This is a genomic window from Arthrobacter sp. MDT2-34-1 (genome assembly GCF_059091365.1).
Window position 1 is genome coordinate 225787 of record NZ_JBNHGO010000003.1, and the last position, 57671, is coordinate 283457.

The 57671-nt window shown below is 64.3% G+C and carries 41 protein-coding genes and 2 pseudogenes (3 of these 43 cut by a window edge); 31 read left to right on the forward strand and 12 right to left on the reverse strand.

Going from position 1 to position 57671, the window contains the following annotated elements; genetic code table 11:
- A protein-coding gene (locus tag AC5RVV_RS14435; RefSeq protein ID WP_494002081.1) for a RidA family protein crosses the window boundary here: on the forward strand, positions 1-5 show its 3' portion. It extends 391 nt beyond the left edge of the window; the window shows 5 of its 396 coding nt (coding positions 392-396); the start codon falls outside the window, past its left edge; the stop codon is at positions 3-5.
- Positions 1-618, forward strand: partial view of an RraA family protein gene (locus tag AC5RVV_RS14440; RefSeq protein ID WP_494002082.1) — the 3' portion only. 3 nt of this gene lie to the left of the window's left edge; 618 of the gene's 621 nt are visible here — the last part of the coding sequence; its start codon lies beyond the left edge, outside the window; its stop codon occupies positions 616-618. Before AC5RVV_RS14435 ends, AC5RVV_RS14440 begins: the two co-directional genes overlap by 8 nt.
- 190 nt (positions 619-808) lie before the next feature.
- The gene (locus AC5RVV_RS14445; RefSeq protein WP_494002083.1) at positions 809-1462 is read left to right on the forward strand and encodes a GDSL-type esterase/lipase family protein; all 654 of its coding nucleotides are present in this window, start codon (positions 809-811) and stop codon (positions 1460-1462) included.
- A 10-nt stretch (positions 1463-1472) separates the two neighbouring features.
- Positions 1473-3038 (forward strand): annotated as a pseudogene (locus AC5RVV_RS14450) (DEAD/DEAH box helicase); the annotation flags it as partial.
- 117 nt (positions 3039-3155) lie between these two features.
- Positions 3156-3647, forward strand: a pseudogene (locus tag AC5RVV_RS14455) (DEAD/DEAH box helicase); the annotation flags it as partial.
- 31 nt (positions 3648-3678) lie between these two features.
- Here the strand turns inward: AC5RVV_RS14455 and AC5RVV_RS14460 are convergent.
- Positions 3679-5115: an amino acid permease gene (locus tag AC5RVV_RS14460; RefSeq protein WP_494002084.1), complete on the reverse strand. Its 1437-nt coding sequence runs from the start codon at positions 5113-5115 to the stop codon at positions 3679-3681.
- A 236-nt stretch (positions 5116-5351) separates the two neighbouring features.
- Here AC5RVV_RS14460 and AC5RVV_RS14465 point away from each other — a divergent pair, with 236 nt between their 5' ends.
- From AC5RVV_RS14465 to AC5RVV_RS14500, 8 genes are all read left to right on the forward strand, one after another.
- Positions 5352-5684 (forward strand): ArsR/SmtB family transcription factor, encoded by a 333-nt coding sequence (locus AC5RVV_RS14465; protein ID WP_494002085.1) that lies wholly within the window; start codon positions 5352-5354, stop codon positions 5682-5684.
- A 13-nt stretch (positions 5685-5697) separates the two neighbouring features.
- Positions 5698-6195, forward strand: a complete 498-nt coding sequence (locus tag AC5RVV_RS14470; RefSeq protein ID WP_494002086.1) for an SRPBCC family protein — start codon at positions 5698-5700, stop codon at positions 6193-6195.
- Positions 6196-6328: 133 nt separating this feature from the next.
- Positions 6329-6961 (forward strand): CG0192-related protein, encoded by a 633-nt coding sequence (locus tag AC5RVV_RS14475; protein ID WP_494002087.1) that lies wholly within the window; start codon positions 6329-6331, stop codon positions 6959-6961.
- A complete protein-coding gene (locus tag AC5RVV_RS14480) occupies positions 6958-8292 on the forward strand; it encodes a DUF2254 domain-containing protein (protein ID WP_494002088.1) in 1335 nt (444 codons plus the stop codon). Before AC5RVV_RS14475 ends, AC5RVV_RS14480 begins: the two co-directional genes overlap by 4 nt.
- A gap of 244 nt (positions 8293-8536) precedes the next feature.
- Positions 8537-9994 (forward strand): D-serine/D-alanine/glycine transporter, encoded by a 1458-nt coding sequence (cycA, locus tag AC5RVV_RS14485; protein ID WP_494002089.1) that lies wholly within the window; start codon positions 8537-8539, stop codon positions 9992-9994.
- 216 nt (positions 9995-10210) lie between these two features.
- Entirely contained in the window at positions 10211-11164 is a 954-nt protein-coding gene (locus tag AC5RVV_RS14490; protein ID WP_494002090.1) for an acyl-CoA thioesterase, read from the forward strand.
- A 168-nt stretch (positions 11165-11332) separates the two neighbouring features.
- Positions 11333-11773: a VOC family protein gene (locus tag AC5RVV_RS14495; RefSeq protein ID WP_494002091.1), complete on the forward strand. Its 441-nt coding sequence runs from the start codon at positions 11333-11335 to the stop codon at positions 11771-11773.
- Positions 11774-11797: 24 nt separating this feature from the next.
- A complete protein-coding gene (locus AC5RVV_RS14500; RefSeq protein WP_494002092.1) occupies positions 11798-12820 on the forward strand; it encodes a 1-aminocyclopropane-1-carboxylate deaminase in 1023 nt (340 codons plus the stop codon).
- A gap of 66 nt (positions 12821-12886) precedes the next feature.
- On the opposite strand, the gene AC5RVV_RS14505 is transcribed toward AC5RVV_RS14500, so the two are convergent.
- Both AC5RVV_RS14505 and AC5RVV_RS14510 read right to left on the reverse strand, forming a co-directional pair.
- Positions 12887-13216: a hypothetical protein gene (locus AC5RVV_RS14505; RefSeq protein WP_494002093.1), complete on the reverse strand. Its 330-nt coding sequence runs from the start codon at positions 13214-13216 to the stop codon at positions 12887-12889.
- Between the two features lie 47 nt (positions 13217-13263).
- Positions 13264-13776, reverse strand: coding sequence for a hypothetical protein (locus AC5RVV_RS14510; protein WP_494002094.1), 513 nt, complete (start codon positions 13774-13776; stop codon positions 13264-13266).
- A 144-nt stretch (positions 13777-13920) separates the two neighbouring features.
- Between AC5RVV_RS14510 and AC5RVV_RS14515 the strand changes: the two genes are divergently transcribed.
- The 3 genes from AC5RVV_RS14515 to AC5RVV_RS14525 are packed head-to-tail and all read left to right on the forward strand — an operon-like array spanning position 13921 to position 15117.
- Positions 13921-14238, forward strand: a complete 318-nt coding sequence (locus AC5RVV_RS14515; protein WP_494002095.1) for an XRE family transcriptional regulator — start codon at positions 13921-13923, stop codon at positions 14236-14238.
- Between the two features lie 37 nt (positions 14239-14275).
- Positions 14276-14569 (forward strand): winged helix-turn-helix domain-containing protein, encoded by a 294-nt coding sequence (locus AC5RVV_RS14520; protein WP_494002096.1) that lies wholly within the window; start codon positions 14276-14278, stop codon positions 14567-14569.
- Positions 14512-15117, forward strand: coding sequence for a GIY-YIG nuclease family protein (locus AC5RVV_RS14525; protein WP_494002097.1), 606 nt, complete (start codon positions 14512-14514; stop codon positions 15115-15117). Before AC5RVV_RS14520 ends, AC5RVV_RS14525 begins: the two co-directional genes overlap by 58 nt.
- A gap of 470 nt (positions 15118-15587) precedes the next feature.
- On the opposite strand, the gene aceB is transcribed toward AC5RVV_RS14525, so the two are convergent.
- Both aceB and aceA read right to left on the reverse strand, forming a co-directional pair.
- On the reverse strand, positions 15588-17228 hold the full coding sequence (gene aceB, locus AC5RVV_RS14530; RefSeq protein WP_494002098.1) for a malate synthase A: 1641 nt from the start codon (positions 17226-17228) through the stop codon (positions 15588-15590).
- Positions 17229-17446: 218 nt separating this feature from the next.
- Positions 17447-18763 carry an isocitrate lyase gene (gene aceA / locus AC5RVV_RS14535; protein WP_494002099.1) on the reverse strand — a complete coding sequence of 439 codons (1317 nt, stop codon included), beginning with the start codon at positions 18761-18763 and terminating at the stop codon, positions 17447-17449.
- Between the two features lie 128 nt (positions 18764-18891).
- Between aceA and AC5RVV_RS14540 the strand changes: the two genes are divergently transcribed.
- Positions 18892-20406 carry a helix-turn-helix domain-containing protein gene (locus AC5RVV_RS14540; RefSeq protein ID WP_494002344.1) on the forward strand — a complete coding sequence of 505 codons (1515 nt, stop codon included), beginning with the start codon at positions 18892-18894 and terminating at the stop codon, positions 20404-20406.
- 377 nt (positions 20407-20783) lie between these two features.
- Positions 20784-21878, forward strand: a complete 1095-nt coding sequence (locus AC5RVV_RS14545) for an HNH endonuclease (protein ID WP_494002100.1) — start codon at positions 20784-20786, stop codon at positions 21876-21878.
- Here the strand turns inward: AC5RVV_RS14545 and AC5RVV_RS14550 are convergent.
- Positions 21875-22849, reverse strand: a complete 975-nt coding sequence (locus AC5RVV_RS14550) for a DNA cytosine methyltransferase (RefSeq protein WP_494002101.1) — start codon at positions 22847-22849, stop codon at positions 21875-21877. The two genes, AC5RVV_RS14545 and AC5RVV_RS14550, sit on opposite strands and share 4 nt — an antisense overlap.
- A 1194-nt stretch (positions 22850-24043) precedes the next feature.
- Between AC5RVV_RS14550 and AC5RVV_RS14555 the strand changes: the two genes are divergently transcribed.
- From AC5RVV_RS14555 to AC5RVV_RS14580, 6 genes are all read left to right on the forward strand, one after another.
- A complete protein-coding gene (locus AC5RVV_RS14555; RefSeq protein WP_494002102.1) occupies positions 24044-25234 on the forward strand; it encodes a DNA cytosine methyltransferase in 1191 nt (396 codons plus the stop codon).
- Positions 25231-27111: a hypothetical protein gene (locus AC5RVV_RS14560; protein ID WP_494002103.1), complete on the forward strand. Its 1881-nt coding sequence runs from the start codon at positions 25231-25233 to the stop codon at positions 27109-27111. The genes AC5RVV_RS14555 and AC5RVV_RS14560 overlap by 4 nt, the downstream gene beginning before the upstream one ends.
- Complete coding sequence (locus AC5RVV_RS14565; RefSeq protein WP_494002104.1) at positions 27108-28667, forward strand: hypothetical protein; 1560 nt, start codon at positions 27108-27110, stop codon at positions 28665-28667. Before AC5RVV_RS14560 ends, AC5RVV_RS14565 begins: the two co-directional genes overlap by 4 nt.
- 605 nt (positions 28668-29272) lie before the next feature.
- A complete protein-coding gene (locus AC5RVV_RS14570) occupies positions 29273-33592 on the forward strand; it encodes an ATP-binding protein (protein WP_494002105.1) in 4320 nt (1439 codons plus the stop codon).
- A gap of 479 nt (positions 33593-34071) precedes the next feature.
- Positions 34072-36252, forward strand: coding sequence for an McrB family protein (locus AC5RVV_RS14575; protein WP_494002106.1), 2181 nt, complete (start codon positions 34072-34074; stop codon positions 36250-36252).
- Position 36253: 1 nt separating this feature from the next.
- Entirely contained in the window at positions 36254-37498 is a 1245-nt protein-coding gene (locus AC5RVV_RS14580; protein WP_494002107.1) for an McrC family protein, read from the forward strand.
- An 80-nt stretch (positions 37499-37578) separates the two neighbouring features.
- On the opposite strand, the gene AC5RVV_RS14585 is transcribed toward AC5RVV_RS14580, so the two are convergent.
- From AC5RVV_RS14585 to AC5RVV_RS14595, 3 genes are all read right to left on the reverse strand, one after another.
- Entirely contained in the window at positions 37579-40749 is a 3171-nt protein-coding gene (locus AC5RVV_RS14585) for a sacsin N-terminal ATP-binding-like domain-containing protein (protein WP_494002108.1), read from the reverse strand.
- Positions 40739-44251, reverse strand: coding sequence for an SNF2-related protein (locus AC5RVV_RS14590; protein ID WP_494002109.1), 3513 nt, complete (start codon positions 44249-44251; stop codon positions 40739-40741). The genes AC5RVV_RS14585 and AC5RVV_RS14590 overlap by 11 nt, the downstream gene beginning before the upstream one ends.
- Before the next feature lie 545 nt (positions 44252-44796).
- Positions 44797-45693 (reverse strand): Lrp/AsnC family transcriptional regulator, encoded by an 897-nt coding sequence (locus tag AC5RVV_RS14595; protein ID WP_494002110.1) that lies wholly within the window; start codon positions 45691-45693, stop codon positions 44797-44799.
- Positions 45694-45910: 217 nt separating this feature from the next.
- On the opposite strand from AC5RVV_RS14595, the gene AC5RVV_RS14600 reads away from it, so the two are divergent.
- From AC5RVV_RS14600 to AC5RVV_RS14615, 4 genes are read left to right on the forward strand one after another with little or no spacing between them, the layout of a single operon-like run.
- Positions 45911-47278, forward strand: coding sequence for an MFS transporter (locus AC5RVV_RS14600; protein WP_494002111.1), 1368 nt, complete (start codon positions 45911-45913; stop codon positions 47276-47278).
- The gene (locus tag AC5RVV_RS14605) at positions 47275-48987 is read left to right on the forward strand and encodes an amidohydrolase (protein WP_494002112.1); all 1713 of its coding nucleotides are present in this window, start codon (positions 47275-47277) and stop codon (positions 48985-48987) included. The genes AC5RVV_RS14600 and AC5RVV_RS14605 overlap by 4 nt, the downstream gene beginning before the upstream one ends.
- A complete protein-coding gene (locus AC5RVV_RS14610) occupies positions 48980-50641 on the forward strand; it encodes a thiamine pyrophosphate-binding protein (protein ID WP_494002113.1) in 1662 nt (553 codons plus the stop codon). Before AC5RVV_RS14605 ends, AC5RVV_RS14610 begins: the two co-directional genes overlap by 8 nt.
- Positions 50638-51621: a C-terminal binding protein gene (locus AC5RVV_RS14615; RefSeq protein ID WP_494002114.1), complete on the forward strand. Its 984-nt coding sequence runs from the start codon at positions 50638-50640 to the stop codon at positions 51619-51621. The genes AC5RVV_RS14610 and AC5RVV_RS14615 overlap by 4 nt, the downstream gene beginning before the upstream one ends.
- Positions 51622-51736: 115 nt before the next feature.
- On the opposite strand, the gene AC5RVV_RS14620 is transcribed toward AC5RVV_RS14615, so the two are convergent.
- Genes AC5RVV_RS14620 through AC5RVV_RS14630 form a run of 3 tightly spaced genes read right to left on the reverse strand, consistent with a single transcriptional unit; the run spans position 51737 to position 54871 of the window.
- Positions 51737-52921 (reverse strand): M20 family metallopeptidase, encoded by a 1185-nt coding sequence (locus AC5RVV_RS14620; protein WP_494002115.1) that lies wholly within the window; start codon positions 52919-52921, stop codon positions 51737-51739.
- 10 nt (positions 52922-52931) lie between these two features.
- Positions 52932-54155: an aminotransferase-like domain-containing protein gene (locus tag AC5RVV_RS14625; protein WP_494002116.1), complete on the reverse strand. Its 1224-nt coding sequence runs from the start codon at positions 54153-54155 to the stop codon at positions 52932-52934.
- Positions 54156-54211: 56 nt separating this feature from the next.
- Entirely contained in the window at positions 54212-54871 is a 660-nt protein-coding gene (locus AC5RVV_RS14630; protein WP_494002117.1) for a TetR/AcrR family transcriptional regulator, read from the reverse strand.
- Positions 54872-55026: 155 nt separating this feature from the next.
- Here AC5RVV_RS14630 and AC5RVV_RS14635 point away from each other — a divergent pair, with 155 nt between their 5' ends.
- The 3 genes in view from AC5RVV_RS14635 to AC5RVV_RS14645 are tightly spaced (at most 36 nt apart) and all read left to right on the forward strand, a layout consistent with a single transcriptional unit that may run on beyond the window.
- The gene (locus tag AC5RVV_RS14635; RefSeq protein ID WP_494002118.1) at positions 55027-55980 is read left to right on the forward strand and encodes an ABC transporter substrate-binding protein; all 954 of its coding nucleotides are present in this window, start codon (positions 55027-55029) and stop codon (positions 55978-55980) included.
- Between the two features lie 36 nt (positions 55981-56016).
- The gene (locus AC5RVV_RS14640) at positions 56017-56937 is read left to right on the forward strand and encodes an amino acid ABC transporter permease (protein ID WP_494002119.1); all 921 of its coding nucleotides are present in this window, start codon (positions 56017-56019) and stop codon (positions 56935-56937) included.
- Positions 56937-57671, forward strand: the 5' portion of a protein-coding gene (locus AC5RVV_RS14645; RefSeq protein WP_494002120.1) for an amino acid ABC transporter ATP-binding protein. It continues 24 nt past the right edge of the window; only the first 735 of its 759 coding nucleotides appear in the window; its start codon is at positions 56937-56939; its stop codon lies off the right edge, out of view. The genes AC5RVV_RS14640 and AC5RVV_RS14645 overlap by 1 nt, the downstream gene beginning before the upstream one ends.

The following is a 57671-nucleotide window of genomic DNA, read 5'->3' on the forward strand; positions in this document are numbered from 1 at the left end:
GATGAGTTGCTGCGGAAACTGGGCCGGGTCAGCCTCCCCACCCTCGGCCACTTCCTGGAGGACGGCTTCTGCAGTGGGGACATCCGGAGCATGGTTCCGGGCGTCCGCATGATCGGGATCGCCGCCACCGCCTTGATTCCCGACGCCGATGCCGTGGCCGTGAACCAGGCACTGGTCCGGCTACGCGCCGGCGAGGTCTTGGTTCTGGACCTGAACGGGGACCGGAGCCACGCCCCGGTGGGTGCGGTCACGTCTGCCGCGGCCCGCGCCCGCGGCGCCGCGGGCATCCTGGTGGACGGACCGGTCACCGATCTCACGGATCTGCAGGCGGTGGACGACGGCGGGGCGTTGCCGGTCTTCGCGCGCGGCACCACCTGCCTGACCACGAAGCGGCACGGCTCCGGCCGGTCGCAGTTCGGTGTCGCGGTCACCATCGGCGGCACCACGGTGAATCCCGGCGACATCGTCTTAGGTGATGAGAACGGAGTGGTGGTGCTGGCGCCCGAGGTGGCAGCCGCCGTCGTCGATTCCGCCCTTGCCTCGGACGATGCCGAGCCGGCGATCCTGAAGCGGATCGCCGCGGGAGAGCAGTTGGAGGACGTGCTCTACCTCGGCTAACGAACAGTAATTCGCTCAAGGACCCGGGTGCGCTCTACGGCACCCGGGTCCTTTCGTCCTCTGGCCTGCTCCAGGGGGATAGGGAACGCACCTACCGGGTGGTCGGGGCGGGGGGATAAGGTGTGCTCACCGGCCCGAGTGCCCGCCAGCGGTCCCGAAGGCCTCACCGACCCTGAAACAGGAGGGCGACATGGCAGCTGACGCACCCGGCAGCACCGGCCACGTCGTGCTGCTCGGCGACTCGGTGTTCGACAACGCGGCCTATGTTGCCGGCGGCCCCGACGTCGTGACGCACCTTCGCGGGCTGCTGCCGCGCGGGTGGCAGGCCACGCTCCTGGCCCTCGACGGCGCCGTCATCAGCGGGGTCGCCGGCCAGCTCCGCTCCCTCCCGCGGGACGCCACGCACCTGGTGATCAGCGTGGGCGGGAACGACGCCCTCGGCTACGCTTACCTGCTCAATGAACCGGCCGTGTGGGCGGCCGAAGCCCTGGCCATGTTCGCCGATGCCCAGGATAGATTCGGCGCCGGCTATGCCGCGATGCTGGATGCGGTCGCGGCCACGGGGCTGCCGACGGCGGCCTGCACCATCTACGACACCCCGCCGTCGGGCCCCGACCAGCGGATCATCCGGTCGGCCGCCGCCCTGTTCAACGACCACATCACTCGGGCCGTCTTCGCCCGGGGGCTGGCGCTGGTGGACCTGAGGCTTATCTGTCCCGAAGACGCCGACTACGCGAATCCGATCGAGCCCTCCGTCCAGGGCGGCCGCAAGATCGCGCACGCCATCAGCGCCTACCTGTTCCCCGAGCAGGCCGCCCCTCGCTCCCTGGTCATCGGCGCCTGAGCGCCGGAAGATGCCGGACAACGAACGCCTTGAAGCCGGCACCGTCGGCGCGGCCGGCACGGTCGGCGCGGCCGGCGCCCGCACGCTCCGGGAATTCCGGGATCGGCTGGGCTTCGAGCTGGACCCGTTCCAGGTAGAGGCCTGCTCGGCGCTCGAGGCCGGCCGCGGGGTGCTGGTAGCGGCCCCCACCGGGGCCGGCAAGACGGTGGTGGGGGACTTCGCCGCCTTCCTGGCCGTCGCCCGGGGCACCAGGACGTTCTACACCACGCCCCTCAAGGCGCTGAGCAACCAGAAGTTCGCCGAACTCTCCGCGGCCTACGGGAGCGCCCGGATCGGCCTGCTCACGGGAGACAGCAGCGTCAATCCGGACGCCGACGTCGTCGTCATGACCACCGAGGTGCTGCGCAACATGCTCTACACGGGATCCCCGGGCCTGGAGCGACTGGCGTATGTGGTGATGGACGAGGTGCATTACCTGGCAGACCGGATCAGGGGAGCGGCGTGGGAGGAGGTCATCATCCAGCTCCCGGAGACGGTGCGGCTGGTCAGCCTCAGCGCCACCATCTCCAACGCCGAAGAGTTCGGGGCCTGGCTGGAAGCGGTGCGCGGCGACACCGCCGTGGTGGTGTCCGAACACCGTCCGGTGCCCCTGTTCCAACACGTCATGGCCGGAAACCAGCTGTTCGACCTGTTCGCCGAGCCCGTCGCCTTCGACGAGCTCGACCCGCAATCGCCGGCGGTGCTGGACGGGCATCCGCTCAACCCCCACCTGCTGGCGCTGCCCGATGCTGCCTCGCTGGCTCGACCTTCCGCCGGCGACGAGCAGGAGCGCGGCCGGACCCGGCAGTTCCACCGGTCACGCAGCCCGGCAGAACGCGGCCGGGAGTCCAAGCCCTGGGCGCAGCTGCTCCAGCGGCTCGGCCGCGACGGCCTGCTGCCGGCGATCGTGTTCGTCTTCTCCCGGGCCGGGTGCGACGCGGCCGTCCGTTCCTGCACCGGATCGGGACTCTGGCTGACGGACCTCCGCGAACGCCGGGAGATCCTTCGCCGCGTCGACGCCGCGGACCTTGGGCTGACCGGGGAGGAGGGCGAGGCGCTCGGAATCCCCGGGTGGCGGGAGGGCCTGCGCCGGGGCATCGCCGCGCACCATGCCGGAATGCTTCCGGCGTGCAGGCAACTGGTGGAGCAGTTGTTCGCCGAGGGCCTGCTCAAGGCCGTCTTCGCCACGGAGACCCTGTCCCTGGGGATCAACATGCCCGCCCGCTCGGTGGTGCTCGAGCGGCTGGAGAAGTTCGACGGCGAGGACATGGTTCCCTTGACCGCGGGCCAATATACGCAGCTGACCGGACGCGCGGGCCGGCGCGGCATCGACACGGAGGGCCACGCCGTCGTGCTGTGGAGACCGGGAGTGGATTTCGCGGCCGTCGCGGCACTGGCCTCCCGGCGCACCTACCCGCTGCACTCCGGCTTCCGGCCCGGCTACAACATGGCCGTCAATCTCATCGCGCGGCACGGCCACGAGGGCGCACGCGCACTGCTGGCGCGGTCGTTCGCCAGTTTCCAAGCGGGGAGGTCCGGTCGGCCGGACCCCGGAATCCATGAGGAAACCTTCGAGGGCCTGGTTCGGGTGCTCGCCCGGTACGGCTACGTCGTGGACGGTGCTCAAGGGGTGCTGATTGACGACGGCGGCGCTCGGCTGCGCGGGATCTACGGCGAGCGGGACCTGCTGGTCTGCCTGGGCCTGGACAGGGGCGCCTTTCGGCGGCTTACCCCGGTGGAGCTTGCCGGTTTTGCCGCCGCCCTGGTGTACCGCAGCGGCAGGAGCCCGGCGGGGTTGGCGAAAATGCCGACCGGCGGGCTGCAGTCCTCCTTCGACACCCTCACCGACGCCTGGGCGGAGCTGAGCGTGCTGGAGCGGCGGTACCGGCTGCCGGGCACCGCGGAACCGGAGACCGGGCTGGTCCGCCCGCTGTTCCGCTGGGCGGCTGGCCGAAGCCTGGCCGACGTCCTGCCGGAGAGCGCCTTGTCTGCCGGTGGTTTTGTGCTCTGGGCCAGGCGGTGCGCCGACCTGCTCGAGCAAGTTGCCGCCGTCTACCCGGAGCCGTCGGCCGCCGCCGACACGTGCCGCGAGGCCGTGCGCCTCATCCGGCGCGGGGCAGTGGCCCGCGGGACCCAGATCGACTGAGCGTCGGTCAGCGCAGGGCTAGGGGCCTAAACTACTGCTCCGCCGGCGCCCGCGACGGTTCCGCGGCCACGTCCGCGCCGGTCTCGTCCACCAGCTCCGCGCGGCGCCGCCCGGCGCCCTTGATGCCGAAGCGGTAGGCCACGAACAGCAGGGCGATCCACGCGCAGCCCACCACCAAGGCCACCCGCGTGTCCGGCATGATGCCCAGCAGCACCACGATGAACACCATGAAGCCCAGCGCCAGGTAGGACGCCACCGGCCAGAACGGCACCGGGAATTCCGACGCCGGCAGCCCCTTCCGCGCAATCTCCCGCTTCATCGCGATGTGGGAGAGCAGGATCATCAGCCAGACCCACACCGTGGCGAACGTCGCGATCGACGCAACGATCAGGAAGAGGGACTCCGGCAGGAGCGCATTAAGCACGACGCCGGCCAGCAGCACGGCGGCCATCGTCGCGACCGTCATCCACGGCACGCCGTGCCGGGAGATCTTCGCGAAGGCCTTCGGCGCGTGGCCCTGCTCGGCTAGCCCGTACATCATTCGCCCGGCGCCGAACGTGTCGGAGTTGATGGCGGAAATGGCGGCGGTGATCACCACGGCGTTGAGAATGTGCGCGGCCGCCGGGATGCCCAGCATGTCGAAGATCTGCACGAACGGGCTGGTGGAGCCGTCGATCCGGTCCCACGGCGAGATCATCATCAGCACTGCCAGGGTGCAGACGTAGAAGAGCAGGATCCGCACCGGCACGGTGTTGATCGCGCCCGGGATCGCCTTCTTCGGGTTCTCCGCCTCGCCGGCCGTGATCCCGATGGTCTCGATCCCGCCGAACGCAAACATCACGATGGAGAAGGAGGCCAGCAGCCCCCAGAACCCGTTGGCCAAGAAGCCGCCGGATCCCAGCATGGTCTCCAGCCCGGGGTTGGCGCCGTCCGGCAGCCCGAAGCCGAAGATGATGATCGCGGCGCCGCCGAGGATCATGGCGATGATCGCGGCGACCTTGACCAGCGACAACCAGAACTCGGTCTCGCCGAACACCTTGACCTTGACGAGGTTCAGGGCGGCGATGAAGAACACGACGGCGAGGATCCAGATCCAGCGCGGCACCTCGGGGAACCAGAAGCCCATGTAGATGCCGAACGCCGTCACGTCCGCGATCGCCACGATGGCCATCTCGAACGCGAACGTCCACCCGGTGATGAACCCGGCGAACGGGCCCAGGTAGCGGCTGGCGTACTGGCCGAACGATCCGGAGACCGGGTGCCGCACAGCCATCTCGCCCAGCGCCCGCATGACCAGGAAGACCGCGGCGCCGCCGATGGCGTAGGCCAGCAGCACGGCCGGCCCGGCGGCCTGGATGGCGGCGGCCGATCCGTAGAACAGGCCGGTGCCGATCGCGGAGCCAAGGGCCATGAAACGGATGTGGCGGACAGTCAGGCCACGCGCGAGCGCGGACGCGAATTGCGGCATGGGAGAAACAACCTTGCTGGAGGGAGACGGCCGGTCAAAAAAGCGGCCAATCAATTCTACGCCCCGCCCGGAACCTCGGCGGGCCACAAGCCGTCCGTACGCCCGACGCCAACCGCACTGCGGCCGCAGCGGCGATCACCAGGCCGGCATCGGTGCCCCTGTGTGCGGTGCCACCGTCGCCGTCTTCCGTCCCAGACCCTTGACCCGGCGCTCGCCGAGGACTAACCTGCAACCAAATGGTTGTAGATCAAGTCAGTGACCTCGAGTTGGACCGCCTCTTCCAGGCGCTCGCCGACGCTACCCGCCGCGACATCGTGGCCCGGGTGCTCACCGGCGAGTTCTCGGTGTCGGGTCTGGCGGCGGGGTACCAGATGAGTTTCGCCGCGGTACAGAAACACGTCGCGGTCTTGGAACGGGCTTCCCTGGTGGTTAAGGAGAAGCGCGGAAGGGAGCAGATGGTGCGGCCTCATCCTGAAGGAGTGCGAAGAGCGCGTCGCCTGCTCGACGAATACGAGATGCTCTGGCGCCAACGCGTTGACCGGATCCAGGACATTCTCGCCATGGGATAGGAAGGACACCGTCATGCCGGTTACCGATACCAAGCAGAACCTCGAGGCCCTGACGTTCACCCTCGTGGCCGAGTTCGATGCACCCGTCGAGCGCGTCTGGCAGCTCTGGGAGGATCCGCGCCAGCTGGAACGCTGGTGGGGCCCGCCCGAGTGGCCCGCCACCTTCAGCAAGCACGAGTTCACTCCCGGCGGCACGGCCAGTTACTACATGACCGGGCCCGACGGCGAGACGGCCGCCGGCTGGTGGCGGATCACCGCGATCGAGGCCCCGCACCGGCTGACCTTCGAGGACGGGTTTGCCGACGACGACGGCGAGCCGGTGGCGGACCTGGGCACCACCTACGCCACGGTCACGCTGGAATCCATCGGCAGCCGCACCCGGATGACCACCGAGTCCAGGTTCGAGTCCGCCGAGCAGCTGGAGAAGATGCTCGAGATGGGGATGGTCGAGGGCATGCAGGGTGCCATGGGTCAGATCGACGCCATCCTCGCCGAGCCCGCATCCGTCTGAGTCCAGGCATCCCGCATTCGTCTGAGCCGGGCATCCCGCGAGCGAAAGGGGAGTGACCACCGAGGCGGCACGGCTAGCCGGTGACCGACTGACCGCCCGCCCGTGCCCGTCCAAGAGTGGATAGGCTACCAACATGGCCATCATTTACGACGCAGTGTTGAATCCCACCAAGCAGGAGCTGCTGGCGGCATGGCTGCCCGAACAGCCATGGTTCCAACAACTTGGAGCCAGCGCCGGCGAGCTGGAGCACCTTGGCGCCTTCCGCTTCGACGATCCGGCCGGAGAGGTCGGCATGGAAACGCACCTGGTCCGGGCCGGCGAGGGTCCGGTGCTGCACGTCCCGCTGACCTACCGGGGCGCACCGCTGCCCGGAGCCGAACAATTCCTGGCCGGGACCATGGACCACTCCGTGCTCGGCGACCGCTGGATCTACGACGCGTGCGCCGATCCGGTCTACGCCACCGCGCTGGCCACCGTGATCATCCAGGGCGGATCCGGCGCGGAGCAGTTCCGCGACGTGGACGGCAAGCTCGAGCCGCTGGCCGGCGCCCTCCCGGTCCGCGGCAGCGGCGGTCCCGGCGGCATCGTCCCCACCACGACGACGGCGGTGCCCACCACCGAGGGCAGCGTCACCACGATCGACGCCAACCCGTTGACGTTGACCGTCTATCGAACTCCCGAAGCCCAGGAGAGGCCGGCCACGGCCCTGACGCTGACCTGCTCGCTGCCGGGCCAGTCGCCGCTCATCCTCGCTTCCGCCTGGTGAAGCGGGCTCCGGGGCAGGCCTGGGGCCTGCGGCTTGCAGCCTTCCGCTACCGCTTCAAGGAGAGCCTCTTCCTCTTCCCGGCCGTTGTGATGCTGGCCGGCATTGCCCTGGCAATCGGTGCCACCGCCGTCGACAACGCCCTCGGCCACGATGCTGCCGTCCCGCTCACGCTGGCGATGAGCAGTAACGCCGCCACCTGGCTGCTGTCCACCGTCGCCGGTGCGATGATCACCACGGTCGGCGTCGTCTTCTCGCTCACCGTGGTCAGCCTGCAATTGGCCAGCGACCAGTTCTCCCCCCGCGTCATGCGCTCGTTCATCCGGGACCGGCTGAGCCAGGCAGTGATCGGCCTGCTGGTTGCCACGTTCTTTTACTGCGTCCTCATCCTGCCGAGCCTGAGCGGGGAACCCACCGAGCCTGCACCGCGCGTATCCCTGACGATCGCCGTCGTCCTCACGCTGGTGACGGTGGTGGGGATCATCGTCCACCTGGACCATCTCGCCCGGGGCCTCCAGGTGGGCAACGTCGCGCGGGTCATCGCGGTCGAGGGCCGAGCCGTCGTTGCCGCCCTGGACCGGGTGCCCCCCGGACTGCAGCGCGTGGACGCCGCAGACTTCCCTGTCCCCGGAGATGCCGCCGTCGTCCCCAGCCAAGCCAGCGGATGGGTCAGCCAGGTGGACAGCGGCCAGCTTCTGACAGCAGTACCTGCAGGTACAACGGTGCGGATGGAGACCCGCGTGGGGGCCTACATCCATGCCGGCGAGCCGCTGGTCACCGTGTGGCCGCCTCCGCCGGAGCGCAGCCGGGAAAGGCTGGCCGGCGCATTTGAAGTTGCCGCCGCGCGGACCATGCTGCAGGACGTCGACTTCGCCATCCGGCAGCTCGTCGACATCGGCCTGCGGGCGTTGAGCCCGGCCGTCAACGACCCTACGACCGCTGTGGAGGTCATCCTGCGACTGGGCAGCCTCCTGCGGGCGGTCCTGACCGCCCCGCTTGCTCCGGAAGCGCTGCGGGACAAAGCAGGCCGGGTCCTCGTGCAGCCGTGGAACCTGGACCACGGCGAATACGTCAACCACGCCTTCGACCAGCTCCGCCAGACAAGCCTGAACCAGCCGGAGGTGGTCGCCGCGCTGCTCCGGGTCCTGCGCATGCTCATCGCGCACGTCCGTGCCGAGGGCCACGCCGAACACGTGCCGGCCCTAAACCGGCAGATGCAATTACTCCTCGAGGCCCTGCGGGACCAGCCTGGGCTGCATCCCGAAGATCTCCGGCGTCTCGAGGCGCTTTCCTCCGACGAGACGGACCCCGCCGACCACAGCCACAGCCGGTAGACCGGCGTTACAAGTTCGCGGCGACGGTGGTCCCGGGCCGGCCATGTGTTCCCGATTGTTCTCGATTTGACCCACGTGAGCCGCGGCAGATAGGTTTTCGTGGCGTAGGTCACCCACTCGGCCCCTCCGGGCTGCGCGGCGGGCGGCTTGCTATCGGTCTGGCCGGACGGGCAATGGAGCCTGCGTCCGGACCGGTTTGAACGGAACCTCCAGCAGCTACACAGTCCCACCCGTAAGGAACATAGTGAGCGCCACCAGCACCGAACCGCACCTCCAGCGGTCTTTATCCAACCGCCACATCCAGTTGATCGCCATCGGCGGTGCGATCGGCACCGGGCTTTTCATGGGCTCGGGCAAGACGATTTCCGTCGCCGGCCCCTCGGTCATCTTCGTCTACATGATCATCGGTTTCATGCTCTTCTTCGTCATGCGGGCGATGGGCGAGCTGCTGCTGAGCAACACCGAGTACAAGAACTTCGGCGACTTCGCCGGCGACATCCTGGGACCGTGGGCGGCGTTCTTCACCGGCTGGACGTATTGGTTCTGCTGGGTGGTCACCGGCATCGCCGACGTCGTCGCGATCGCGCACTACGTGGCGTTCTGGTGGCCTGACCTGCCGCTGTGGATCCCGGCGCTCGCCTGCATCCTGCTGCTGCTCGCGCTGAACCTGCCCACCGTGCGGGCCTTCGGCGAGACCGAATTCTGGTTCGCGCTGATCAAGATTATCGCCATCGTGGCCCTGATCGTCGTCGGCCTGGTCATGATCATCACCAACTTCGAGCACGACGGCGTCCGCGCCTCCTTCGGGAACCTGTGGGAGCACGGCGGAATGTTCCCCACCGGCTTCATGGGCTTCGTGGCCGGGTTCCAGATCGCCGTGTTCGCGTTCGTCGGAATCGAACTGGTCGGCACCACCGCCGCCGAGACGAAGGACCCGGAGAAGAACCTGCCGCGGGCGGTGAACTCCATCCCGATCCGCATCCTGATTTTCTACGTAGGCGCCCTCATCATCCTGATGGCCGTCCAGCCGTGGACCGGGTTTAACGCCGACGAATCCCCGTTCGTGGGCATGTTCGCCCTCGCCGGCCTCGTCGGCGCGGCCGGCGTCGTGAACTTCGTGGTCCTGACCTCGGCGACGTCGTCGGCGAACTCGGGCATCTACTCGACGTCGCGCATGATCTACGGCCTCTCGCTGGAGGGCGATGCCCCGAAGCGATTCGGCAAGCTCTCCAGCCGCGGTGTGCCGCGCAGCGCGCTGCTGTTCTCCTGCATGTTCCTGCTCGCCGGCGTGGTCCTGCTCTATGCGGAGGGCAGCGTTTCCGAGGCGTTCACCATGGTCACCACGGTTTCGGCGCTCTGCTTCATGTTTGTCTGGACCATCATCCTGGTCAGCTACATCGTGTACCGCCGTCGCCGGCCGCATCTGCACGAGGCCAGCAAGTTCAAGATGCCGGGCGGTTCGTTCATGCCCTACGTGGTCATGGCCTTCTTCGCCTTCATCTTGTGGGCGCTGACCACCCAGCCGGACACGCTGGCGGCCCTGCTGTTCACCCCGGTCTGGTTCGTCGCGCTCGGCATCGGCTACCTGTGGCTGCGCCGCAACCCGGAGCACACCGCGATCCGCGCCGCCCACGACGCCAAGGTGGCCGAGGAAAAGGCGGCACTCGAAGGCCGCGAGGACGCCCTGGCAGGCCGGCGCTAGCCGAGCCCGCCGCAGGCTGCACCGAAACGTCCGCTTCCCGGGTCTCCGGGGAGCGGACGTTTTTGTGTCGGTCCCTCTGCAGCCGGGCCACGTCCCTCAGCAGTTCGGCCGTCACTCAGCGTCCGGCCACGTCTCTCTCCAGTTCCGGCCGTCCCTCAGCGCCCGGCCCGTCCGCCAACCGGCTACGGCGGCCTCACGCGCGGCTACGATGGCGCCATGGAAGATTCGATCACGCTGCGCTTCCTCGCCGCGCCCACCGACGTCGCGGCCGACGGGACCACGGTACAGGCCGGAAGGGTCCTCGAGTGGATCGACAAGGCCGGATACGCGTGCGCCGTCGGCTACTCGGGCGGCTACTGCGTCACCGCGTACGTCGGCAATGTGCACTTCACCCGGCCGATCCGCAACGGCGACCTGATCGAGGTCAGCGCCCGCATCGCGCACACCGGTCGTTCCAGCATGCAGGTGGTCGTGACCGTCGACGCCGCCGACGTCCGCTCGCGGCAGTTCCGGCCGGCGATGGACTGCATCCTGGTGTTCGTCGCCATGGACGAGCAGCGGCGGCCCCGGCCCGTTCCGGCATGGGCGCCGACCGACGACGCGTCGCAGCGGCTGGCACGCGGGATCGAGGGCCGGCTGGAGGCCCGGCGCGAGATCCGCGAGGTGATGAGCGCCCAGGCGTACACGGAGGCTGGCACCACACCGTCCGAACGCTTCCGTTTCCTCGCCGCGCCCACGGACGTGAACTGGGGCGGCAACGCCCACGGCGGGATCGTGCTGCGCTGGATTGACGAGGTGGCCAGGGCCTGCGCCATGGGATGGTGCGGTGCCGACGCCGTGGCGGTCTACTCCGGCGGCATCCACTTCCTAAACCCCGTCCACATCGGCGACCTGGTGGAACTCTCCGCCCGGATGATCCACACCGGTCCGCACTCCATGCACATCGCCGTCCACGTCCGGGCACGGGACCCGCGCGGCGGCGACTGGCGGGACACCACGCAGTGCATGACCGTCTTCGTTACCCGGGACGAGGCCGGGCACGCCGCCAAGGTTCCGCAACTCGTGCTGCGCTCCGACGAGGATCGGAGGCTGGCCGCCCACGCGCAGGATCTGGTCCGGCGGCGCGCCGCACTGCCGCCGCTGGAGTTCGGCGTCGAGCGGACTTACTGACCCCCGCTTCCCGGCACAGGGTGCGGAAGCACCGGAGCACGCACAGGTTGGACGTTCCACTTCACGGGCAGGTGCGGCCGGGGCCCGCCGCCCCTTCCCGCGCGCCGTGGAAGGCGCAAGAATGAACGCGGCACGGAACGCGCCGCATCCACTACGGAAGGCAGACCCATGGCACTGGACCTGAACCCCTACCTGCAGTTCACCGGCAACGCCGCGGAGGCGATCGAGTTCTATCACTCCGTGTTCGGCGGCGAGCTGAGCAAAATGACCTACGCCGAGGGAATGGGCGACGAGAGCCCTGAGACCGGCGGGAAAATCATGCACTCGTCCGTGACCGTGGACCGCGGCTTCCTGCTGATGGCGTCGGACGTGCCGCCCGAGATGCAGGCCTCCCCGAACGGCTACATCTGTGTCAGCTCCAGCGGCGAAGACCCGGGCGAGGACGACAAGCTGCGCAGCTACTGGGAGGGCCTGAGCGACGGAGCAACCGTCAACCAGCCGCTTGAAAAGGCCCCGTGGGGCGACTACTTCGGGCAGCTCACGGACAAGTTCGGTGTGAACTGGATGGTCAACATCACCGCTCCGGAGAATGCCGGATCAGGCCAGTAGCCGCCGAGGCAGAACGGGGACCACATGGCCATCACGGAGTTCGACCGCTACCCGCTCACCTTCGGCCCCAGCCCGGTCCACCACCTGCCGCGGCTGAGCAAGCACCTGGGCGGTGCGCAGATCTGGGCCAAGCGGGAGGACGTGAATTCCGGCCTGGCCTACGGCGGCAACAAGACCCGCAAGCTCGAGTACATCGTCCCGGACATCCTCGCCGAGGGCGCGGACACCATCGTGTCCATCGGCGGCTTCCAGTCCAATCACACGCGGCAGGTGGCAGCAGTGGCCGCGACGCTCGGCCTCAAGGCGCTGCTGGTGCAGGAGAACTGGGTGGACTGGCCGGACCCCCTCACCGACCGGGTGGGCAACATCCTGCTCTCCCGGCTGATGGGGGCGGACGTGCGGCTCGACCCGGCCGGCTTCGACATCGGCATCCGCGACTCCTGGCAGAACGCCATCGCCGAGGTCGAGGCGGCCGGCGGCAAGCCCTATCCCATCCCGGCCGGCGCCTCCGAGCACAAGCTCGGCGGGCTGGGCTTCGCCAACTGGGCGTACGAGGTGCAGCAACAGGAAAAGGACCTCGGCGTCTTCTTCGACACCATCGTGGTCTGCACCGTCACCGGCTCCACCCACGCCGGGATGATTGCCGGGTTCGCCGCCTTGCAGGACGCGGGCGGCCGGGCGCGCCGCGTGCTCGGCATCGACGCCTCCGCCACCCTGTCCAAGACCCGCGACCAGGTCGGCCGCATCGCCCGCAACACGGCGCAGCTCATCGGGCTCGAGCGGGAACTGCACGACGACGAGATCACGGTGCTCGAGGGCTGGGCCGGAGATCTCTACGGCATTCCGGTCGAATCCACCCTGGAAGCCATGCGGCTGAGCGCCTCGCTCGAGGCCATGATCACCGACCCGGTCTACGAAGGAAAATCGATGGCCGCCCTGATCGACCTGGTCAGCAGCAAGGAGATCCCGGCCGAGAGCACCGTGCTCTACGCCCACCTCGGCGGCCAGCCGGCCCTCAACGCCTACAGCGGTTTGTTCCGGAGCTAGGAAACAACGACGGCGGCGCTCGTCTAAGCGCCGCCGTTCCGTGGCCCCGGGGCTGGGAGGGAAGCGTCAGCGGGTCAGCTGGATCACGCTGATGTACAGAATGGTCACGGCAACCGCGGCCAGCAGTTGCCACCAGATGACGTGTTTCCGGACGGCTGGGCGCCGGTGCACTTCGTGCTGGTATTCAACGGCATCGAGGGCAAGGCCGATAAGGACGGCACCGCCGAGGTTCATCCAGAACCCGTTGCCCGCGATATTGAAAAGCGTGATGAACAGAAAAATGAAGGCAATCCCGAGCAGATCGCGGAAGACTTTGCCGCCGCTGGAGAATTTCCACTCCAGGTAGCTTTTCGGCTTTTGCTGGGTTTCTGAGGTCGTTTGATCGTGGGTTGTCATGCATTTCCTCCGGGCTTAGTCTGCCGTCATTGTGCCATGGCGGGGGACTAAGTCGAAGTTTGGGCCAGCTTTATGATCCACTCGGGTGTCCGGTGCCCCTGCTTCTTGTCCGTGACTACCCGCAGCTTGGCCGCTTGAACTCTAATGTGCTCCTGCCGGGAATTCTCAGTAGCCATAGGGGAGCGCGGCTCGATCTCTACATCCTCAAGAACCGTGACCTGTTGAGCCAAATTGTCAGTCGAGGCGACCTGAAGAATCCGCGCCTCTTCCTCGCCGGCCAGATGGCTTTCGGCGAGAAGCGCCAACACGCCGAGTCCGACGACTTTGCGGTCCATGCTGGGTGACATTGAGGCTTCCAACGCCCACTCCGCCCGCGCCCACCACTGGGCACGGCGATCTGCCTCGGCCTGCGCCCGCATGCTGCGCCAGCCGATGTAGGCGGCGATGAGGGCAGCCAAGAGGATAGCCAGCGGACCGAGGGACGCGAGGACATCCCAAACATCAGGGACGTCGTTGCGGACCACAACCTCGAGCGGATCTGGAGCTTGCGGCGGGATCATGGCTCCAACCTAGGGCATGCATTGGTTGATGTGGCTTAAGACAACGAGCTTTCTGCTTGCCCGGTAGTACCCAACTCTGGAGGTCGCGGGCGGAAAGCCGAAACGACGGCTGCACCTTTTCTCAAAGACTGGGATGATCAGGCCATGACTAAGTCTTCGATGATCATTCCCTCAGATCTTGCACGTGCGGCCCGCGCACTAACCCAGGTCTCGTCCAAGGTGATCGGCAAGGCATCTGGCTTGGACAGAAAACAGGTGCGCAATTTCGAGAAGGGCAACCAGGCGCTGACCCCGGAGCAAAACTGGCAATTGCGCCGTGCCTTAGAGCAATTCGGCGTCGTCTTCATCGAAGACGACGATCACGGCGGCTACGGAGTGCGCCGGAAGTTCAACGCTTCCAAGATCGCGCGCTTGGAAACCTGGGAAGGCGAAGGCGGAACCTCACACGAGGATGACATATAGCGAACTCCGCCGAACGAAGACGAGGTAGGTTGCTGGGATGACGCTCCACGAAGCCATAATGTCTGTTCTGAAAGAAGCACGGCGGCCGCTCACAACTCGTGAAATCGCTGACGCAGTGAACATGCGTGGACGATACCAGCGAGGCGATGGTCAACCAGTGCCGAGCTCGCAGATCTCGACTCGCATCCGTAAGTACCCTCACTTGTTCATCAAAGTGGGAGAGGCTTTGTGGGCCAGCAATGAAACTTCGAAGATCCACGCACGGTTCCAAATATGCAATCCCGCGCCATTCCGACGGGGGCTTCCGAGCCTTCAAAGAGTATGCCGGTAGATGTAGCACGAGTCGAACGAACTCTCCTTGCAGAAGGGAACTTCCGCCCGGCGGGGACGATCGATGATGATGTGCCTCCCAGTCCCGGCCTGTATGCGATCCGCGTCTTCTCTGTAGCGGAACTGCCAGAGCCCTTCCGTGGAATTGCAGAGCGTCGCAACGATAACTTGATTTATATTGGCGAGGCTAAAACCAGCCTCCGGACCCGCTTACTACACCAAGAGCTCAGAGGCCGAGGGCACGGTAACTTCTTCCGCAGCATGGGTTCAGTTCTGGGATTCAGACCTGAGCCAGCTTCGCTGGCCGCCAAGGTCAACAAGCGCAACTACACTTTCGCAGCGCATGACAGAGCAGCAATCATCAATTGGATCAACGCCCACCTTGAGATCGGATGGGTTGAGTTTCAAGGCTCAATCCATGAAACCGAAGTGCAACTCCTTCAAAGGCATGGACCTCTCTTCAATCTCAGTGGTAACCCTAGGCGGCTGCCAGAACTTGAGACATTGCGGAGGGAGTCCCAGCTGATCGCGCAAGGCAGCCAGGGATAGGCGGGTTCGGTGATGGGACCGCGAGCGAGGGTACCTACCCGCAAACGAAGCGGCTCGAAGGCGGCTACGCGGTGCTGGAGCTGCCCTCGTATGATGCGGCCCTGGAGTGGGCCGCGAAGCTCGCGGCCGCTTGCCGGTGCGCGCAGGAAGTGCGGGCTTTCCAATACGACCCCGCCAGCTAGGATGGCTGGTCCTCCTAGCTCGGCCCGTGAACACACCGCTCGACGGGCGCGAACTCCCCTCCCCAGAACATGCCAGCAAAAAAGCGCCGGGTGCGGCTCCGTCTGTAGAGCCGCACCCGGCGATTCATTTCACTGTGCTTCCGCAGGGCCGCCGGCCCGCCCGACCATCGGGCTGCTTGTGGCGAAAGATGCGTGGACCTGGCGGCCCTGCGGAAAGTTTATGGTGCCGGCGGGTGACCGGGGGCTGGCTAGTGGACCCCGGCCCGCCGCCGGACGAATGGTGGCAACTTAGGCCGCAGCAACCACCTTGGCCGGCGACTTCTCCAGCAGGTAGTTCTGGTACGCGGGGATCGTCAGGAAGGCGGGGAACTCTTCGCCGAGGGCGCACTCTTCGAAGATTTCGCGGGCGTCGTCGAACCGGTCGCCGTCGAACCGCGGCAGAGCGGCGAACTCTTCCTCCAGCAGTTCGCGGACCCATTCGCGGGTGATGATCTCGCCGTCGTCGGTTACGGCGTGGGCGTGGATCCACTGCCAAATTTGCGAGCGGGAGATCTCCGCCGTCGCGGCGTCCTCCATCAGGTTGTGGATGGCCACCGCGCCGTTGCCGCGCAGCCAGGACTCGATGTATTGGATGCCGACTTCCAGGTTGGTGCGGATGCCGGTCTCGGTGATGGAGCCCTCGGTCCCGGCGACGTTCAGCAGGGCGGCGTCGTCGGGCGTGACGTCCTCTCGCTGGCGGTCCAGCTGGTTGGGCCGGTCACCGAGCACAGAGTCGAACACCTCGCGGCAGACCGGGACCAGGTCCGGGTGCGCCACCCAGGAGCCGTCGAACCCGTCGGAGGCCTCGCGGGTCTTGTCCGCGTGCACCTTCTCCATGGCGATGGCGTTGGCCTCCGGATCGCGGCGGCTGGGGATGAACGCGGCCATCCCGCCGATGGCCATGGCGCCGCGGCGGTGGCAGGCGCGGACCAGCTGCTCGGTGTAGGAGCGCATGAACGGCGCCGTCATGGTCACCTGCGTCCGGTCCGGCAGCACGAACCGCGGCCCGCGGGCGCGGAAGTTCTTGATCACCGAGAAGATGTAGTCCCAGCGGCCGGCGTTCAACCCGGAGGCGTGGTCGCGCAGCTCGTACAGGATCTCCTCCATCTCGAACGCGGCCGTGATGGTCTCGATCAGCACGGTGGCGCGGATGGTGCCCTGCGGGATGCCCAGCAGGTCCTGCGCCAGGATGAACACGTCGTTCCACAGCCGGGCTTCCAGGTGCGACTCGATCTTCGGCAGGTAGAAGTACGGTCCGCGGCCCTGGGCGATCAGCCGCTGAGCGTTGTGGAAGAAGTACAGGCCGAAGTCCACGATGCCGCCAGCCACCGGCTCGCCGCCGATCAGCATGTGCTTCTCCGGCAGGTGCCAGCCGCGCGGCCGCACCACGATGGTGGGCAGGTCGGTCAGCGTCTGGCCGGTCAGCTTGTATTCCTTGCCCGTGTCGGAGACGAAGTCGATCCGCCGCTCCAGCACGTCGGTCAGGTTCAGCTGCCCGTTGATGACGTTGGACCAGCTGGGGGTGGAGGAGTCCTCCATGTCCGCCAGCCACACCTTGGCGCCGGAGTTCAGCGCGTTGATGGTCATCTTCTTCTCCACCGGCCCGGTGATCTCCACCCGGCGGTCCTCCAGCCCGGGCGCCGGGGGAGCCACCTTCCACGAGGAGTCCTCGCGGATGTGCCGGGTGCCGGGCAGGAACTTCGGGTCGTGCCCGCGGGCGATCGAGCGCCGCCGGTTCTCCCGCTGGACCAGCAGCTCCCGCCGCCGCGCCGCGGTGGCCTGGTGCAGCCTGGCCACAAACTCCAGCGCCTGCGGGGTCAGCACTTCCTCCTGCCGGCACACGGCCGGGCCCGTCAACGTAATCCCGTTCAAGGTAATCGGATCGTTCATCGCTCATTCACTCCTCAAGAAAACTTTTGTCAGTACGACGCCGGCGTCCGGCTTGGGTGCCAAAGTTGCGTTGCGCCTGTGGTGGGGTACCGATGGAGCCGATTGGGGGTCCGGAAAGCGGCTAATAGATTCCGTAAGGCCGCCCGCGGCCGTCGGAATGTCGTGCCGCGGCGGACCCCCAATCCGCGAAGCCGAGCGCCGCCGTCGTGATGTAGCTGTTAGTGGAACTGGCCCTCTTCGGTGGAGCCGACCAGTGCCAGGGTGCTGCCGTTGGGGTTGAGGGCAGTAGAGATGGTGTCGAAGTAGCCGGTGCCCACTTCGCGCTGGTGCTTGGTTGCGGTGTAGCCGCGGTCTTCGGCGCCGAATTCGCGCTCCTGCAGTTCGACATAGGCGCTCATCCCGTTGCGGGCGTAGCCGTGGGCCAGGTCGAACATCGAGTAGTTCAGGGCGTGGAAGCCGGCCAGGGTGATGAACTGGAAGGTGAAGCCCATCGCCCCGAGCTCGCGCTGGAACTTGGCGATCGTGTCGTCGTCCAGGTGCTTCTTCCAGTTGAAGGACGGCGAGCAGTTGTAGGAGAGCATCTGGTCCGGGAACTCGGCCTTGACCGCCTCGGCGAACTTGCGGGCCAGCTCCAGGTCCGGGGTGCCGGTCTCCATCCAGATCAGGTCCGAGTACGGCGCGTAGGCCTTGGCCCGGGCGATGCACGGCTCGATCCCGTTGCGGACCTTGTAGAAGCCCTCGGGGGTGCGCTCGCCGGTGATGAACTCGGCGTCGCGCTCGTCCACGTCGGAGGTGAGCAGCGTGGCGGCCTCGGCGTCGGTCCGGGCGATGATCACGCTCGGGGTGCCAGCCACGTCGGCGGCCAGTCGGGCCGCGTTCAGCGTGCGGATGTGCTGGCCGGTGGGGATCAGCACCTTGCCGCCCAGGTGGCCGCACTTCTTCTCCGAGGCGAGCTGGTCCTCCCAGTGCACGCCGGAGGCGCCGGCGGCGATCATGGACTTCATCAGCTCGTAGGCGTTCAGCGGCCCGCCGAAGCCGGCCTCGGCGTCGGCCACGATCGGCACCAGCCAGTCCTCGACGGTCTGGATGCCCTCGGAGAACTCGATCTGGTCGGCGCGCATCAGGGCGTTGTTGATCCGGCGGACCACCTGCGGCACCGAGTTCGCCGGGTACAGCGACTGGTCCGGGTAGGTGTGGCCGGAGAGGTTGGCGTCCGCGGCCACCTGCCAGCCGGAGAGGTAGATGGCGCGCAGCCCGGCCTTGACCTGCTGCACCGCCTGGTTGCCGGTCAGCGCGCCGAGCGCGTTGGTGTAGCGGCCCTCGGCGGCTTCCTCGGTCAGCTGCTTCCACAGCTTCTGGGCGCCGCGCTTGGCCAGCGTGTGCTCTTCCTGGACCCGGCCGCGGAGGCGGACGACATCCGCTGCGGTGTAGTCGCGAGTGATGCCCTCCCAGCGGGAATCGGCGGCCCACTCGAGCTCCAGTGCCTTGGCCGCTTCCTCAGCGTTCATCGGGGCCGGCTCAAATGATGCAGTCATTGCTGTCTCCTCTTCGGTGTCGGGTCCGGCAGGTTCCGATCCTCGGTGATCGGTCCGGGCCAAATCCTTCGTGAAATTGACTATTCCGCACTCTGCAACAGGTAATCCATGGAAAATGGTGGAAAGATCTGCAGTTCTTCTCGTATTCTCAAGAAATGACAACCACCAGCTGGAATCGTCCCGCCAAGAACGACGGCGGTGCCTCCGCAGAGCCCGAAGTCGACGTCATCAGCCTCGGCCGGCGGGTGCGGCACCTGCGCAAGGCCCAGAGCATGACCCTGGACGATCTCGGTGCTGCAGTCGGCGCCGCGCCGTCGCAGCTCTCGCTGATCGAGAACGGCAAGCGTGAGCCCAAACTCGGCATGCTGCAAGCCCTCGGCAAGGCGCTGGGTGTAGGCATAGACCAGCTGCTCGGCGCCGAACCGCCCAGCCGCCGGGCCGCCCTGGAAATCGAGCTGGAACGCTACCAGCGCGGGCCGCTGTACGAGTCGCTCGGGCTGCCCAAAGTCCGCGTCAGCTCGCGGCTTCCCCTGGACGTGCTGGAGTCACTGGTCGGGCTGCAGCACGAGCTGGAGCGCCGGCTGGATGAGCAGGCAGCCACCCCGGAGGAAGCCCGCCGCGCCAACACCGAGTTGCGGAAGGAGATGCGCGCCCGGAACAATCACTACGAGGACCTGGAGGCCGAGGCCCAGAAGCTGCTCAAAGCCGTCGGTTTCAAGGGCGGCCCGCTGTCCCACCACGTGGCCGCGGACATCGCCGAGCACCTCGGGTTCAGCCTGCAGTACGTCAGCGACCTGCCGCATTCCACCCGGTCCGTCACGGATTTGAAGAACAACAGAATTTACTTGACCCAGGGCCACCGGTCCGAACACGACCCGCGCTCCGTGCTTTTGCAGGCCGTGGGCCACTACGTCCTGGGACATCAGGCGCCAACCGACTACGCGGACTTCCTCCGCCAGCGCGTCTACACCAACTACTTCGCCGCCGCCCTTCTCATGCCCGAGCACGCCACCGTGGACTTCCTACAGAAAGCCAAGGCAGCCAAGGAACTCGCCATCGAAGACCTGCGCGACGCCTTCAGCGTCTCCTACGAGACCGCGGCCCACCGCTTCACCAATCTGGCCACCCACCACCTGGGCATCACCTGCCACTTCCAGAAGGTCCACGTCTCCGGCATCATCCACAAGGCCTATGAAAACGATGGCGTGAACTTCCCGGCCGACCACACCGGTGCCATCGAAGGCCAGCCGGTCTGCCGCAACTGGACCTCACGCGCCGTGTTTGACGTACCGGACAAGTTTCGCGCCTTCAACCAGTACACCGACACTAAGGCCGGGACCTTCTGGTGCACCGCCATCACCGAGCGCCACTCATTGGGGGAGTACTCGCTCAGCATCGGCATCCCCTACAAGGAGGTGAAGTGGTTCCGCGGCCGCGACACCACCGAGCGCTCCGACTCCAACTGCCCCGACGAATCCTGCTGCCGCCGCCCACCCGCCGACCTCGCCGCCCAGTGGGCCGGCCATGCCTGGCCCAGCGCCCGCGCCAACTCCCACCTCCTCGCCGCCCTCCCGCCAGGAGCATTTCCGGGGGTGGACGAGACGGAGGTTTATGCGTTTTTACAGGCGCACGCGGGGCGGTAAGAACCTGCGATTGCCCTTCAACTTGCGATAGCACTTTCCTCAAATGCTGACAGGCCTTCGTAAAATTCGAATTCGTAGCGCGCAACCAGCGCTGCAGTATTCCGTCCCACGACTGCATAACATTCCAGCATCGTAAAGCGACACGGCATCAGAAGGGTTTGGCGTAGGAAGGATCTGATATCCCCTCACAAAACCCTACGGTGGTCTTGTGTCGATTCAGCCTCTACATCGCATATGCTTCGATGGTGAGCTTAGATACTTTAGTGGGCCAAGGGGGCCTGAAGGGCCTGCCTCAACTATCTGCCGGGACCTTGGCGTTTCGTAAACAGCCCAGTGGTGGCCGAGGAGAATATGAGTTTGTCGGTCGCCAAGGGGGCGTGAGTGCACGCGATCTCGAAGACCGATACTTTATCTTAGACACTCCGTTCGGAGACAAAATAACAAATATGTACTTGGGAAACCAAGGAGGTAAGCACCGGTTGAGATTGCTGGATGCACGAGTTGACATCCACATACAACGGCAGTTGGCGGCTCTCGTGATGTTGCCCAAGAGTACACGATCGGAAGACAAGGTTTCCGCGGCGCTTCCAGTATTGCTAGAGGACCGTTACATCCTAGATGCAACAGTTGATCTCGTTTCCGATTCTCGCAACACCGCGCTGGTGAGGCCGACCGTGATTGTTGCGCGTTCGGGTGACATTGGAGACGAAGCTTCCAAACAGCGCATAGAGCTGAGTCAACGGTTTTCGGACTTGTCTAAGTTGTATGAAGCTGTCGAAAATCTGCCTGGGAACCTACAAAGTTTGATTCGGGTGCATCAGGAACTAGTGCTGTCGTCACCAACAATTGGCAAAGAAGCTGAAAAAGCGGTTGGTGCTATTATCGCAGAGCTGAGAACCATGCAAATTGATTATCTACCTGGCTCGGACCCGCTTCCCGTACTTATGAGCTTGGCTGGTCTTGCTCAAGATGATCCTGAAATCCCTGAACCGATGCTGACACCGGCAGATGATCTTGAAATTAGGCGCCGTTCTGAACACATCTATCGGCAACGAAGGATGCGTGGACCGGGTGCAGCAAAATTCAGGAGGGAAGTGCAGGAGGCCTACGATTTTCGATGCGCTTTTTGTGGGCTTCGGGCCCCATCTACACCTAAGCGCTCCGTGCCTGGCGTTGATGCGGCGCACATCCTTCCATGGGGCCAGTTTGACCTGGATGTTCCACAGAACGGGCTAATTCTCTGTAAGCAGCACCACTGGGCCTTCGACAGTCATATTCTGACTCTCGGTCATGCTTCCGGAAGCTATTTTGTCAATTTGTGTGAAGACATTGACGACGTCCTCATGGGCGACAGCTGGACATTGGAGATACTCAACGCCGCCGTCGGCCGCATAACCGAAGATCGGCTGCCGAGGGCCGCACTGCGCCCTGAGAGCAGATTTATCGATGAGCTCTATGCCGTAACCGCTTAGGCAACGGCCTCTTCGGATTCCTTGGAAACATAGTTTTCAAATGCAGCACAAATCCGTTCGCCGAGCCAAGAGATCACGTTGACCGTGACCGCGTTCCCACAAGCGTGATAGCGAGCGGAATCGAGTTTTTCCTGATCTTTAATGGATTCATGAACGTCTGTCCATCCGTCGGGGAAGCCTTGGAGTCTCTCTGCTTCCAAGGGGGTTAGCCGTCGGACTTCGCCTTCTGGGTAGGAGACGTAGTTGCGGGACCAGTCGGTACCTGTATGTCGAGCAGATTCGGCATAGAGGCAGTGGGCGAGTTTTTTGACGAATCCCCGCTTAGAATCTCCAACGCTGATCGCAAAGGGGGAAATAGATTTCTTCCCATGCGATCCGCTCTTCTCAGAATCCCGGTCGCCGCATTCGGGCTCAAAAAGTACCGACGCGGCGGCTTCCGGGTCTCCAAGAGATCCAACAATGAAGACTCGCGTGCGACTTTGGGGGATGCCGAAGTAGCGACTGTCAAGTACTCGCCACGCCACGCCATACCCGAGGTCGGCCAGCGTTCGAATGACGAGTCCGAAATCTCTTCCTTGGTTGGAAGAGAGGAGACCCGCAACGTTTTCGAGGATGACAAATTTGGGGCGACTCGCTTCAAGAAGGCGAGCAAACTCGAAAAAGAGGCCGGATTGAGATCCTTGTAATCCACTGCGTGGTCCCATTCTTGCTAGTGAAATGTCTTGGCATGGAAACCCCCCGGCCCACACATCGGCTTGTGGGATCTCTTCAGGAGTGACATTTCGAATATCGGTCGCCTTGGGTACTTGAGGCCAATGGCGGTTGAGGACGTCTTGGCAGAAAGGCTTTATTTCGCACTGCCAGACTGTACGCATTCCTGCAAGCTCAAACCCTAGATCGAATCCACCAATGCCTGCAAAAAACGACGCGACCCGAGGCACAGAGGAGTTGTCTTCAACTTGATACTTCATCGGTTTCCTGTCTGCATGCTACGTCAATCATAGGGGGATGGTCCTGGTGAGGCCGTCTTCGACAGTCGTGAGTGTGTCTTGCACACATACAGCGGATCCCTTGTAAGCGTTGAGGTTGCGGCCCCTTCGTGCGCTCCATTTGGGTACTTGCACGGTATGCGGTAGGTAATGGGCATCACTGCCTTGCTCCCCTCTGTCGTCACTCTGAGATGCTTCCATCCGGGTCTGACATTTTTTCCAAGACTGGCGTGTAGCTCGTATGACTAAGACTCACTGGCAGTTGATCGGCGGGGACCGACCCACCTCATCGTCTGCGCCAAAGACAAAGCACTCTGATACGAACGGCATACTGATGACTGCCGGTGTTGTGGGTGCATCATGCCCGGCGCGGTCCGAGCATGCCCTCGGCGCGTTCGCTGACGCTGTCGTCGCGGCTCGCGTTGCTGCTGATTCCAAAGACGTTGAGCATGAACCAGTCCGTGACTGGCAATGGTGTCGATTGCCTGCGGTTTAGCCCCTCGAATCCGATCCCGCCTTCGTTGATCCCGTCTACCAGTTCGATCAGGTTTCTAGGGGAGGTGGTTCAGCCGGTCCACCTTGGTCACTACCGGCACCTCCCTTCATGAAGGGACTCAAGACCGGCGTCCAGCCTGGGCGCTTCGCCCTGGCACCGCTTACGCCCTGATCTTGGAACAGGTGCCGAGGTGATCCTTGACCCCGGCCGTATTTAGTGCATCCTTGTGGCCGTCCAAGTTCTGGTTCGCCGTCGTGATCCGCGTGCATGTGATCCATGCCATGATCCACGCGTGTCTGCCCTCCGGGTGTGGTCTGCACCACGCAGGGCATCTGTGCCCGGACACGTTGGGAGATGTCGCCACCCCAGACAAGTAAAACAACGCGTCGTTCGGCCGGAATGTCGGTCGGGCCGTATAGCGTTGCGTCCATGGGAAGGACGTCCGCCCCCGGGGCGCATATCGACTGCGAAGCCAGCGCGGCGCTTATCCGCCTCCCCGCCGTTCGGGAGCGTGTCGGCATTACTCAAGCGGAGCTTGCCCATTGCCTGGGGGCGTCCCAGTCAGCGGTGACCGGACCCGCAACCGGGCGGCAGCGACTCAACTTGGCCACTGGCACCCGGTACGCCGAGGCCCTAAACTGCAATGCTACGCTGGCAATCCTCGAGCGGAGGTCCTCCTGATGGCCCTCCGCTCGAAGCGCTACGCGGCTGTCTCGCTGTTTTCAGGCTGTGGCGGCATGGACCTAGGGGCCGAGCGGTCAGACCGGGCCCGTGTTGTGTGGGCAATCGATAACGAACACTGGGCTGTCGAGACCTACCGTCGTAACATTGGCAATCACATCGTCGAGGGGGACATCACCGAGACCCCTCTCCCCGATGTTCCTTGCGACATCCTCCTCGCTGGGCCACCCTGCCAGGACTATTCCACGTTGTGGAACCACGATGGCCTGATGACAGCCCGGGGCAACCTATTCCGGCAGGTAGCTCGCTATCTTGACGCTCTCCGGCCCGCGGCTTTCGTGCTCGAGAACGTCCCGGGGTTGCTCTCGGCAAACCATGGCGTTGCCTGGACGCTGGTCCGACACGCTCTGAAGTCGCCGAGCAGCTATGTCGACGCCATGCCGATGCAGCGCCTGCGTGGCCGTGGGGTCCACTACGACATCAGCGCCCAAGTGGTCGATATGTCCGACTTGGGTGTGCCGCAGAACAGGGAGCGGCTCATCGTCCTCGGCATTCGTCGTGACCTAGGAGTCCGACCGCCTGTGATCCCCACTCCCTTCCAAGGGTCTCCCCTCACAGTTAGGGATGCTTTGGATAGGTTCCCGCTTCCCGATGAAGCCCCAAACCATGAGCGCGGTCAAGACACTACCGATGTCGTCGAACGCCTCAAGCTCATCCCTCCTGGCTCGAACTACGAGGCCATTCCCGCCGGTCATCCTCTGGCTGTGAAGGGGCTTATCAGTCATGTGTACCGACGGCTCGATCCGGACAAGCCTTCCTACACGGTCATCGCCGGTGGTGGTGGCGGAACTCACGGCTACCACCATGTTGAGCCACGCCGCCTGTCGAACCGTGAGAAGGCGCGCCTCCAAGGCTTCCCCGACGACTTCGTTTTCGAGTTTGGCAAGGATCCCCGGGACATGAGGTCGGCGTACCCAAGGGTCAGGCGGCAGATCGGCAACGCTGTCCCGCCGCCGGCGGCCGAGCTCATCGTAGGAGCACTAGCGCAAGTCTTGGAGGATGCAGGAGTGCCCGCCCGCACCGGGGCCGAACTTTGCGCTGTCCGTCGCGGCCAACGCTCGCTGGTCAACGTTCCGCGGCCAGTGTCAGCAGTCTCCGCTATTGAGGAAAGGGTCGCTGTAGCCCAGTGAACGACACCCGCAAACCCCTACCAGAAGAACTGCCCGCGGTCAGGGCGCTGAGACTGCTCTCGGTCTTCAGCGCGGATCAGGCCGGCGCCTACCGTGAGCACTTCGCCGAGCTCACAGACGCCCTAGGCAAGGATGTCGAGACCAAACTCAGCGGGTTCGTCACTGACTGGGCTGTCCAAGGCATGCCAGGAGTCGTGGTGCTCACAGGCAATGCGGGAACCGGAAAGACCGCCGTCGCGGAGGCCTACTGTCGCGCCGCAGGAGCGACCCTGCCCACCGAGGACGCCCTCGTCGAGGTCGCACCCAGGCAGCGGGTGGTCAAAGATCTTTCCGGATTGCCCGATGCGATGTCCAGGGCCTCGACCGTGCGCTCTGCGCTCGACGCGAGCGATTTCCAAACGCTGCTGTGCGCTAACGAGGGCGTCCTACGTGACGCCCTCGACGACATTGGTGCTCGCGAGGCCGCTCAGGTTCTGGACGGTGCACTAAGGCACGGCGCTGCGAAGATCGACGGGCTTACTATCGTCAATGTCAACCGGCAAAGGCCCACAGGGGACAAATTGTGGAGCCAGCTGGTGGACTATGTGACCCGTGAAGAGATTTGGGGTGGCTGCGCAGACTGCCCCTTCGACACTGGCGGTTGTCCGATGCGCAGTAATGCTGCTCATCTGCGAAGATCCGATGTGCGAGAGCAACTACGCACCCTGGTCCGTCTCGGAACGGGCGAGGCTGTCCCCACGTTGCGCGAAGTCTTGGCGATCCTGTCTTGGGCGGTCGTCGGGCCGCATACTTGCACGCAGGTCAAGAAAGACAATCGGGACCGCGGCAACAGCGCTTTTGCTGCCGTCGATGGCTACTTCGGGCGTGTCATGGGTGGAGGCCTCACCGCTAGTGCCGCTGAGCGGTCGCCGCTCCTTACCGGGATGAAGCGTTCGGGCTTGGGCGCAGTTAGTGATCTCGAGGTGGACGGCTGGCTCCGCGACGGGAGCGGGGCTCCCGAAGGTGTGAGGCGTATCGCCGGCGATCCGCACATCACGCGCCCGGAAGTGAGCGGCGCCGGTCGCCTTCCCGTGCTTGCGGGCTCGGAGTCGCCCCTGGACAGAGTTCGCACGGCTCAGGGCGAGATGACCTTCTACGCGCTGGGCGAGATGGTCAGCACCGATGAGGATCTGACGCGCGTCGAGGACGGCTTGGACGCCTTGGTCCGGGGCGACGGCGTGACCAATGCTCCGGCGGAGCGCCTCTGGAGGCAGCGCATCTTCTTCGAAGCCTCGAGCGACCTCGGAGGGGCGGCCGACTCCGCCCGGCGCCTGTTGGACTACCGCCATATCGTCGAGCTCGTCGAACTGGCCAGAAAGGTAGCCGCCGGCGGGGACACGGTCATTGAACTCAACGAGCTCGTCCGCGGCCTGAACTTCCTTGTCACAGGGTTTTCAAGCCCGAACGAGGGCCTAATCGTGCCCGATCCCGCGTGCCTGTTCGCCCGAGACCCCGGTTCGTTCCGGCCTGCACGGCCGTCCTTTGTGCACGGTCAACTTCAGCTGGAAAGCCTGGCACTTAGAGTGCCTGATGCCGGTCTGGTTGAGGAGTTGCTCGACGTTGACCATGTGGACGTCGAGCTCGTCGTTGCCCGGGGCCACGACCTCGCCCTTCGCATAACGCCCCGCATGTACGAGGCAATCAGGGAAGCCGCCGCTTTTCAAGGGCCGGTCGGCCAGGGCGTCGCCGAGATGAATGACCTACGCGGCTTCTACGGGCGTTTGGCCGCCGCCGAGCTCCACACCGATCGAACACTGCGCGTCGCTGACCCCGATTCCAACCCCCCGGCGTTGGTCACGATCTCCCTTCCGCACTTCGCAAAGCGAGGCGACCAATGACCGCACAACGCAGGAATTACCGGCTAAGCCCGGGGCCCATCGCGGAGGACTTGTTCTGCTTGGCTCCAGACCGCGACGAGCGTGCACCTCAACTGTGTGCGGAAACGTTGCTGACCTTGCGCCAAAACGACTATCGCGCCCCGGACGCCATCGACAATCTCCGATCACCTAAACGGCAACTCTTTGCGGTGCGCAGCCTGGCCCTGGGTGAGAACTTCCTGGGTGGCCGCACTCAAGGTCGAGTGGGCGATGCCGACACTTCCCCGGAGGAGTATGGCGCTCGCCTAGCGGGCGGGGACCAGGTTCGTGGCTCTGCCAATCTACAGCTCGCTCAACTCACCCTGCAGGGACTCGTTGATCCCGAGACGCAGCGAGGTCAGGCCGGGGCATGGCTCCTCCGCCCATTCCACGAGTCAATGCTGTGGTACGACGCACGCAAGCCGAGCCCCCGCAGCAGCGAGTACACCGTCCGCAAGGTCTATATGCGAGGTAGTGGGATCACCCTAGCCCGTCTCCTGGCAGATGCACCTGACTCCTCCGACGCCGCCCTCGGAAAGGCCGCTGTGGAGCAGATCCGGGTGGAACTGAATGCTGCCAGTCCACTCGCCGAAATCGGGTCAACGCTGGAGAGTGCGCTGCCGCGCAACGAAACCTGGACCAACCGACCCATCGACTTGGAGGACGACGAGAAGTCAGCCTGGATCCGTGGTGCCGACCCTCGCCTTGCCGGTCTCGCCCGAAGCTTGTGTCGCCACGTCGAAGGAGTTATGCTCCAAGGCCACGCCAGCGGACCGGCAAAGCTGTGGCAGCTGCGATGCATACTTGGCCTCGACTTGGCGCTGCACTTGCTGCGCACGGCCTGGGATGCGACGGACACCCCCTCCGAGGACCGCTTTCTGCTGTTGAGTTTCGGTGGTTCCCCCCGTGCGCAGGATCCCGTCCGGCAGCGGTCCGAGGAGTCGTACCGGCGGGCACGTATCCGACTCGCCGAGGCAACAGTCCGCACTCTGGCTAAGCGCATGCGCGACCTAAAGGAAGAGGAAAAGGTGACCGCATTCTCCGGCGAGTTCCGTGACCGGGCCTTGGCTGCAAGCGACCGCGACAGCGTCAGTAGCCAACTGACCCGGTTGCCCCTAAAGGCCAGTAAAGAGGACTATCTTCGACTCGCCCGGTTGGCAGTCGAGACCTCGAACTACAGCCGAGGCTCCGAGGACGGCTTCCGAGTGTTGTTGGAGTCCGTCGGCATGCTGGTGGGCACCGGCTCGTACCGCTACTTGACGGCGAGTCCTGACCTGCTCGGCGCGATGGTGGGGGCCTTGTCGAGTCGAATGCCGATGTCCAGCCGCGATTTCATTGCCGCGGCCCGAGAAGAGTGGGGTCTCGTAATTAACCAGGAGTCAGCCGCCGAAACCGCCCTCGCAGCTCAGCTCGACGGGACACGGCTCGCACAGAACGCCCGCGCCGCCGAGCGCCTGATGAGTGACGCGGGTCTCGCTGTGGGTCTCTCTGACCGCACCACGATGGTCGGGGAACGCGCGTCTAGGAGCCACCCATGAGCGCCCGCCTAGGGGCTGCTCTTGCAGAGCATCTCCGCCGCAGTCTGACAGCGGGAGAGCGGAATTTCGTCCTCGTCGAAGGTCTGCCGACGTCGGTTGCCGAGGGCATGAGCGCCGCCTGGGACGATAGCCTCCCCCAGCTGGCCGTCGTCTCGTCCTCACCGGCCCGGTTCGGATCCCACGCCATGCGAGACGTGTCCGGAACCCAGCTGCGAAACCAGAGCGTTGGGGGTGTGGTTCTCGTTCTCTGTGACGGTGAACAAGTGCCCGATCGGCAGTCCCTCAACTTGTTCGACTCTGTCTCCCCTAGCATCCTGCTAGAGACCGCCGAGGGCATGGGCATTCTGTCCCAGCAGTCTCCGGCCGTGGTCCTCGACGGCACGGCCCGAGCTGTCCGTGAGGCAATCAACCAAGCTCCGGTGGAGGCTAGGCCGAGCGCCCCGGCGGTCGCAGCCTATCTGGACCGACTTGCGAGAGGAGATGACCCCCTCGACGCACTCCCGACTCTGGGAGCTTTCGCGGACAGGATGCCGCCCGGCGCTCGCGTGGACTCGGGGCGTATCGAGGACAACCTTTCGCTCGCTGCCCGCAGGACCAGTGACGACGTGTTGAAATCAACAGCGTACGCCGACCTGCGCAAGCGCGCCGAGTCAGTTCTTCGTCGCCGCCCCGAGGTTGGTGCTGCAGGAGCAGCCGCAGCTGCGGACGCAGTGATGGCGCAATTGCAGGCTGGAAGCGCCGATCTGCTCAGTACCCTGCGGTTCGACGAGGCACGCGAGATCTTCGAGCAACGCCCGCAGAACCTGACCGATACCGTCAGGAAGGAGATGGATGTCTTCCAGAGTGGGCTCGACGCCGGAAGTCAGGCAGCTGGCCTGCCTTGGCACACTTACGATCAACGTGCCGAAGAACTGCGCAGAGGCAGCGGCCAGCGCAATGCTGCCCAGGACCTCTGCGACCTGGATGACGCCCAGCAGAGGCAAGTCTTCACCCGCCCCACCCGGCAAAAGCTCGAGCGGCTCCTGCGTGACAAAGCGGTCAGCGGCAGTAGCCCCTCTTGTCCAGAAGCGGCAATCGTCCGCGCCGCGCAGCAACTGGGCGGTATGGTTGAGCGCGTCCAGGTGCTTTCCCCTCAGCCGCCGGCCGGCGCGGCCTCGGCGTCCAATCGAACAGGGGCGGGCCGCATCCTCACACTCGCCTGCGCGCGACTGAGGCTCGGCGCACTCATGCGGAAGTGGGACGCCTCCGGTGGCGAAGTAGACGGACTGCTTCTGCGTAGTGCGGACGACGGTGATCTAGGCGACATCCTGGCTGGGTTCGGTGACGCCGGGCTCGCTTCAGGTGGGCAGCTCCCTGTGCTTCAGCTGCGACTTCACGCCGAAGACGGAAGCACAGTCCAGGTTGACTGGAGGCCTGACCTCGACGATGCCGCGACTCTGCGGGCCGCCGTCCTTTTCGCTGAGGCGCCCGTCCTAACACTTACACTCCTGGGTGAGCCGAGCCTCCACAGCTTCTGTGGGCAAGCCAATGCCAGTTCCCTGCAACCGGTGCCAGGACCCCTGTCGTCTCTCGCGAAAGCCCTGCAACAGCTGGCCCGCACTTCGCTCGACAGGGGCCTCGATCCATCCAATCTCAAGTCCTGGGTAGACACTTGGACCGCGGCCAGTAACGCGCAGGAGGCAGCGGGAGACTCCGACGATGCAGAAGCCCTGGCTCTTACCGGAGCGGTCCGTGGTGACCGCGCGGTCGCACTTACTGCCTTCGCTCCGATGAAAGCCGAGTGGCTAGCGCAGTACCTCGACGCACTCTGGAAGCTGGTGACTTGCGCCGAAGAACCTAAGACCGACGTTGACCTTGGCGACGCCGTCGCTACATCTGGCGGCATCGGGCGTATGACCGCCGCCCACCACCCGGCACACCTGCGGCTGTCGACCCAAGATCGTGTCCTCCTCCCCACCAGCGAGGGGCGCCTTTGGAGCCTGTACGGTGGAAGGTCCGCGCGAGACGAGAGCGGGTACGCAGGTGCTGCGCTTAGCTCAGTCGTAATGCAGCTGCTGAGCCTCCAGCCCGAAGCGGCGGGTCACCTGCGCTGCCTCGCCTGGGGGGCCGGCGCCGCTGACGTTTTGGTTGGCGAGGCAGTGCGGCTAATCGGCCGCAAGGCCGGGCTGGCCACAATCCGAAAGATAGAGATCTTCTGCGTCGGGATGAGCGACGACGACAAGCCGCGTCCTGAGACGCTCGCGATGGCCGACGACCAGTTGCGCCACGAGCGGGACGTCCTCGAGATCCGCTATCTCGAGGACCTGACGCGGGCACGACAACTCCTTCGCCCCGGCGGCGAAGCCCCGGCCGTACACCTCGCCTTGGTCACGGGACTAACCGACAGCCCCAACGCACTGCAGATTGAGAACCGGGAAGTTCCGCCTCCTGCTGATGACGACGAAGTCCTGTTCGCCCCGCGAGTGTGGCAGCGACCTCGGCAAGACCGTCGCACCCTGCTCATGCCCCCTGCGGCCTCACCCACGGGCCAGGTCTGGCTACGTCTACAGAATGCTGTTGATGAGGCTTGGCCGGAAGAGGGGCAACTTCTCCAGGTCCCCGAAGTGCGGACCACCACACTGGACATCGCCACCAAGTTGCGGGAAGTCCATGAGCTCGCTCTTTGGGTCGCCACGATGGACCGGTACGCGACCCGGGACAGCCTCGAGCATGCGCTTGGCGCCGACAACGTCGCCATCCTCCACCAAGAACGTCGCTTGGGTGGTGACAGCCCGCTGTCACTGGTCATAAGTCAGAGATCCGGAGGGCCAGCGGACCGGGCCATCGGCCGCAGCCTGCGCAGCGCGGGCATCATCAGGGAATCCGAGGTTGCGCTGTCTGTTGGCACTCAACTGCGACAGGTCGCGTCCCAGGGATATGGCATCCTCGCCCTGCAAGCCGCCAGTAGCGGTGCCGGCATCAATGAGCTCGTCGGGCACGTGGTCGCCTTCAGCCTGCTCGCCACCACGACCACGCCGTGGCCTCTGCCCCCGGGCTGCCGTGTCCTGCTCGTGAGCCTTGATGAGTACCATCACTGGTTCCCGAAGAAGAGGGCTGACCTACTCGCGATCGCCCTTGACCCCCAGTACCAGGGCGTGCATATCGCTACGATCGAGGTGAAGGCGCGACGCAGCGATGAGAATGATGCCGCCGCCGGAGCCTTGGACCAGCTGAACCAAAGCCTCGCAGCGACCAAGTGGGCTGCTTATCCAGAGGCAGGCAACATCCACAGCCGCCTATGGCTCAATCGCATCGCCGAAGCCGCTTACTCCGTAGCACGGGAGTCCAGATTCAAATTGGATTCGTCTGAGATGGCCGCGCTCGAGGCGTTCCGCCTTGGCAGAGGCACTCTTGAATGGGCCGGAATTGGACTGGTGTTCGGCCCGAAAGTCGAGCCCATGCAGCGCACCTACCGCACCGAGGTCGCCAACGACATCGTGCCGGTCGTGCTGCGCAGCATCCCCCTCACCGAAGATCTCCTGAAGGCAGCGACTTCTACCAGTCTGACCACATTGCGCACCGTAGAGAGCGACCGTCCGCCGCTTCAGAGCACCCGAACTCGTCGACGTCCCGAGGGCAACGGCGGGGCACCGCGCCAGCCTGAACTAGGCGCTAGCTCGTTTGACGGAAAACAGGACGCGAGCATGGAACAGGGCGCCACCGCTGATGAAACCCGTCAGGGACAGGTCGTGGAAGAAGTGGCGGATGCTGCCACTTCGTCGACCCCAGAAACCGGCCCGACCATAGAGAGGCAGCCCGCCGAGGCTAGGTCTGCGGCGACTGCAGCCGCTCCCTCAGAGTTCGTGGCACCACTCCTCGGATGGGACGCCGTCACCGACGAGGAAGTGCGGTGGCATCCCGCGGGTCCGGGCCAGTCGAGCCTACAGAATGGCCACACTGAGGTCTGGGGATCGTCCGGAATGGGGAAGACGCAGTTCGCCATGAGCCTGCTCGGTCAGCTCTCCGAGTTCAGCGGCAGTCGGTTCGGCGTTGCGGACTTCAAGAACGACTACAGCGACGACACCGGGTTCCCCTCATTCGCAGACGCCGACTTCATCGACCTATGGAACGTGGGTGCGCCTTACAACCCGCTCGCCCTCGACGACGAATCTGACCGTGCCGTCCAAAGCGCGATAATCGAGCTGCGCGACACCGTCGACGAGGCGATCAAATCAGTGAACGCACGGCTAGGCGTCCGACAGCGCGCAAAACTTGAGCAGGCGCTAAAGGACGCCTACGCCGTCCGCGACATCGAGGGCCGTTGGCCCACCCTTCGCACTCTCGACGACCAGCTGGATGCCGACCTGTCAGGCGTCATTGGTGACCTTACCCATAATGACCTGTTCAAGTCGGGAGAGCCGCTCGGGAACGTCATCAACTCTAATGTGGTGTTCGGTCTTTCGAAGATCCCTGGGAACGGGCAGACCACCGTACTTGCGGCCGGTTTCATCCTCTCCTCGCTCCTTCTGCGGGTGCAGAATCTGCCACCCGTGCCAAACACCGTCCGCTACGTCATGGTCGTCGACGAGGCGCATAGAGTCTCACCCTTCCGCGCCATCCAGACCATGATTCGCGAAGGCCGGTCCAAGGGCCTGGCAGTCATCCTCGCCACGCAGGGGCCCCTAGACCTGCCAGATGTCGTCGCCGCCAACGCGCAGACCAAGATCTGCTTCGGCCTGCCCGACGCGACCGTCGCCACGATGGCCGCCCGAAAGCTTCAGCCCGACAACCCGCGCCTCTCCCAGCAGATCCGAACTCTGGGCAAAGGCGAGGCGTTCGTGAGCTTCGCGGGAGAGGCACCACGTCTGGTACGCATGACCCAGGCCTATCGGGATGCCGCCAGTCTGGGCCTTCCCGATCTCCAAGCGACACAAAGGGCGCAATAAAGGATGCCCAAGGCCGAATGCGGACGGCCGTCCTCAATCTGAAGTTCAGAGTGCTGTCGGCACGGTACGGCGCGATGATGTCACCCTGCTTCATTTCGTAGGCAAACCGGAAGAGGATACCGGCCCAAACCGGGATGGCGCCCGTCTTTGCCTCGGGGTAAGCCTGTTCCAGTGACTTCTTGAGCAGGTCGCGGTCATTCCTAATGGAACAAATGTCCGGAATGACATCCCAGCCGGTGCTGATGAATCCTTGGTCGAGCAGTTCGTTCGACAACGCGTCGTTGTGGATCCCCCACATAGCGGCTATGCCGTTTCTCTGTCTTTTCGCCGGCGTCGTGTTGATGTCCGCAACCACCCTAGCCGGACACCAATGCGTGGCATGGCCTTGCACTGAAACGTCACCACTGCACCATAGTCTGGAATTTGTGAAAGCAAGGGGGCCTGTCGGGTCCTGCTGACGGTGACGGAAAGGCATGCCTGTGGCGGACGAGCAGTGGATCCGGTTTATGGAATACGCGGCGAAATTTGCGCAGGAGGTAGACCTCGATGGCGAGGAGCGCAACTACAAAATGAAGTTTTCCGAGCGATTGGCAGCTACCCGCGAAGCATACATAGGCGGGGCTGCGGACTGGTCTGAACGTCTGCCGAAAGACATTGCTTCCGTGAACCTGATGCACTGGTTCCCGTTGGCGAAGCTGACCGAAGCAAGCCAGGCCCACCCTGAAGAATTTGGTTCGATTGTAGGCTTGCTCTGGCGGGGCAGTATCGACGTACAACGAATGGCTCCATTCGAGGAACGCATTCGAGAAATCAACTCCAAAGAACTTCTCGTTGGCGACATTACGTGTTTCGCTTCGCTCCTTCTCCTAGGCAGGAACCCGGCGGAGTTTCCGCCGTACCGCACGGCAGCCGTGAAGAAGTTCCTCAAGCTAGTGGGATGGACCGACCGAGGAGCCAATGAGGGAGCCGCCCGTCGATATGAGCTTCTCCTTGCGGCAATGGATGAGATCATGCTGCTTGCGCCGGAGTTCGGCATCAAGCTCCGGGACAGGCTTGATGCCCAAGGTCTTATGTGGACGGCGATGAACGTCGATCCGGCGGAGAATTGGAGCGGTAAGGAAGCAGCTGCGTTCCGGGTTTGGCGCGGGGACAAAATTAAGGCACCGGGCCGACGGGCTTGGCTTGTTCGCCAGAGCCAAGGCGGGGTGCCCATGTTGGAATCTTGGCAGGACGGTTCGTTCATTTCCCTGCGAGCCCAGCATCTGGGGAGTCCCACGTCGGGCAGCAGCTTGAAAGAGATCGAACAGGCGGTCAATGACGGATACAGCCATAGCGACTACGCCGAGCACAAGCTCCGGGCAGCGGAATACCACCGCTTCTTGTCGGTCATGAAGCCGGACGACCTGGTCCTGACCCAGCAGGAGGACCGGCTTTACCTGGGCGTCGTATCTGGTGAAGCCGGATACGTCGAGGATGAGTCCTCACGGCTCAGGCGCGACGTCGAGTGGCAGCCTTCGTCCGTTGACGGCGGGCAACTGGTTGCCCCGCTGCCCCGGCTGCTCGAGGAACAGGGCTACGTCGTCGACCTTACCGAAGCGCTGGCTCAGGTGGAGCAGCTCTTCGAGGCAGCTGGCCGGACGGTCAGCGAGCAGCCGGAAGGCACCGAATCCCAGCCGCAGCGCGCCGTCGTGCCTGAATTGCGCGACGCGACCGAGGAACTGGCCGTCGCGCTGCACGTACAGCGCGAGAACGTGCAGGAAATTGTGGAGCTTCTGCAGACCCGCAACCAGATCGTCTTCTACGGGCCGCCCGGTACCGGCAAGACATATCTGGCTGGGAAGATCGCCCGCTTCCTGGCAGGCGACGAGCATGGTGACCACGTCAAAACCGTGCAGTTCCACCCGTCCTACGCGTACGAGGATTTCTTCGAGGGCTATCGGCCGGCGTTGGGCGAGGGCGGACAGGTCGGCTTCAGTTTGGAGCCAGGACCGCTGCGCCGGATTGCGGCGGAGGCCTCCGCTGAGGGCAACCGGGACAAGCCGTTCTTCCTGATCATTGATGAGATGAACCGCGGCAACCTGGCGAAGGTGTTCGGCGAGCTGTATTTCTTGCTCGAATACCGCGACCAGAGCATCAACCTGCAGTACAGCCCCACCGAGACTTTCGTGCTGCCGCCGAACCTGTTCATTATCGGCACGATGAACACTGCAGATCGCTCCATTGCCATGGTGGACGCGGCTATCCGCCGCCGCTTCGCGTTCGTGGAACTCCATCCGCAGGAGGGCATGATCGAGGGCATGCTGGCGCGCTATCTGGAAGCGAAGGGGAAGGACCCTCTGCGCGCACGGCTGCTGGATGCCCTGAACTCGGAGTTGGAGGTCGGCGACCGAAACCTGATGGTTGGTCCGTCTTACTTCATGAAGGAGCATGCCGAAAGCGACGCCGGTCTGGAGCGGATTTGGCGCTACGAACTGCTGCCGCTGCTGGAGGAGCATTACTTCGGCCGGCTGAGCCGCGAGCAAGTCCATGAGCGGTTTGGGCTGGCCGCGATCCGGAAGAAGGCCGCGCGGAGTGTGGGCGGAGTGGATCTCGTTATGGAGGAGTTCGCGGAGCGCGAAGCGGGGCCGCTCGAGGCTGCCTTCGGCGCCGGGATGGACTGAGATGACGCGGCACCTTGTGCTAGATGAGCTCCAGCAGGAGCCCGTTCTGGCTGAATTCGACGGCGGGGCCGCGGCGCTACTGAACGGCAGCGGGCTGGTCTCGGTGAAGGCGGACATCCGCGGTGGTTGGCGCGTGCTCCCGGCCGGGCGTGTCGGCGCTGTACAGGTTGGCGAGCTGCTGGTGGAGGTCCGGCCCAAGGCGGAGGTGGGGCTGGACCGGCTGCTGTTCCTGCTTGGCTATGCGCAGAATCCAGGGTTCCGGCCCGAGAACGTAGACGCAACCAAGGAAGCGGACCTGTTCTCCGCGCTCGCAGAATCCCTGGCACGGCAGGGTAAGCGGGCACTCGGCCGCGGGCCCCTGTCCGGATATGTCCACGTGGATGATGCACTAAGAACAGTCCGCGGGAGGATTCGTGTCAGCGACCAGATGACCCGTCGGCCCGGCATGCTTCTGCCGCTGGAGGTTTCGTACGACGAGTTCACGATCGACATCCCCGAGAACCGGATCCTGCGCGGTGCGCTGCACCGGGTGCTCCAATTACCGCGCCTGTCGCCCGCGGTACGAGGGCGGCTGGCGCATTTAGATTCAAAGCTCGACGGCGTGCCACCGCTGGGAGCTGGGGTTCCGCTGCCTGTCTGGAGCGAGTCGCGGGCGAATGCTCACTACCGGCCTGCCCTCCGCTTGGCCGAGCTCATCCTGCGGAACATGTCCGCTGAGGCCGGTCCGGGGAGGCAACGGGTTGCCTCTTTTGTGGTCAACATGGCGGTGGTGTTCGAAGACTTCGTCGCCACCGCGCTGAAGGAGGCCTTGACTGCTGTGCCTGGGCGGACAGAGCCGCAGTACAAATGCTTCCTCGACGAGGCAGACGGTACGCGACGCCCACGCGTAACGATGTTCGCCGACGTCGTGCACGTGATTGACGGGAGGCCGGTGGCCGTCTTCGACGCGAAGTACAAGGCGTCATCCTGGTCCGGTTACCCAAACGCGGACCAGTACCAAATGCTGGCCTACTGCACAGCGTTGGACGTGCCGAGGGCTTGGCTGGTCTACGCCGACGCCGGGCCGGTTCGCGTGCGGAAGGTACGGAACTCCGAGGTGGAAATCGCCGAGTTCCCGCTGGATCTGTCGCGGCCTCCGGAGGAACTGCTTGCCGCGATCCGCCTGCTTGCGCTCCAAGCTCTGCCCAACCCTGTGCAAGGGGAAAGACATCGAATCTCGTTGGCATCGCCTCCGCCGGAATGGTGAGCAGCCCTGACTTCGGCGCGCTTAGCGTCAACAAGTTCTTCGTCGTTCCGTGCAGGTGGTTATCTCTTTTGGTCTGCGACTTACATACGCTCGTCGCCGGCCACACCGAGCGCCGATTGAAGATCGATCGCGTGCTTGCCGGTGAAGCGGATCTTGACGGGCTTGCCGTTTAGAACCAGGGCAATCTCGACGCCGCCTTGGCCTTTTTCGACCTCCAGATTCGCCAGTGTATCTAGAAGTGTGTCATTCCTCGTTTCGCGTGCGTACTTGTAGAGCGCCGCGCACAGCGGGCAAAGCGCCAAGGCATTGGCCGTGTGCACTTGCTTGAGCGCGTTTACGAAGCGGACGGATTCGAAGTACCACTGGCCGCCGACTTTAAAAGGGAGGGGCTTATGGCATGCTTGGCAAAACATCTCACCCTCATCAGTCATGTAATGCCCCCGTAGATAGCTCTTGGACTCGGCAGCGGCCTGACCTTGCCCGTCGACGACGCTGCGCAGCCGTGATGCGGTCTGGTGATCCGGAGCGAAGAGCGCGTCTTGAGCGGCCACCGCTGACCGTCGTTTCGGGTCGTCGGAGGACGCTACGGGGAAGCGGCGGGACGTCGCTCGCTCACGGATGAGGTCTCGAAGTTCGGACGTCGTCAGCCCTGCCTCTTTGGCCTCACGCAGGACATCGATGCCGTCGTCGTCGAGGCCTTCGTCCCTAAGAAAGTTGCTGACGCCTTCAGCCTTCTGGCGGCGTATAGTCGCATCCGCACCGAAGTCGAGCTTGTGCACGAGCGAGTTTGCGCCTGGCCATTCCCAATCGTCAGCCAGGTCATCAGCCGTTAATTCTCTAGTAAACCGTAAGTCGCCGTTCCTATCAAGCACCCAAGCTTTGGACTTCAGTTTTTGCGCCAGCTGAGAGTCGAATGCGTAGCGGTGCGTACTGTTGTTCGCCCGGTACACGGCTCTAGCCTTCTCTGGTTTTGCGTCTCGGATGGATAGCCAGAGAGTATGTATCAGGTCGTGGTCTCCTGACTTGATGATCGCGTCGAGCCTCTTGATGTCCCAGTCGACCTTCTCGGTGTAAGCACTGTGGCGGTTGTTGATCCACCATTCTTGTTTCAGCTGTGGATTTCGGAACACATCGCTGCGGGTGATTTCAATACCCACGGTGGAACCCGCGAGATTGAGGAAATCCTCGAAACCGTCGATCTCCAGATAGTAACTGGCCACTGGATGTTTCTTGCTGTTGTAGGCAAATTGTGCGGTGGGCTTGTATAGAGACGAGAGTCCTGTTGTCCGATAAGGCAAGTCGAGGTAGCTCTCGCCTGGGGAAATCCACGCTACTGAGCCGTCGGGCTTAGGCGAGGCGAGGAACGGCACTTTTTCGAAGAGTCGTCGTGCAGATTCACGGTTCGAGAGGGCATATCGAACGAAGGCGCTGACATCGTCGAGGTGCTTTGCGATCTTGACTCCATCCGGGATGGGGAGGTTTGGTGCCCTGTATGCGTTCAGTCGCGCCTCGATCCGCGCTGACTCGTTCCAGCGACGGACGCCAGCTGCCTTGTAGAACGCTTGAAGGTTGGTCGCGCGTGCCTGGTCCTCATCGTCATCAAAGTACGCGAGTTCGGTTCGAACGCGAGCCTGGACATTGTCACTCCGGCCTGCTGGGAGATATGTGTTGGGACCTTTTACGTGCTCGTTCTTGCCCCGGCGAGTTAGTCGAACAAGTGGGATTGACGTCAAGGACAGGCTCAACTGGTGGGTGGAGCATCCGCGTCCCAGAAGCTGGTAGAGGTCTGCGATCGCGGCGTCGTTCTTCCCTGCCAGCCAGTCGTGCCACATCGGTAGGTATGGATCGTCGGGGTCACCGACGTCCATGGCGTTCTCCAGTGCTTCCTCCAACTCATCCCAGCTGAATTCGATGGTGTCCAGCCCTCCAAGGAATTTACCGGGGCGTCCGTCTCGGCCGCGTACCCAACGCGGAGTTCGATCGGTCTCGATCCCAGACATCCCCAGAAGGAATGGCAGGTCACCCTCGGCCAGCCAGTTTCTAAACTCGCCGGGGCTGGAGACGAGTGCGCTTGCGGGAGCGTATCCACTTCCGCGCGCCGGGGTGATCTCGAGTTCGTTGAACGCCTCAATGACTGCATCCCGGATGAGGTGGTAGGGGTAACCCACCGGATCGTCATGGTTCGGAAGAGTGGCAAGAAAAGTATCGTCAATCAGGCCCTGGTCACACAGCCAAGGCAACGCTTCAACGATAAGCGCTCCGATGTCCTCGACGAGCTGCACGTTGTCTGGTTCATCCCGAACGCTGTCGCGGGCGACAGTGGAGGCGAAGGGTGCATGAATGTGGAACTTTAGGCCAGACGACTCCTTTACAGCGGGGAAGTAGATCGACACATCACCCTGATCGAGGGGAATGATTGACCGAGTCGGCGCGCCTTGGGCGACCTCCCCATCCTTCTGCTTCCCACGCTTCGGCTTGGCCGGATCGCCGAGTTGGAGTCGGAACGCAGCTGCTACGGAGAGTGGGTTGGCGTCGTGGTGCTCAACACTTGCCCCGCCGACGAGGCGTAACCAGTGGGACTCGACGAAATCGTCACCCTCGGACTTCTGGATCTTGATGATCTGGCCGTCGAGATTTCGGCATTCGATGATACCAACGGTTCCATCGGGTAGGGTGTAGGTCACCGTGGCGATGTGGTTGAGGAACAGCAAGGTCTTCTCGTCAAGCTGTGTGAGCCCCCTCGCCACTTCTTCAACGGCAACGTCGGCTGACTTTTCTTGGCGGTCGAACGGAAAACGGAAGCTAGTCCAACCTGCCCGGGCCTCGCCGGCGATCCGCTCGTTAATGAAGAGGTCTTCGATGGCAAACGAATACGTACCCGACCTAATCTCAGGTCGGCTGGTGTACGAGTAGACGGCCTTAAAACCGACCCCGAACTTTCCAATCTGGGTCGGGTCATCCTTCTTCGTGGAGTCACCGATGTTCGTGATCGAGTCGATATCTTTTAGTGAGAACGCTCGTGATCCATTGTGGTGCACTTCAAGACATGATTCTTGTAGATCAAACTCTACGACGGTCGCATTCGCGTCCTCGGCATTCTGAAGCAACTCGTAGATGAAATGGGCATTGTCAGGGTACAGCTCGGAGAGCAGACGGCGGATTCCGTCCTCGAAACCCTTCTTTTTCTTGTGGGCCTCGACTATCCCGCGCCCCGCAGCCGCGATGCTCTCAAACGTGGGTTCAATTGTCATGGACGACCTCGACGGTCCCAGAGCAGACGAGTGTAGTTGTGACGTCGCTACGTTGGACGCTCATTTCGAGCTTCTTGCTGCGGTTTTCAAAGTCCTCCTCTAGGGAGCGCAATTCTGACTCGCGCATCCGGCGAATGTTCTCGTGAGACGCGTTCGCGATCTGGTCCTCCAGGAGTTGGACTCGTGCGTGGTGCGTCGTAGTGAGCGACGCCAACTGGTTCTCGACGTGCCCACGAGTGCGATCGATGTGGGTCGCTCTGGAATCAGTCCACGCCTTGTAGTGCTGTTCATCGACCACGGCGGCAGCATGCGATCCATCTGGTGCATATGAGTCCGAGGCCTCGATCAAAAGACGCTGCATCTCCTTGGAGAATGCCGGATCGCCGGTTGTCACAACCACCTCGAAGTCATCGCGCGCGCCTAGGTAGGTCCACGCGTGAACAGCTAGTGGGTAGCGACCGGCAGGGACGTCCTTCGAGTGCACCCGCAGGGCCACTGTTGTCTCGGGAGCGAAGCCATCCCGGTGAGATGCGGCCGCACGCACCAACTCGTGAACTGGCGACAAGAGTTCAATGTCGTCGCTATCGGCCAGACTCGGATCGAAGGTAAGTCTTCGCGACTGGTCTGACCCGCGGCTCAGCCATCGCTGCCACTGTGAGCCGCTTTCGGGTGCGATCGTCAGGGCATCCTCGTACAGGGTTGAGCGGACATCCTTGTTGGGACGCAGCAGCGCAACCGGGCGCTCGAACAGCGAGTCCGCTCGGTCGTAGCCGCAGTCGAGTAGGTAGCGCTGCACGAGGCGTGCTAGCTGGTCAGGGGCGAGCCACGGGCTGGCAGCCTGCTCTACGCCCTCGGCGTCGAGTCTCTTCAACGGGAGACCGAAGAGGGCGCTCTCACGCTCCTCAAGTTCTTCCTGCTCCTGGATTCGGCCGATCTTGTTGTCCGCGAGCTGCTGCAATCGGGCTTCGCGCTCCGGCTCAGTGAGCGTGAGATCTTCTCCGATCTTCCGAATCTCCCGAGTGAGCTCACCCAGGATGGCTTCGCTGCCACCGAGAGCCCGCTGGAACACGCCGATCCTTTTTAGGCATCGCTCGAAGATGACTGCATCGACGGTGCCGCTGACGACCAGGTTCTTGATCGCAATGGACTCGCTCCGCTGCCCGCGGCGATCAATGCGGCCGATTCGCTGCTCGATACGCATCGGATTCCACGGCAGGTCGTAGTTCACCAACGCATCGCAGAACTGGTAGTCCAAACCTTCAGTGCCAACTTCGGATGACAGCAGCACGTCGATGGCATCCGGTTCACCTTTGTCCTTGGCGAAGCGAGCCCGGAGATCACGTCGCTCATCGTCGCGGACTCCGCCGTGCACGAGTCCTACCCTTGCCCCCGTGGACGCAAGATAAGCGAAGAGATAGGTGAGGGTGTGGCGGAAGGTGCTGAAGACCAGAAGCTTGTTGTTGTGCAGTCGCTTCTTTTCCTCGACATAGCTCAAGAGCCGATCGAGCTTCGGATCCTCTCTTAGGGCCGTGGCACGGTCTGCGATGTCTTTGATTTCGGCAACGAATGACTCCAATACTGACGGGTCCAACTCGTCTACCTCGACATCGGCCTCGCTTAGCTCCTCGGCTGTGAGCTTGCGCTGGAGGAGATCCTCGACGAAGGGTGCCAGCCCGTTAAGGCAACTGGCCGCCTGTCGCTGCAGAGTGGAGAGCACGAAGTCGAGGGACTGGCCCTGACCTTTGCTTGTCGAGATGCGGCCGGCAAGGTCAAGCAGGTCCTCATGGATTGATGCCTGATCGGGGGTGAAGTCGACTTCGAACGTTTCAGACTTACGTGTCGTGAAGGAGCCAATGTCTCGACGGCGGGTGCGGTTGATGAGACCAGAAAACGTGTTGAGTGACTGTGCCAGTCGTAGAGCTTTAACGCGTTCGTGATCCGCGACGTGTTCCTGGTCGAGGAGGTCGCGGATCTCCTGTGTTCGAAAGTTCGTGCGCAGTACCCGACTGCCCCATGGGGTCTCAAGCGCCCCCGCTAAGGCATCTAGCGCTGTCTTCTGCCAGGCGTCCCCCGCGATTCTGACTGCGCTCTCGACGTCAGCGAGATGAGCGTTGGGCTCGCGCATTAAGTCGAACGTCTGGTTGTCGACGAACGTGTCGGGCCGGAGCAGGCGCAGGAGGGTGCGGAGATCCTCACTGCCTGTCTGGATCGGTGTCGCCGAGATGAGCACTCCCGCTTCCGTGTGATCGAGAAAATGCTTGACGACGCGGTGACTCCACGTGTCGCTGTTGCGAACGTGGTGCGCCTCGTCAACGATCACTAAGTCGAACTTAACTGGCGGTAGGAGTGAGACCAGTCCTGGTCGAGGCCTGCGCCCTGTGTCATCGCCGAGGAGGAGCTTCTCGTCAAGTAACGAGTAGGGGAGTATCGCTTTCCGGTATCGCGCGGGCCATCGGCCCTCAGCCCTGGTCTCATCGATGCAATGGCGCAGTGTCGCGCTGTCGAGATGTGCGAAGTCCTCGCCAAACCGCTTTAACTCGCTCCGCCACTTGTTTTCTACGACCAGCGGTTTGGGGCAGATCACCAGAATCGAGTCAAGCCGCTGGCGGGCTTGCAGCTCCTTTATAATCAGGCCGGCCTCGATCGTCTTGCCGACGCCGACATCGTCTGCAATCAGAAGGCGCGGGCGGTCGGCGTTGATCAGCTTCATGACGGGCCGGTATTGGTAGGGCTCGTACTCGATACGGCCAGTGTTGAGCGAGTAGAGTCTGTTCACTGACGGATGGAGGACATGGGCGGCCGTAAGCCGTGCCTTGAGCTCATCGGCCCCGAGATGCTCGCCAGACTTCGTCTCGACGAGTTCGACCTGTGATTCGTAGTAGGTCTGAATCGTCTGCCCATGGAACACGGTCAGTCGGAGCTGTGAGCCGGAGGTGGTGACTTGGGTGATTACGCCTGTCAGTTCCGGCCGCGCCTTGACCCGAATCATGGCTCCCCGCTCGAAGTCAGCAAGCGAGGTTGATGCGGGGCCAGGCGCCGAGGGGGACGCCGCAGGTGAAGACTCAAGAGCGAGCCCGGCCAGTGCTGCCGAGCGGGCACTCGCCAGTTGCTCGGCCTCGGTACTTGTCGGGTCAAGAGCATTGGCGAGGAGCGCGAGTGTATCGAGGTCGCGGTAGACACGATCCATGCTCGGCCTCCGACCAGGTGCGTCGTGAGCCCAGCGGTTTCGGACGCTGGAAGCTTCCTTTAACCAATTGCGGTCGTCCCACTTGACTAGGTTCTTCCGTCGAAAAAGGTCCCAGTTCTGGTCAACGACCCGGAGCACTGCCGCTACATCGAGGTCTGTCAGGCTAGACCAGCCATACTCATCGCTCAACGCTCGCTGCTGATACGTCAGTTTTGCTAGGACACCCTGGTCCCACCAGTTCGGTCCCAGAGCGGGGAGTTCACACTCCAAGAATCTGCGCAGCAGGACGGCGAGCGTCGCCAAGTGGTCACGCACCTGCAGCCCCCTTAAGCCGACGAAGCCGCATACGTATTTCCCCTGAAATGATCTTGCTGCACGTCAATCTCCATACGTTTAGGACCTGCGGAATAACCCGAGCACGCTGCCCCAACTGATTTTCACTCACAAATGCAGTGTAGCGGCGCGCTGCCTCATATTAGGACTCGTCTTATATGGATCTGAATATTGACCTGCTAATCGGCCTCTCGCTCGACTGGTGGTTCCCTTAATAGCGCGAAATGGCCGATCCTTTGAAATAGATGGAAGCAACAGGGGCAGGCTTAATGTCTCATGTCGGTTACATCACGCGTGGGTAACTGATCCCTGAGTCTTGTAGGACTGCCACCACCTGATCAAAGCGCTACATCCGCATGCCCAGCCTCAAGGGAATCGTCTGGCCCGTTTCCGTTTTTACCCATACTCTTGCCTACTAAGTAATGCTGCACGATGGGAGTGGAAAATTGACGCAGCTGATAATGAAGCATGCAAACCACCAGTTCACTCACTATGGTCGGGCGGGATTGCGCTGATTCAGGGGTACCTCAGAAGATCCGGCGCGCGTAGTCTTCCTTGACGACTTCGAGGTGGAGCCAGGAGTCGGTGCGGCTGACGGTGGGGAGGCTGCGGATTTCTTCGAGTTGGGCGAGGAGGTCGCGGGGGGACTGGGCGGCGAGGGTGGCAATGGCGTCGAAGCGGCCGACGGTTTGGGCGACAAACTCCACGTGCAATGAGCCGCGCAGGAGTTCGAGGACGGCGTCGTTGTCGCCGGAGAGGTTTAGGCCGACGCCCATAGAGAGCTGCCGGCCGCCGGCGCCCCGGGACTCTACCGCGCTAATCCGGATGATCCGGGCGTCGAGCAGCCGCTGCACCCTCGCGCGCACGGCGGTGGGCGTGAGCCCCACGGCGGCGGCGAGGTCGCGGTAGCTGGTCCGGCCGTCCTGCTGCAGGATCTCGATCAACTGGGTGTCCACGTGGTCGATGGTGACCTCGCCGGCGTACTGCGAGAGGAAAAAGCCCTTCACCAGGCGGGTGTAGATCAGGGTGTCGATGTAGGCCACATCCGGGTGCTCACGGAGCCGGGTGAGCACGGCGTGCAGCTCATCATGCGTGCCGACGCGGATCTCGGCGATCAGGTCGTGGGTGCCGCCGACTGCGGAGACCAACACGGCCTCCGGCCAGTCGGCCAGCAGCTTGGCGATATTGCGCGCCGGCCCGGACGCCACCACGGAGACGTGCGCGATCACGTGCTGGCCGAGGAACGCCGGATCCACCGCTGCCACCACCCGGACCGTCCGGGTGTCCAGCAGCTCGCGCAGCCGGGACGACACCGTGGCCCGCGGCAGGCCGAGCTCGCGCGCCAGTTCCTGGTAACTTGCCCTGCCCGCCTTTTGAAGGGCGCGGACGAGTTTTGTGTCGATCATTTCGGTGTGGTCCGCCAAAGTTTCCTTAACCTCCCAAGTGAGCACCGCCGTCGTCAATTATCCAGAGATTCAAAGCATCTGCAAGCGCTCTCGCAACAACATGCGCTAGAACCAGAGCAGAAGTGAATTTGCGGGCACGTAACGCGAGATTTCTGCTCTTGTTGGATTGTGATTTAGGCCCTACAGTCGCAGAGATCACAACGGCACTCATGCCCACACCTTAAGGTGGAAGACCATGTCTCATACATCAGCAGCCCGGCCGCAGTTCAGCCACGCCCGGGCCCGCCGCGCCGGATTCGCGGCGTTCGTCGGCACCGCCATTGAGTGGTACGACTTCTACATCTACGCCACGGCCGCGGCCCTGGTGTTCGGCCCGCTCTTCTTCCCGGAAGCGGACCGGATGACCGGCATCGCCGCCGCCTTCGCCACCTACGCGGTCGGGTTCTTCATGCGCCCGCTGGGCGGCATCATCTTCGGCCACATCGGCGACAAGTTCGGCCGGCGTCCGTCGTTGGTGATCACGCTGCTGATCATGGGCCTGTCCACCGTGTTTGTGGGCCTGCTGCCCACGCACGAGAACATCGGCGCCTGGGCCGCCGTCCTGCTGGTGCTGCTCCGCGCACTGCAGGGCCTGGCCGTGGGCGGCGAGTGGGGCGGCGCCGTGCTGATGGCGGTGGAGCACGCGCCGGAGAAGCACAAGACGTTCTACGGCGGCTTCGCGCAGCTGGGCAACCCGGCCGGCGCGCTCGGCGCCACGCTGATTTTCGCCTACCTGTCCGGCATCAGCGAGACGTTCCTGGTGGACGGGGGCTGGCGCATTCCGTTCCTGCTTTCCGTGGTGCTGATCGGCGTGGGCTTCTGGGTCCGCTACCGGGTGGAGGAATCCCCGGTCTTCGAGGAGAAGGTCGAAGGCAAGGTTCAGACCCTGCCGCTGAAGCACGCGCTGGTCACCAACTGGAAGCCGATCCTGATCGGCATCGGCCTGCTGCCCATCTCCACCGGCGGCTACTATCTGGCCACCACCTTCGCCACCGCCTACGGCACCGACCCGTCGGTGGGCCTGGACGAAACCATGATCCTCAACGCGCTGTCCGTCGCCGCCCTGGTCGAGCTCATCTGCACCCTGGGCGTCGCCTGGCTGGGCGACCGGTGGGGCCGCAAGCGGGTCATGTTCGTCGGCCTGGTGGGCTCGATCGTGCTGATCGTCCCGCAGTTCCTGCTGATGTCCACCGGTCCCGAGTGGCTGATCTTCCTGGCCTTCGCCGCGATGCGCCTGGTCATGACCGCCACCTACGCGCCGACCGCGACCATCCTGTCCCAGCTGTTCCGTGCACAGGCCCGTTACACCAGCATCTCGCTGGCCTACGGGATGGCCAACGCCATCTGGGCGGCCCTCTCGCCGCTGACCGCGACCTACCTGTACGGGGCCACCGGCAGCATCTGGCCGGTGCTGATCATGTTCGCCGCCATGGGCGTGCTGAGCATCGTCTGCCTGGCGATCGCTCCGCAGCACCGCGACGACGACGAATCCTTAGACGCTGGCACTGACGCCGACGCCGCACGCACGAACAACAGCAACACCAACCTGGAGGCCTTCCGGTGAGGAAACTCAAGACATTCGACGCCCCCGCAACCAGCTTCATCCCACAGCTGATCACGGCCGCCACCATCCACACGATGGATGAGGAGCGCCCGACGGCGGAGGCCATGCTGGTACACGACGGGCACCTGCTCGCCGTGGGCACCGAGGCGCAGTGCCGCGCCGCCGCCGTCGGCCTCGGCCTGCCGGACCCGAAGGTCCACAACGCCGGCGGCGCGACGATCGTGCCGGGGTTCATCGACGCGCACGCGCATCCGCTGATGTACGGGCAGCTGAAGACCTGGGTGGACTGCGGGCCGGAACGCGCCGGCAGCATCCCCGAGATCGTGGCGCTGCTGAAGGAACGGGCGGCCGAGACCCCGAACGGCCTGCCGGTGCGCGGCTTCGGCTACGAGCACACCAACCTGGCGGAGGGCCGCCACCCCACCCGGCAGGAGCTCGACGAGGTCGCCACCGACCGCGAGGTCTACCTAATGAACGCCTCCGGCCACGGCGGCGTGGTGAACTCCTACACGTTCGAACTGCACGGCGTCACCAAGGACACCCCCAACCCGGCCGGCGGCGAGTTTTTCCGGGACGCGTCCGGTGAGCTGACCGGCGAGCTTTCCGACGCCGCCTGCAACATCCTCACCGGGCTGGAGGGCGTGAAGATCGGCCACCACGGCCCGAACTTCCACCTGGCCGACGCCCCGGACGAGCACCTGCGCCAGCTGCAGATCGCCCAGGAGAACTTCCTGGCCGGCGGCGTCACCACCATCGGCGACGCCCAGGTGTCCCGGCGCGAGTTCGACATGTACCTGCGCATGGCCGAGGGAAACCAGCTCAAGGTCCGGGTCAGCATGTACCTGCTCTCGCACCTGCTGGACGAGGCCGCGGAGATGGGCCTGCACGGCCAGTTCGGCAACGCGCGGCTCAGCTTCGCCGGCTTCAAGTTCTACGCCGACGGCACGCTGGGCGGCTGGACCGCGTACTTCCCGGACGGCTACGTGGGCGACCCCTGCCGCACCGGGCAGCTCTACCACGACCCGGCGGACTACGCGGCGCTGATCTCCAAGGCGCACCGGCTGGGCCTGCAGACCGCCACGCACGCGCAGTCCCCGACGGCGCTGGAGATGGTCATCTCCGCCATCGAGGCCGCGCAGGCGGAACGTCCCGACACCGATGCCCGGCACCGGATCGAGCACTGCGGGCTGCCCACGCTGGAGCAGATCGACCGGATGGCCGCCGCCGGCATCCACCCGGTGAACCAGCCGCAGCACTACTACAACTGGGGCGAGGGCGTGAAGGAAGCCGTCGGCACCCCGGGCGAGCGGTTCAACCCGCTGGGCGAGTTCGCGGCGGCCGGCGTGCCGGTGACCATCAGCTCCGACGCCCCCGTGGCCGAGCCCCGGCCGCTGGAAGCCATCCAGGCCGCCACCAACCGGATCACCCGCTCCGGCGTCCGGCTCGGTTCGGACTCGCTGCTCATCACGGCGCGCCAGGCGCTGGCGGCGCACACGATCAACGCCGCCTATACACTGGGCCGCGAGGACGACCTCGGGTCGCTGACCGCGGGCAAGCGAGCCGACTTCGTGGTCCTCGCCGCCGACCCGCTGGCTGTCGACGCCGCCGAGATCGCCCAGATCTCGGTCCTGGAAACCTGGGTGGACGGCATCCAGCGCTTCACCGCCGACCGCCCTGCCCGACTCAACGCGGAGGTCCAGCATGTCTGAGCACAACCCGACCGCAACACCCACCGTCACGCTGCCCGAGGGCGTCGTCGCCGATAACGCCGGCCTGGCCGTCATGACGGTCCTGCGGAACTACGGCATCGACACCATCTTCGGCATCCCCGGCACCCACAACCTGGAGTTCTACCGCCACCTGGCCCCGCTGGGCATCCGCCCGGTGACCACGCGGCACGAACAGGGCGCCGGCTACGCCGCCGACGGCTGGGCACAGCAGACCGGCCTGCCCGGCGTCGTTATTACGACGTCGGGGCCCGGCCTGCTCAATGCGCTCTCCGCCGCGGGCACCGCCTATTGCGAGTCCCGGCCGCTGATCATCCTGTCCCCGGGCGTGCCCGAGGGCGAAGAGTTCGCCGACATCGGCTCGCTGCACGAGACGAAGGACGCCACGGCCGCCGTCGGCGCCATCGTCGAGTGGTCGCGCCGGGTTACCTCCGCCACCGAGGCGGTCCAGGGTATCCACGACGCCTTCGAACTCTTCCGCTCCTCCCGGCCCCGCCCGGTGCACATCGAGATCCCGCTCAATGTGCTCGAGGGACCCTCGGACGCGCCGGAGGACCTGCTCCGCGCTGCCGAGGCCCCGGCGCCGCGGGCCGCCGACGCCGCCGCGGTGGAGGCCGCGGTGGGCGCCCTGCGCTCTGCGCAGCGTCCGGTCATCCTGGCCGGCGGCGGCTCGCTGCGCGCCGGCAAGAGCCTGCTGGCTCTCGCCGAGACGCTGCAGGCCCCGGTCCTGACCACGCTCAACGGCAAGGGCGCTATCCCCGAGTCGCACCCGCTGGCGCTCGGCTCCGACATCCGCCTCGATCCCGCGCAGCGGTTGTGCGAGGACGCCGATGTGCTGCTGGTGATCGGCTCCAAGATCGGCGAGGCCGAACTCTGGTTCAACGCGCTGCAGCCGCGCGGAACCGTGGTCCGGGTGGACATCCTGGAAACGCAGCTGAACAAGAACGTGGCGGCGGACATCGGGCTGGTGGGTGACAGCGCCGCCGTCGTGCCCCAGTTGCTGGCCGGGCTCGAGGGACATGAGGCCGTCCCGGCCCCCGACCTTGCGCCGCTGCGCACCGAACTGCGGGACGAGGCCCGGGCGCTGTCCCCGGAGTTCGCCGCGCTGGCAGAACAGGTGGCGGCCGCCGTGCCGGCGTCGACCATCATCGGCGGCGACTCCTCCCAGGCCACGTACCTGGGGACGGCGAGCTTCGTGCCGCAGGACCGGCCGCACTCGCTGCTCTACACTCCGGCCTACGCCACGCTCGGGTACGGGCTGCCCGCTTCCATCGGCGCCCGCATCGGCGCGCCGGACCGTCCCGTGGTCTGCGTGGTGGGCGACGGCGCGCTGATGTTCGCGGTGCAGGAACTCGTCACCGCCGTCGAACAGCGCCTTGACCTGGTGGTGGTGTGCGCCGACAACGGCGGCTACGGCGAGATCCGCCAGAACGAGCTGGACCGCGGCATCGAGCCCGTCGGCGTGGAGCTCGTGCAGCCCGACTGGGCCGCGCTGGCCACCGCCTTCGGCGGTACCGGCCGGCGGATCCACGACGCCGCCGAGTTGGCCCCGGCCATCCGCCAGGCCCTGGCCGACGGCGGAGTCCAGCTGATCCATGTGCCCGCGCAGCTATTCAAGCAGGAGGAGCAGGCATGACGGCGCGGGTCCTAATCACCGACGCCGAGGACCTCGACTACACGGTTGCCCTGGAGCTGCTGGCCGAGGCCGGCATCGAGGGGCGCTACCTGAACACCCGGGACCGCGGCGCCATCCTCCACGCCGCGCAGGGCTGCGAGGGGATCATCCTCGGCTACGCCACCTTGGACGCCGAGATGATCGCCGCCATGCCGAACCTCAAGGTCGTGGCCACCATGTCGGCTGGCTTCGACATGGTGGACCTGGAGGCCGCGGCCGCCCGGAACATCACGGTGTGCAACGTGCCCTCGGTGGCCACCCGCGACGTGGCCACGCACGCCTTCGCCGGCATGCTCTCGCTCATCCGCGAGCTCCCGCGCTCCCAGGCCGCAACCCGTCGCGGGGACTGGACGGGGGAGGGGATCCCGGTGCCGCCGCGGATCAGCGAGCTGACCCTGGGACTCGTCGGGTTCGGGCGCATCGCGCAGTACCTGGCGGGCCTGGCGGCCCCGGTCTTCGGGTCCGTCATCGCCTACGACCCCTTCGTCCCCGACGACGCCTGGCCGGCGGACGTACGCCGCGGCGAGCTCGCCGAGGTCCTGGCGGCGTCGAACGTGGTCAGCCTGCACACCCCGCTCACGGAGGAAACCCGGAACCTGCTCGACGCCGATAACCTCGCCGTCCTGCCGGCGGGCAGCTATGTGGTGAACGTGTCGCGCGGCGCCCTCGTCGACGAACAGGCGCTGTGCGCCGCCCTGGACTCCGGTCACATCGCCGGGGCCATGCTGGACGTGTTGACGGAGGAACCGGCCCCGGCGGACCACCAGCTGGTCGTCCACCCGTCGGCGATCGTCACGCCCCACGCGGCGTACCGCAGCAACGTCTCGCTGCGCGAATACGTGGCGCTGCCGGCCCGGAACATCATCGCCTGCCTGCAGGGCCGGCAGCCAGAGACCCCGATCGCCGCGGCTGCCCCGTCCCTCGCCTCGGCGGCCGGGTAGGGCACCAAGCACGCTAGCTACAACGGGACGGCGCCCGGTCTGCATCGGCAGGCCGGGCGCCGTCCTCGATTAGGTTGGCGGAGGGATGCGGCGCTGGTTCGTTGCGACGCAGCCTCTACCGCCCGCCGATGTCTCCCATGGCCGAGCGCGTGAGAAGACGGTGCCGCTGGTCCGCGTCCGTGGCCAGGTCGATGCAGGTCCAGGCCATAGCGAGGGCGCCGTCGCGCACGGCCTGATCTCCCGCCCGGGATGCGGCAAAGTCCGCGAATTCCGCGCTGTGAATGGGCGGGCAACCGTCTCCGAGGCCGATCATGGGGTGGATCGTCGGGTAGCACTGCGACACGTTTCCCATGTCCGTCGACCCGCCCAGGACAGTGGCCTCACCAGGGTTTCGGCCCAGCATCCTGGCATTGGCGCGGTACAGACCGGCCAGGCCGTCGTCGGTCTGCAGGCTGGCGAAGTCGTGACCTACCTGGTCAATCGTTAGCCGACTCCCCGTTGCCACCGCTCCTGCCTCGAGGCACCGGTGCAAAACCTCGGTTACCTGTCGCAGGGACGCCATCGACTCGGCACGGACCATCCATTCCCCGGTAGCCGTGTCCGGGATGACATTCGGCGCCGAACCGGCGTTGACGACGTAGCCGTGCATTTGTTGGTTCGGCTGCAACTGCTGTCGGGCGAGGCCTATCGCCGTGAGGGCGATGGTCATGGCGTCGAGCGCGTTGATGCCGTCGTAGGGCGCCGCCGAGGCATGGGCGCTTCGTCCGCTGAACGTAGCCATGTACCCGGAACACGCGTACGGCCGCATCGCCAACTCATCCTGTCCGTACGGGTGAACCATCATGGCAGCATGGGTGCCGTCGAAGTCGCCTTGGTTTAGCAGGATGATCTTGCCACCCACGGTCTCTTCAGCGGGCGTTCCGAGCAGCCGGACGGTGATGCCGAGCTCGTCCGCCAGCGGGGCGAGCGCCGTGAACGCTCCCAGTGCTGCCGCTGCGATGATGTTGTGTCCGCAGGCGTGGCCGATGCCGGGCAACGCGTCATACTCGGCGCAGATGGTGAGAACGAGCTCTCCTGCGCCCGATTCGGCCCGGACTGCTGTCGGTAGTTCGCCCAGGCCATGCAGCACGCGTGCCTGGGCGATCGCTTCCAGCTCGTCAACCAGCCAGGCCGAGGCCTTTGTTTCTTCGAGGCCGAGCTCCGGGTTCCCGTGCAGCCGGTGACTGAAGTCCACAATCCGATCCAACCGCTGGTTGAGTGCCGACTCAGCACGCTCTTTGTACGTCTCCATAGTGGTCATGCCGACGCCCTCACAGACATTCCTTGATGGCGACACCCAAGCGGCGAATCGCCTCGCGCAGCCGTTCCGGTGTCTCGAACGAAAACGCTATTCGCAACTGGTTGTCACCCGACCCGTCCGAATAGAAGGCGCTGCCCGGAACAAAAACAACCTGGTGAGCGACCGCTCGAACCATGACCTCCTCGCCGGAAATGCCATGCGGCAGGGTCACCCACGTGAAAAAGCCACCCGCAGGCACCGTCCAGTTAGTGCCGGCGGGCATGAAATCGGCCAAAGCTTCCATCGCCGCGGCGCACCGGTCGCGGTAGAGACCCACCGCGTTGTCCAGGGTTTGTCGCCAATCAGTCCGTGTCAGGTACTCCCCAACGAGCATTTGGCTGAGGACCGAGGGGCAGATGGTGGTCGCTTCTGAAGCCAGCTGCAACTGCCGGCGCACGTCGGCAGGCACCACTGCCCATCCCAGGCGAATCCCCGGCGAGAAGATTTTCGAAAAGGACCCAAGGTAGAACACGTTGTCCGGATCCAATTGATGGAGGCTTGGCAGGTGCCGGCCATCGAAGCTCAGCATGCCATAGGGATTGTCCTCAATGATGGCGATGCCGGCCTCCCTGCAGATGCGCACCACCTCGGCCCGCCGTTCGGCGGCGAGGGTGACTCCCGAGGGGTTATGGAAGTTGGGGATGGTGTACAGCAACTTGATGCGCTTGTCCTCGAGCGCGAGCTCACCGATCTTCCGCTCCAGCTCGGCAGGGATTAAACCGTCGCTGTCCATGGGCACGTGCGCCACTGACGCTTGGAGCCCGTCGAAGACGCTGATGGCGCCCACGTAGGTGGGCCCCTCCGCCAGGACCACATCGCCGGGATCGCAGAACAGTTTGACCAGTAGTTCAAGCGCCATCTGGGATCCCGCGGTGATCTGCACATCCGCTCGATCCGCAGGGTTGCCTTCGGCCTGCATGACCAAACAAGCCAGCTGCTGGAGTTCCTCGGTGCCCCCGCCTCCGCCGTACTGGAGGGCCTGCAGTCCCTGAGTGCGAAGCAGCTCTGCTGCCGTGTCCGCGATCCCAGCCAGGGGCAGGACGCTAAGATCCGGATTGCCGCCTGCCAGCGAGATCATCCCCGGTTGCATCGAGAGGTCGAAGACCTCACGCACCGGTGACGGCTTATAGCCGGAGGCACGAGCAGCGAAGAGGGCCGACACCCCGGTTGCAGACGTAAAGGAACTGGTAGTCATGAATCTCCTCGTTTCGCTGGCTTTGATCTTTCGGGAAATCGGTAGTGGCGCGCTGGTCAGCCCCTGGTAGAAGCTGCTGTCTCCCAGCTGGAGGTATCGACCCCGAGCTCGGATGAGGCGAAGCGGTAGAGGAGCCTGCGCATATTTTCGGGGCTGCTGCCGTAGGTTCCGTTGACAGTCTGGACAGCGAGGCCGTCGACAACGGCGAGCAGGAGTTGCGCCGTGTCTTCGGGCTCATGCACCGGTTTGATGCTGCCTTCGGCTGCTGCCTCCTCCAAGACGTCCAAGAAGAACTTCCGCCACAGCTCAAGAAGCGTATTGACTTCCCGCCGCATGACCGAGTCCTTATGCGATGCCGCATACAGCTCGAGCCAGAATCCCCACGCGTCGGCGAACGATTTGTCGCCTTCAACCGAGAAGGTCAACAGATCCCGAATTTTCGCCAAGGCGTTGGTTCCGTGCGCGGCAATTTCGCGCCACTCCTCCTCGGATTCGCGGATTCTGTGATCGATGGCCGCCAGGATGAGGCGGTCCCTTGTGCGGAAGTAATGCTGGATCATACCGATGCTGAAGCCCGAGGCTTCGGAAACCGCCGCAAAGGAACAGCCGTCCACGCCACAGGAGGAAATGATGGCAGCCGTGTGATTGACGATGGCGAGTCGGCGTTCTGCAATCTCTTCCTCTGTTACAGCATGCTTCTTTCTGGATCCGGCCACTGGTGCACTCCTCTTGCCTGTACTTCTACTGGTCCCGTCCGCAGCACGCGGGTTCCGAACAACCCTTGACAGTGATCTGTGTCACTTCAATAATAAGTGCAACATATTGAAGTTATCAACACTGTTCGATTGATTCCGCCGATGGAAGGCACACCATGAATACGATCTACAGGAATTCCTGCCTAGCGGTAGCCGCGCTCTCGCTCCTGGCCGGCGTCACCGGCTGCACCAACACCGAGAGCACAGCAACAACCGAGGGCGAAGGCTCGAGCGCAACTGCGGGACCCGCCTTGGGGGAGGGCGGGCAGGAGATAGCCCAAGCGGTGCAGGAAGATCCTGCCGTCAGCGCATTGGTCCCGCAGGACCTTAAAGACCGGGGGACCATGGACCTGGTCACCGACCCGACCTATGCCCCAATCGACTTCACCGATGACGAGGGCAACATCGTCGGCCTCGAACCGGACATGGCCCTGGCCGTTGCCAAGAAGATGGGGCTGGACATCACCATCAACAAGGGCGACTTCAACGGAATTCTCGCCGGCATCCAGGCAGGCCGGTACGACGCATCATGGGCTGCCTTTTCCATTACGCCGGAGCGGCAAGAGCTGGTCACCATGGTGAGTTACATGCAGAGCGGCACGTCTGTCATGGTCAAGAAAGACAACCCCGACGACGTAACGGGCGTCCTGGACCTCTGCGGGAAGACGATAGCCGCCCAAACGGGCACCACGCAGGCGCTCGACGTCTTGCCGGCCTTCCAAGCGGAATGCAAGAGCAGCGGTAAAGAAAAGATCACCGAGCTGGTGCTGCCGCAACAGGACAACGTGAACCAGGCAGTGGCCACCGGCCGCGCCGCCGCAATGGCGGCCGACGTTGCCTTGGTTGCCTACTACTCCCAGTTGCAGCCAGACGTTTTCATGGCCGTCGAAGACATTCTCGTCGAACCGGCGCTGGCAGGAGTCGTAGTCAACCAGAAGGACAAGGAACTGGCCGATGCCTTCAAGGCCGCCATCGACTCGTTAATTGCCGACGGCACCTACGCCGAAATCCTCGACGCGTGGAACCTGGGCAACACAGCGGTGGAAAAGTCCGAAATCAACCCCTCCTAGTGATCCGGACGTACAAGAAAGGCCAGGTCTAAAGGCATGAGCACGGAACGAACAAAGAAGCATCCGGCAGATGCCTCCCCGGGGCCGGCGGTGGACTATCTCGCACTCAGCGGCAGGCCCGTGCTGCGGCGGAAGCGCCCGGGCCAGCTGGTGGCAATCATCGTCGTCGGACTCTGTCTGCTCATCGCCGCCATAACGCTGGTTACTAACCAGGGCTTCGGATGGGACGTGGTAGCGCGTTACTTCTTCGACACACGCATCCTCAGCGGGCTGGCGACTACACTGCAGCTGACCTTCATCGCCATGCTTATCGGCTTCGTCGTCGGTTTGCTCGTGGCGGTCATGCGGATGAGCGACAACTGGCTGATTGCCGGTGTCGCCGGGGCCTACGTCTGGTTCTTCCGCGGTACCCCTCTGCTGGTCCAACTGCTGTTCTGGGGCTTCGCCGCGGCGATCTTTCCAACCATCGGCATCGGGATCCCGTTTATTGGCCCGAATTTTGTCGAATGGGACACCAACGACGTCATCTCGCTCATGACCGCGGCCATCCTCGGCCTCGGCCTCAATGAAGGCGCCTACATGGCGGAGATCGTCCGCGCCGGGCTGCTCAGCGTACCCGCGGGCCAGACCGAGGCCAGCCGATCCATGGGCTTCAGCAAAATGGCCACGCTCTGGTACGTCGTCATCCCGCAGGCCATGAAGGTCATCATCCCGCCGGTCGGAAACAACGTGATCTCGATGCTCAAAACCACGTCGCTGGTCATCGTTATCGGCGTGGGCGATCTGCTGTACAACACCCAGCAGATTTATGCCCAGAACCTGCGCCAGATCCCCCTGCTGATCGTCGCCAGCATCTGGTACCTCCTGCTGACAACCATCCTGTCCTACTTCCAAGGCAAGCTGGAAAAGCGCTATTCCAAAGGCAATTCCCTCGTTACCGGAAAGGCGGCCCGCTGATGGCGACAGTCGAATTCCTCAATGTGCACAAGAGCTTCGGTGACGTGGAGGTGCTCAAGGGAATCAACCTCAAGGTCCAGCCGCAGCAGGTGGTCTGCCTGATCGGGCCATCAGGTTCCGGCAAGTCCACCCTCCTGCGGTGCGTCAATCATTTGGAGATGACCAATGCGGGCGCCATCCTGGTCGACGGCCGCATGATCGGCTACGACGTCAAAGGCGATCAACTGGTGGAAGCGCGACAGGCCGAGATCGACAAACGCCGTTCCAAGATCGGCATGGTGTTCCAAAACTTCAACCTCTTCGGCCACATGACTGCCCTCGAAAACGTCATGCACGGGCCGCTGAAACTCCTCAAGACCCCGAGGGCCCAAGCCGAGGCCAAAGCCCGCGATCTGCTGGGCAAGGTAGGTTTGGCGGACAAAGCCGGCAACTTCCCATCCCAGCTTTCCGGCGGCCAGCAACAGCGCGTAGCCATAGCCCGTGCCCTCTCCATGGACCCGGACGTCATGCTTTTCGACGAACCTACCTCGGCCTTGGATCCCGAGCTCGTGGGAGAGGTGCTGGAGGTCATGAAGAAACTGGCACGAGCCGGCATAACCATGATCGTGGTGACCCATGAGATGGGCTTTGCGCGTGAAGTGGCCGACGTCGTCGCCTTCATGGACAACGGCGTCATCGTGGAGATGGGACCGCCCGACGACGTGCTGCAGCATCCCCAGCATGAACGGACGCGC

Bases quoted from the DNA above. Each gene is read 5' to 3' on its own strand.
- AC5RVV_RS14625 (WP_494002116.1), bottom strand. From the start codon at position 54,155: ATGACTACCAGTTCCTTTACGTCTGCAACCGGGGTGTCGGCCCTCTTC.
- aceA (WP_494002099.1), bottom strand. From the start codon at position 18,763: ATGACTGCATCATTTGAGCCGGCCCCGATGAACGCTGAGGAAGCGGCC.
- AC5RVV_RS14580 (WP_494002107.1), top strand. From the start codon at position 36,254: ATGACGCGGCACCTTGTGCTAGATGAGCTCCAGCAGGAGCCCGTTCTG.
- AC5RVV_RS14460 (WP_494002084.1), bottom strand. From the start codon at position 5,115: ATGCCGCAATTCGCGTCCGCGCTCGCGCGTGGCCTGACTGTCCGCCAC.
- AC5RVV_RS14615 (WP_494002114.1), top strand. From the start codon at position 50,638: ATGACGGCGCGGGTCCTAATCACCGACGCCGAGGACCTCGACTACACG.
- AC5RVV_RS14585 (WP_494002108.1), bottom strand. From the start codon at position 40,749: ATGACAATTGAACCCACGTTTGAGAGCATCGCGGCTGCGGGGCGCGGG.
- AC5RVV_RS14640 (WP_494002119.1), top strand. From the start codon at position 56,017: ATGAGCACGGAACGAACAAAGAAGCATCCGGCAGATGCCTCCCCGGGG.
- AC5RVV_RS14490 (WP_494002090.1), top strand. From the start codon at position 10,211: ATGGAAGATTCGATCACGCTGCGCTTCCTCGCCGCGCCCACCGACGTC.
- AC5RVV_RS14555 (WP_494002102.1), top strand. From the start codon at position 24,044: ATGGCCCTCCGCTCGAAGCGCTACGCGGCTGTCTCGCTGTTTTCAGGC.
- AC5RVV_RS14520 (WP_494002096.1), top strand. From the start codon at position 14,276: ATGACGCTCCACGAAGCCATAATGTCTGTTCTGAAAGAAGCACGGCGG.
- AC5RVV_RS14600 (WP_494002111.1), top strand. From the start codon at position 45,911: ATGTCTCATACATCAGCAGCCCGGCCGCAGTTCAGCCACGCCCGGGCC.
- aceB (WP_494002098.1), bottom strand. From the start codon at position 17,228: ATGAACGATCCGATTACCTTGAACGGGATTACGTTGACGGGCCCGGCC.
- AC5RVV_RS14620 (WP_494002115.1), bottom strand. From the start codon at position 52,921: ATGACCACTATGGAGACGTACAAAGAGCGTGCTGAGTCGGCACTCAAC.
- AC5RVV_RS14495 (WP_494002091.1), top strand. From the start codon at position 11,333: ATGGCACTGGACCTGAACCCCTACCTGCAGTTCACCGGCAACGCCGCG.
- AC5RVV_RS14470 (WP_494002086.1), top strand. From the start codon at position 5,698: ATGCCGGTTACCGATACCAAGCAGAACCTCGAGGCCCTGACGTTCACC.
- AC5RVV_RS14525 (WP_494002097.1), top strand. From the start codon at position 14,512: ATGCAATCCCGCGCCATTCCGACGGGGGCTTCCGAGCCTTCAAAGAGT.
- AC5RVV_RS14610 (WP_494002113.1), top strand. From the start codon at position 48,980: ATGTCTGAGCACAACCCGACCGCAACACCCACCGTCACGCTGCCCGAG.
- AC5RVV_RS14510 (WP_494002094.1), bottom strand. From the start codon at position 13,776: ATGATCCCGCCGCAAGCTCCAGATCCGCTCGAGGTTGTGGTCCGCAAC.
- AC5RVV_RS14515 (WP_494002095.1), top strand. From the start codon at position 13,921: ATGACTAAGTCTTCGATGATCATTCCCTCAGATCTTGCACGTGCGGCC.
- AC5RVV_RS14445 (WP_494002083.1), top strand. From the start codon at position 809: ATGGCAGCTGACGCACCCGGCAGCACCGGCCACGTCGTGCTGCTCGGC.
- AC5RVV_RS14635 (WP_494002118.1), top strand. From the start codon at position 55,027: ATGAATACGATCTACAGGAATTCCTGCCTAGCGGTAGCCGCGCTCTCG.
- AC5RVV_RS14500 (WP_494002092.1), top strand. From the start codon at position 11,798: ATGGCCATCACGGAGTTCGACCGCTACCCGCTCACCTTCGGCCCCAGC.
- AC5RVV_RS14465 (WP_494002085.1), top strand. From the start codon at position 5,352: ATGGTTGTAGATCAAGTCAGTGACCTCGAGTTGGACCGCCTCTTCCAG.
- AC5RVV_RS14565 (WP_494002104.1), top strand. From the start codon at position 27,108: ATGACCGCACAACGCAGGAATTACCGGCTAAGCCCGGGGCCCATCGCG.
- AC5RVV_RS14505 (WP_494002093.1), bottom strand. From the start codon at position 13,216: ATGACAACCCACGATCAAACGACCTCAGAAACCCAGCAAAAGCCGAAA.
- AC5RVV_RS14475 (WP_494002087.1), top strand. From the start codon at position 6,329: ATGGCCATCATTTACGACGCAGTGTTGAATCCCACCAAGCAGGAGCTG.
- AC5RVV_RS14550 (WP_494002101.1), bottom strand. From the start codon at position 22,849: ATGAAGTATCAAGTTGAAGACAACTCCTCTGTGCCTCGGGTCGCGTCG.